The 57,671-nt window shown below is 61.0% G+C and carries 42 protein-coding genes, 2 tRNA genes and 3 pseudogenes; 30 read left to right on the top strand and 17 right to left on the bottom strand.

The window, feature by feature from the left end; all coding sequences use genetic code 11:
* Positions 1 to 2: 2 nt before the first annotated feature.
* The 7 genes from zapD to VIZ63_RS09160 form a co-directional block, all read right to left on the bottom strand.
* Positions 3 to 773 (bottom strand): cell division protein ZapD, encoded by a 771-nt coding sequence (zapD, locus tag VIZ63_RS09190; RefSeq protein ID WP_331609268.1) that lies wholly within the window; start codon positions 771 to 773, stop codon positions 3 to 5.
* A 110-nt stretch (positions 774 to 883) separates the two neighbouring features.
* A complete protein-coding gene (coaE, locus tag VIZ63_RS09185) occupies positions 884 to 1,495 on the bottom strand; it encodes a dephospho-CoA kinase (RefSeq protein WP_331609267.1) in 612 nt (203 codons plus the stop codon).
* 73 nt (positions 1,496 to 1,568) lie between these two features.
* Positions 1,569 to 2,546, bottom strand: a complete 978-nt coding sequence (locus tag VIZ63_RS09180; protein ID WP_331609266.1) for an A24 family peptidase — start codon at positions 2,544 to 2,546, stop codon at positions 1,569 to 1,571.
* A 122-nt stretch (positions 2,547 to 2,668) separates the two neighbouring features.
* Positions 2,669 to 3,886: a type II secretion system F family protein gene (locus VIZ63_RS09175; protein WP_331609265.1), complete on the bottom strand. Its 1,218-nt coding sequence runs from the start codon at positions 3,884 to 3,886 to the stop codon at positions 2,669 to 2,671.
* Positions 3,887 to 3,929: 43 nt separating this feature from the next.
* Positions 3,930 to 5,675, bottom strand: a complete 1,746-nt coding sequence (pilB, locus tag VIZ63_RS09170; protein WP_331609264.1) for a type IV-A pilus assembly ATPase PilB — start codon at positions 5,673 to 5,675, stop codon at positions 3,930 to 3,932.
* Positions 5,676 to 5,907: 232 nt separating this feature from the next.
* Positions 5,908 to 6,417, bottom strand: coding sequence for a pilin (locus VIZ63_RS09165; protein ID WP_331609263.1), 510 nt, complete (start codon positions 6,415 to 6,417; stop codon positions 5,908 to 5,910).
* A gap of 205 nt (positions 6,418 to 6,622) precedes the next feature.
* A complete protein-coding gene (locus VIZ63_RS09160; RefSeq protein WP_331609262.1) occupies positions 6,623 to 8,755 on the bottom strand; it encodes a sulfatase-like hydrolase/transferase in 2,133 nt (710 codons plus the stop codon).
* A 188-nt stretch (positions 8,756 to 8,943) separates the two neighbouring features.
* Here VIZ63_RS09160 and VIZ63_RS09155 point away from each other — a divergent pair, with 188 nt between their 5' ends.
* The 6 genes from VIZ63_RS09155 (at position 8,944) to VIZ63_RS09130 (ending at position 16,894) form a co-directional block, all read left to right on the top strand.
* Entirely contained in the window at positions 8,944 to 11,031 is a 2,088-nt protein-coding gene (locus tag VIZ63_RS09155) for a sulfatase-like hydrolase/transferase (RefSeq protein WP_331609261.1), read from the top strand.
* A gap of 203 nt (positions 11,032 to 11,234) precedes the next feature.
* Positions 11,235 to 12,227 carry an adenylyltransferase/cytidyltransferase family protein gene (locus tag VIZ63_RS09150; RefSeq protein ID WP_331609260.1) on the top strand — a complete coding sequence of 331 codons (993 nt, stop codon included), beginning with the start codon at positions 11,235 to 11,237 and terminating at the stop codon, positions 12,225 to 12,227.
* A complete protein-coding gene (locus VIZ63_RS09145; protein ID WP_331609259.1) occupies positions 12,224 to 12,820 on the top strand; it encodes a class I SAM-dependent methyltransferase in 597 nt (198 codons plus the stop codon). Before VIZ63_RS09150 ends, VIZ63_RS09145 begins: the two co-directional genes overlap by 4 nt.
* 4 nt (positions 12,821 to 12,824) lie before the next feature.
* Positions 12,825 to 14,138, top strand: coding sequence for a hypothetical protein (locus tag VIZ63_RS09140; protein WP_331609258.1), 1,314 nt, complete (start codon positions 12,825 to 12,827; stop codon positions 14,136 to 14,138).
* A gap of 38 nt (positions 14,139 to 14,176) precedes the next feature.
* Positions 14,177 to 14,842 (top strand): YidC/Oxa1 family membrane protein insertase, encoded by a 666-nt coding sequence (locus VIZ63_RS09135; protein WP_331609257.1) that lies wholly within the window; start codon positions 14,177 to 14,179, stop codon positions 14,840 to 14,842.
* Positions 14,843 to 14,848: 6 nt separating this feature from the next.
* The gene (locus VIZ63_RS09130) at positions 14,849 to 16,894 is read left to right on the top strand and encodes a hypothetical protein (RefSeq protein WP_331609256.1); all 2,046 of its coding nucleotides are present in this window, start codon (positions 14,849 to 14,851) and stop codon (positions 16,892 to 16,894) included.
* 5 nt (positions 16,895 to 16,899) lie between these two features.
* Here the strand turns inward: VIZ63_RS09130 and VIZ63_RS09125 are convergent, their stop codons facing one another.
* The 3 genes and pseudogenes from VIZ63_RS09125 to VIZ63_RS09120 form a co-directional block, all read right to left on the bottom strand.
* Complete coding sequence (locus VIZ63_RS09125; protein WP_331609255.1) at positions 16,900 to 18,252, bottom strand: sigma-54 dependent transcriptional regulator; 1,353 nt, start codon at positions 18,250 to 18,252, stop codon at positions 16,900 to 16,902.
* An 81-nt stretch (positions 18,253 to 18,333) separates the two neighbouring features.
* Positions 18,334 to 18,659: pseudogene (locus VIZ63_RS25605) on the bottom strand (four helix bundle protein).
* A gap of 116 nt (positions 18,660 to 18,775) precedes the next feature.
* Complete coding sequence (locus tag VIZ63_RS09120) at positions 18,776 to 20,398, bottom strand: sensor histidine kinase (protein ID WP_331609254.1); 1,623 nt, start codon at positions 20,396 to 20,398, stop codon at positions 18,776 to 18,778.
* Positions 20,399 to 20,663: 265 nt separating this feature from the next.
* Here VIZ63_RS09120 and sucC point away from each other — a divergent pair, with 265 nt between their 5' ends.
* The 3 genes and pseudogenes from sucC to VIZ63_RS09105 all read left to right on the top strand — a co-directional run bounded on the left by sucC (position 20,664) and on the right by VIZ63_RS09105 (position 24,900).
* The gene (gene sucC, locus VIZ63_RS09115) at positions 20,664 to 21,830 is read left to right on the top strand and encodes an ADP-forming succinate--CoA ligase subunit beta (RefSeq protein WP_331609253.1); all 1,167 of its coding nucleotides are present in this window, start codon (positions 20,664 to 20,666) and stop codon (positions 21,828 to 21,830) included.
* A gap of 78 nt (positions 21,831 to 21,908) precedes the next feature.
* A pseudogene (gene sucD / locus VIZ63_RS09110) lies at positions 21,909 to 22,772 on the top strand (succinate--CoA ligase subunit alpha); the annotation flags it as partial.
* A 484-nt stretch (positions 22,773 to 23,256) separates the two neighbouring features.
* Positions 23,257 to 24,900, top strand: coding sequence for an NAD+ synthase (locus tag VIZ63_RS09105; RefSeq protein ID WP_331609252.1), 1,644 nt, complete (start codon positions 23,257 to 23,259; stop codon positions 24,898 to 24,900).
* Positions 24,901 to 24,962: 62 nt separating this feature from the next.
* Here VIZ63_RS09105 and VIZ63_RS09100 read toward each other — a convergent pair whose 3' ends face one another.
* On the bottom strand, positions 24,963 to 25,319 hold the full coding sequence (locus VIZ63_RS09100; RefSeq protein ID WP_331609251.1) for a four helix bundle protein: 357 nt from the start codon (positions 25,317 to 25,319) through the stop codon (positions 24,963 to 24,965).
* 100 nt (positions 25,320 to 25,419) lie between these two features.
* Entirely contained in the window at positions 25,420 to 26,211 is a 792-nt protein-coding gene (locus VIZ63_RS09095) for an outer membrane protein assembly factor BamD (RefSeq protein ID WP_331609249.1), read from the bottom strand.
* 210 nt (positions 26,212 to 26,421) lie between these two features.
* On the opposite strand from VIZ63_RS09095, the gene rluD reads away from it, so the two are divergent.
* The 7 genes from rluD to VIZ63_RS09060 all read left to right on the top strand — a co-directional run bounded on the left by rluD (position 26,422) and on the right by VIZ63_RS09060 (position 35,748).
* On the top strand, positions 26,422 to 27,405 hold the full coding sequence (gene rluD / locus VIZ63_RS09090; RefSeq protein ID WP_414703780.1) for a 23S rRNA pseudouridine(1911/1915/1917) synthase RluD: 984 nt from the start codon (positions 26,422 to 26,424) through the stop codon (positions 27,403 to 27,405).
* Positions 27,405 to 28,166 carry a peptidoglycan editing factor PgeF gene (gene pgeF, locus VIZ63_RS09085; RefSeq protein WP_331609247.1) on the top strand — a complete coding sequence of 254 codons (762 nt, stop codon included), beginning with the start codon at positions 27,405 to 27,407 and terminating at the stop codon, positions 28,164 to 28,166. The genes rluD and pgeF overlap by 1 nt, the downstream gene beginning before the upstream one ends.
* Before the next feature lie 108 nt (positions 28,167 to 28,274).
* The gene (locus VIZ63_RS09080) at positions 28,275 to 29,078 is read left to right on the top strand and encodes a ZIP family metal transporter (protein WP_331609246.1); all 804 of its coding nucleotides are present in this window, start codon (positions 28,275 to 28,277) and stop codon (positions 29,076 to 29,078) included.
* Positions 29,079 to 29,398: 320 nt separating this feature from the next.
* Positions 29,399 to 31,975 carry an ATP-dependent chaperone ClpB gene (clpB, locus tag VIZ63_RS09075; protein WP_331609245.1) on the top strand — a complete coding sequence of 859 codons (2,577 nt, stop codon included), beginning with the start codon at positions 29,399 to 29,401 and terminating at the stop codon, positions 31,973 to 31,975.
* Between the two features lie 238 nt (positions 31,976 to 32,213).
* Entirely contained in the window at positions 32,214 to 32,636 is a 423-nt protein-coding gene (locus tag VIZ63_RS09070; protein ID WP_331609244.1) for a zinc ribbon domain-containing protein, read from the top strand.
* 487 nt (positions 32,637 to 33,123) lie between these two features.
* A complete protein-coding gene (gene aspS / locus VIZ63_RS09065) occupies positions 33,124 to 34,905 on the top strand; it encodes an aspartate--tRNA ligase (protein ID WP_331609243.1) in 1,782 nt (593 codons plus the stop codon).
* 198 nt (positions 34,906 to 35,103) lie between these two features.
* Positions 35,104 to 35,748 carry an alpha/beta fold hydrolase gene (locus tag VIZ63_RS09060; RefSeq protein ID WP_331609429.1) on the top strand — a complete coding sequence of 215 codons (645 nt, stop codon included), beginning with the start codon at positions 35,104 to 35,106 and terminating at the stop codon, positions 35,746 to 35,748.
* Between the two features lie 181 nt (positions 35,749 to 35,929).
* On the opposite strand, the gene mutS is transcribed toward VIZ63_RS09060, so the two are convergent.
* The gene (mutS, locus tag VIZ63_RS09055) at positions 35,930 to 38,455 is read right to left on the bottom strand and encodes a DNA mismatch repair protein MutS (protein WP_331609242.1); all 2,526 of its coding nucleotides are present in this window, start codon (positions 38,453 to 38,455) and stop codon (positions 35,930 to 35,932) included.
* A gap of 392 nt (positions 38,456 to 38,847) precedes the next feature.
* Between mutS and VIZ63_RS09050 the strand changes: the two are divergent.
* The 13 genes and pseudogenes from VIZ63_RS09050 to VIZ63_RS08990 form a co-directional block, all read left to right on the top strand.
* Positions 38,848 to 39,003 (top strand): annotated as a pseudogene (locus VIZ63_RS09050) (transporter); the annotation flags it as partial.
* A gap of 53 nt (positions 39,004 to 39,056) precedes the next feature.
* Positions 39,057 to 40,034, top strand: a complete 978-nt coding sequence (locus VIZ63_RS09045) for an MBL fold metallo-hydrolase (protein ID WP_331609239.1) — start codon at positions 39,057 to 39,059, stop codon at positions 40,032 to 40,034.
* A 227-nt stretch (positions 40,035 to 40,261) separates the two neighbouring features.
* Positions 40,262 to 42,175, top strand: coding sequence for a DUF3604 domain-containing protein (locus tag VIZ63_RS09040; protein WP_331609238.1), 1,914 nt, complete (start codon positions 40,262 to 40,264; stop codon positions 42,173 to 42,175).
* 278 nt (positions 42,176 to 42,453) lie between these two features.
* Complete coding sequence (locus VIZ63_RS09035; RefSeq protein ID WP_331609237.1) at positions 42,454 to 43,290, top strand: peptidyl-prolyl cis-trans isomerase; 837 nt, start codon at positions 42,454 to 42,456, stop codon at positions 43,288 to 43,290.
* A 2-nt stretch (positions 43,291 to 43,292) separates the two neighbouring features.
* Positions 43,293 to 44,303 (top strand): HupE/UreJ family protein, encoded by a 1,011-nt coding sequence (locus VIZ63_RS09030; protein WP_331609236.1) that lies wholly within the window; start codon positions 43,293 to 43,295, stop codon positions 44,301 to 44,303.
* A 263-nt stretch (positions 44,304 to 44,566) separates the two neighbouring features.
* Entirely contained in the window at positions 44,567 to 45,064 is a 498-nt protein-coding gene (locus VIZ63_RS09025; protein WP_331609235.1) for a nicotinamide-nucleotide amidohydrolase family protein, read from the top strand.
* A complete protein-coding gene (gene thpR, locus VIZ63_RS09020) occupies positions 45,057 to 45,584 on the top strand; it encodes an RNA 2',3'-cyclic phosphodiesterase (RefSeq protein ID WP_331609234.1) in 528 nt (175 codons plus the stop codon). Before VIZ63_RS09025 ends, thpR begins: the two co-directional genes overlap by 8 nt.
* Before the next feature lie 118 nt (positions 45,585 to 45,702).
* Positions 45,703 to 46,731, top strand: a complete 1,029-nt coding sequence (gene recA / locus VIZ63_RS09015; protein ID WP_331609233.1) for a recombinase RecA — start codon at positions 45,703 to 45,705, stop codon at positions 46,729 to 46,731.
* A gap of 112 nt (positions 46,732 to 46,843) precedes the next feature.
* Positions 46,844 to 47,401, top strand: coding sequence for a regulatory protein RecX (locus VIZ63_RS09010; RefSeq protein WP_331609232.1), 558 nt, complete (start codon positions 46,844 to 46,846; stop codon positions 47,399 to 47,401).
* A gap of 20 nt (positions 47,402 to 47,421) precedes the next feature.
* Positions 47,422 to 50,091 carry an alanine--tRNA ligase gene (alaS, locus tag VIZ63_RS09005; RefSeq protein WP_331609231.1) on the top strand — a complete coding sequence of 890 codons (2,670 nt, stop codon included), beginning with the start codon at positions 47,422 to 47,424 and terminating at the stop codon, positions 50,089 to 50,091.
* 338 nt (positions 50,092 to 50,429) lie between these two features.
* A complete protein-coding gene (gene csrA, locus VIZ63_RS09000) occupies positions 50,430 to 50,642 on the top strand; it encodes a carbon storage regulator CsrA (protein WP_331609230.1) in 213 nt (70 codons plus the stop codon).
* Between the two features lie 171 nt (positions 50,643 to 50,813).
* Positions 50,814 to 50,903, top strand: a tRNA-Ser gene (locus tag VIZ63_RS08995).
* 184 nt (positions 50,904 to 51,087) lie between these two features.
* Positions 51,088 to 51,164 (top strand) — tRNA-Arg (locus tag VIZ63_RS08990).
* Positions 51,165 to 51,388: 224 nt separating this feature from the next.
* On the opposite strand, the gene VIZ63_RS08985 is transcribed toward VIZ63_RS08990, so the two are convergent.
* The 4 genes from VIZ63_RS08985 to VIZ63_RS08970 all read right to left on the bottom strand — a co-directional run bounded on the left by VIZ63_RS08985 (position 51,389) and on the right by VIZ63_RS08970 (position 56,436).
* Positions 51,389 to 52,279, bottom strand: a complete 891-nt coding sequence (locus VIZ63_RS08985) for a tyrosine-type recombinase/integrase (protein WP_331609229.1) — start codon at positions 52,277 to 52,279, stop codon at positions 51,389 to 51,391.
* Between the two features lie 119 nt (positions 52,280 to 52,398).
* Entirely contained in the window at positions 52,399 to 52,755 is a 357-nt protein-coding gene (locus tag VIZ63_RS08980) for a hypothetical protein (RefSeq protein WP_331609228.1), read from the bottom strand.
* Positions 52,756 to 53,710: 955 nt separating this feature from the next.
* The gene (locus VIZ63_RS08975; protein ID WP_331609227.1) at positions 53,711 to 55,963 is read right to left on the bottom strand and encodes a xanthine dehydrogenase family protein molybdopterin-binding subunit; all 2,253 of its coding nucleotides are present in this window, start codon (positions 55,961 to 55,963) and stop codon (positions 53,711 to 53,713) included.
* Positions 55,964 to 55,971: 8 nt separating this feature from the next.
* Positions 55,972 to 56,436, bottom strand: a complete 465-nt coding sequence (locus VIZ63_RS08970) for a (2Fe-2S)-binding protein (protein ID WP_349261158.1) — start codon at positions 56,434 to 56,436, stop codon at positions 55,972 to 55,974.
* Between the two features lie 529 nt (positions 56,437 to 56,965).
* Between VIZ63_RS08970 and VIZ63_RS08965 the strand changes: the two genes are divergently transcribed.
* Positions 56,966 to 57,671, top strand: a 706-nt coding sequence (locus VIZ63_RS08965; RefSeq protein WP_331609225.1) for a TonB-dependent receptor plug domain-containing protein, incomplete at its 3' end; no start/stop codon positions are given.

The following is a 57,671-nucleotide window of genomic DNA, read 5'->3' as shown; positions in this document are numbered from 1 at the left end:
CCTCACGTGCAGGTTGTCAGCAGGAACTTCACGTCGTCCCCGGTTTGCACCGGGCGGATATTGACGTCGTTCGCGGTCATGAAGCGGATGCTGCAGCGGTGGTGGCTGCCGCTGATCTCGGGAAACAGGTGGGTGTCGGGCGGCAGGGTGATGCGGATGAGCTGGCAGGGATTCTCCCGCTCGAAGGTCAGCTGGAAGGTGCCGCCTGCGGCAGTTTCCGGACGCGGCCTGGCGGCTCCGCGAGTCAGCCAGAGCAATTCGGTGACCGCGTCACACAGCGGCCGGATGGTCGACATCCAGCCGTTGAAGGCCTCGGTTCGCTGCTCGAACGGCTGATCCAGCCAGTGACGGTAGTCGGGTAGATCGAACTCGCAGGTGCCGCCGGGAATGGCGCTGCGATGTTTGATCGCGTTCAGGAATTCCGAGTCGCGCAGGCGCTGCATGAACATCGCGCCGGCGCTGTTCAGTTCAGTGCGCAGGTTTGTCAGGTTCGACAGCACGGCTTTCAGGCGACCGCCGTCGACCCCGGGCCGGGCGGCGTATTCGTGCATGACGGCCATCTGCCGTTCGAGTTCCTTCAGGACTTCGCTGCGGATGTCGCCGCGTGCGGTGATGGCGAGAATCTCCAGCAGTGAGCTCATTGCCGCGCGCGTCGACCACGGATCGGCGCGCTCTTCGTGATACAGCGTCTGCTGATACAGGAAATCCAGCCGCAGGAACGTACGCATCCGCTCGTTGAGCGGCTGTTCGTACACGGTGGGAGCGGTCTTCACCGCTCCAGTTGCGGTTGCGTCAGCGGAAGTCATCGCTGGATTGTGCTGCACTCAACGACGTGAGGGAAGCCAGTCATCGCATGGATCGCGATGATCGTGTCGCGTCGGATTTATGCGACGGTCGCGAGTCGCTCGTAGTTCTGATGCAGCGTGAGCACGAACTGCTCGAGGTCGGCCAGAGTTCCCGTGTTGACGATGACATCGTCCGCGACATTCAGGCGCTGCTCGCGGCTCGCCTGGGCCGCAAGAATGCTGCGAGCCTGCTCCGCATTCGACTGGTCCCGCGCCATCAGCCTTTCCATCTGCTGCTCTTCGGGACAGTCGACGACCAGGATCCGGTCGTACAGATCGCCGCGCCCGCCCTCCACCAGCAGGGGGATGACGTGGACCTGATAGGCACCATCAGCCGCCGCGGCACGCCGCGCAAGCTCTTCGCGAATGGCGGGATGTGTGATGGATTCCAGCAGCTGTCGCTGGGCGGGATCAGAGAAAACCCGCTCCCGCAGCCAGCGGCGATCGAGCCGGCCCGACGCATCCAGCGCCTCGCGCCCGAAGGATTCGACGATCTGCGCGAAGGCAGGCATCCCGGGCTCGACCACGTCCCGGGCGATCTGATCGGTATCCAGCACCGGCACGCCGAGGTTCTCGAACAGACGTGCAACAGCCGACTTGCCGCTGGCGATGCCGCCCGTCAGGGCGATGAGGAGAGGGCGGGGAGTCATAGGGCTTTAGACCGTAGCAGGAAATGAAGATCTGGGTGTTTCCGTCTCTGGCTACAGCCCAGAGCCCAGAGCCTCATCCTCCCATTCCGCTCACCCGCAGATAGCCGCCGACGATCTGATCTCCCCACATCAGCGCGATCCATCCCGCGGCTGCCAGGTAGGGACCGAACGGGATCGGAATATTGCGATCACGCCCCCGCACCACGATCAGTGCGATGCCCACGACGGCTCCGGTAAATGCCGACAGCAGAATGATCAGCGGCAGCATCTGCCAGCCCATCCACGCCCCCAGCGCCGCGAACAACTTGAAGTCGCCGTAGCCCATGCCTTCCTTGCCCGTGACCAGCTTGAACAGCTGATAGATGCTCCACAGGCTGAGGTAGCCGGCAACCGCGCCCAGGATGCTCGAGCGCATATCCACGGGCAGCCCGAAGTCAGACACGGTTCCCGCGAGACTCAACAGCAAGCCGATCCACATGAGGGGCAGGGTCATGTTGTCGGGCAGCAGCTGCGTATCGAAGTCGATGACCGTCAACGCGACCAGGAACCAGGTCAGCACGAGCGCCGCGCCGGTGTACCAGTGAAACCCGAACTTCCAGGCGACCGCCGCAGAGAGGATCGCCGTGACGAGTTCAACGATCGGATAGCGCGCAGAGATTTGGGTCCCGCACTTCGCACACTTGCCCTTGAGGAACAGATAGCTGATGACCGGGATGTTCTGCGCAGCCGTGATCATGGCGCCGCATTTGGGGCAAGCGGAGCGGGGGACGAAGAGGTTGTAGGGACCGTCGGCTGGCGTCTCTGATCCCTGTGGGTCCGGCTTCAGCCGGACGTCTTTACCGTCCGCCGTCCGCCGTCCGCCATTCGTTTCCTCCAGAATCTGCTGTGCCTGAGACTTCCAATCGCGCTCCAGCATGATCGGGACGCGGTGAATGACGACGTTGAGGAAGCTGCCGATCAGGAGTCCGAAAATGAATACCAGGCCGATCCAGGTCAGGGACGAGGTCGTGAGGCCGTAAATCAGCAGTTGAAAGACGGTTTCGATGTTCATAGCAGGCGGCAGTAGTGCTCTTTATGTTTGCCTAAAGGAAAACGCCGCGCAGTGCGCGGCGTCTCTTTCTCGTTCTTGCTCTGGTCAGCGGTCCGAAACCCGGGACCCAGCGCCCTTCTTCGTCACACCACCGCGCCGAGCTTGAAGATCGGCAGGTACATGGCGATGACCATGCCGCCAACCAGCACGCCCAGAATCGCCATGATGAGTGGCTCCAGCAAGCTGCTCATTGCGTCGACAGCGGCATCGACGTCCGCCTCATAGAAATCGGCGACCTTGGAAGCCATTTGATCCAGTGAGCCTGACTCTTCACCCACCGCGATCATCTGGATGACCATGTTGGGGAACAGGCCGGTGCTCTCCATGCAGCGCTGCAGACGCATGCCGGTGGAGACCTCATCGCGAACCCTTAGGGTGGCCTCTTCATACACGATGTTGCCCGTGGCGCCAGCAACTGAGGTCAGAGCTTCAACCAACGGAACACCGGCAGCGAACATGGTTGCAAGCGTTCTGGAGTATCGCGCGATACACGCTTTAACCATGATGGGGCCGACCACGGGTGCCTTAAGCAACATGCGATCCAGTACCCTGCGCATCGGTCGCGAACGCTTCTTGAAATAAAAGAATGTATAGCCAGCGCCACCGGCAACGAGCGCCATCCACCAGCCCTGGTCCTGCACAAAACGCGACAGATTGATCACCATTTGTGTGAAGGCTGGCAGGTCTGCGCCGAATCCTTTGAACAAGGACTCAAATTGCGGGATGACGAAGATCAGCAGGATGATCGTCACGATAACCGCAACAACAAGTACGGCCGTTGGATAGAAAAGTGCCTTCTTGATCTTTTTCTTCAAGGCTTCGGTCTTCTCCTTGTACGTTGCAACCTTGTCGAGCAATGTTTCCAGTGCGCCGGCATGTTCGCCAGCTTCGACGAGATTGACGAACAGGTCATCGAAGTACAGTGGATGCTTGGCGAGCGCTTCGTGCAAAGTCGTTCCCGCTTCAACATCGGACTTAATCGCCAGTACAAGCTTCTGCATCGATGGTTTGTCATGACCATTGCCGATGATGTCGAAGCACTGGACCATCGGAATACCAGCTTGCAGCATGGTGGCAAGCTGGCGAGCAAAAAGCGCGATGTCCTCTGCATTGACCTTCTTGCCGCTCTTGAAAAGCTGGACTTCCTTGCGGACCTTCTTGGCGACCACGCCCTGGCGCCGCAGGTCCGCTTTCACGGCAGCTTCCGATGTGGCGAGCATCTTGCCCTTGAGCTTCTTCCCCTTCTTGTCCGTACCTTCCCATACGTAAGGGGATTGCTGTGCTGAGATCACTTGCGCCATGGCGTTCTTCCTGCGTTCTTGCAGTTCGATGAGCGGGTCAGAATTACTCGGTCGTGCACTGGTTCACTTCATCCAGGCTGGTTATTCCGGCCTTGACCTTTGACAGTCCCGAGCGACGCAGGTCCCAGATCCCCTCAGAGGCAGACTGAGCAGCGATGTCCACTGCGTTGCCATCCTGCAGGATGATGCGTTGGATCTCTTCTGAAACTGGCATGACCTGGTAAAGGCCCGTGCGCCCTTTGTACCCGTCAGTGCACGAGCTGCACCCCACGGGCCGGTAGATCTTGACGCCCGACGCAATATCTTCCTCGGTGAATCCTTCCTTGAGGAGAGCATCGTGCGACATCTCGATCGGTTCTTTGCAGTTGTTGCATAGCTTGCGCGCGAGCCGTTGCGCGATGATCAATGAAACCGATGTGGCGATCGCGTAAGGCTTCACGCCCATATCCACGAGACGCGTCAGCGTTTTCGGAGCGTCGTTAGTGTGCAATGTCGAAAGAACAAGGTGACCGGTTTGCGCGGCCTTGATTGCAATCTCTGCTGTTTCCAGATCACGGATTTCGCCGACCATGATCACGTCCGGGTCCTGACGCAGGAACGCGCGCAAGGCACCGGCAAAAGTGAGTCCGACCTTTGGATTGACGTTGACCTGATTGACGCCGGGCAAGTTGATTTCCGCCGGATCTTCCGCAGTCGAGATGTTGGTATCTTCCTTGTTGAGGATGTTGAGTCCGGTATAGAGCGACACAGTCTTGCCGCTACCCGTGGGACCCGTGACGAGGATCATCCCGTGCGGCTGCGACAGCGCCTTCATATACAGATCTTTCTGAGCCGGCTCGTAGCCGAGCGCATCGATGCCCAACATCGCGCTGGATGGATCGAGAATACGCGCTACGATCTTTTCGCCAAACAGAGTCGGGCAGGTGCTGACACGGAAGTCGATAGCGCGATTCTTGGAGATTCGCATCTTGATGCGACCGTCCTGCGGGACGCGGCGTTCGGCGATATCCAGTCGTGACATGACCTTGATGCGGGCGGCGAGTTTATACGCCAGCTGCACGGGTGGGGTGGCAAGTTCTTTCAGATAGCCGTCAAGACGCAGTCGAATTCGGTAGGTCTTCTCGTACGGTTCGAAGTGAATGTCGGACGCGCCCTTCTTGATGGCGTCCAGCAGGACCTTGTTGACGAAACGGACGATGGGTGCATCTTCAACGTCGTCTCGTGCGACTGCGTCGCCCGCCAGGTCATCGTCGCCGCTGGTGATATCCAGATTTTCGAGATCGAGGCCGCTATCATCATCAGCCAGGGCAGACATTTGTGTGTCGGCCTGTTCTATCGCCTTGCTGGCGATCCTCTGCAGCTTGTCTTCCTCCACGACCACGGCTTCCACCGAAAGGCCGGTCTGGAACTTGATCTCGTCCAGTGCGTGAAGATTGGTGGGGTCGGAGACAGCAACGAACAGACGTTTGCCGCGCTTGAGCAGCGGCAGCACCCGGTGTTTAGCGAGGAGCTTGTCGGAGACAAGCTTGATGGTGTCGATGTCCGGCTGAATTGCTTCCAGGTCTAGCAGCGGTACGCCGAATTCTTGCGACGCCGCAATGGCGATTTCGCGCGCGTCGGCCAGTTGGTTCGCAACCAGGTGCGAGACCAGGTTGGTGTTTGCCTCTTTGGCAGCCTGCAGCACCTGGAGCATGGCATTCTCTTCCAGTAGACCATCCTGGATGAGACGCAGCGGCAGACCTTGCAAGCTCAGTCTGGCCGTAGTCGCTGCTGATAGGTTTTCAGCCATTGTGGTCCGGAATCTGGTTAAGAATTTAACTCGGCTAGTCTTGCTCACCCATCGCATGCGAGCAAATGTCAAATCGTTAGGCATTGTCCCCGATCTGCCAACTCAGCAACGCGAAATCTGTCACAGCTGGGACTTCATCGGCATCCGATAAGGTGTGAAGGATTTCAACTCACGAAAAGAAAAGGCCCCTCTTGCGAGGGGCCTCCGTTCGCGTCCTGCGAAACCAGCGGGATTAGGAGCCGAAGCCCGTACGGCACGACGCCGGCAGGTACTTGTCCAAGATCGAGGTCGAGCCAGGGGCGCTCGCGGCCGGGCCCGTAAAGCCAGACACGCCGCCCGGGGGATTTGCCATACCGCAAACCCAGATCACGTCGCCATTGGTGTTCGTGCCGGGGTTGAGCGACAGAGTTTCGTCCTTGATGCGGGCGTTCGCCTGGTTGCCGTACGTGATGGTGATCACGCCGTCCACGACGTTGATGCCCGAGACATACTTGCCGCCCTTCGAAGCAGCGCTGCCACTTGAGCCGATGATCTGAGCAAGATTTGGCCAAGTGCCAGTCTGCGCCTGGTACTCGGCGACGCCCGCCTTGAGGTCAGAGGCCAGGTTCAGGCCTTCCGTGATCTGCGAGCGGATCGTGTAGTCCTGATACGCCGGAATAGCGATGGCGGCCAGGATACCGATGATCGCGACGACGATCATCAGTTCAATCAGGGTGAAACCCTTCTGTACGGTCTTCAGCATGCGATTCTCCTCACGGTAGAACGATTGAAACTTTACGAACGGCTCTGAGGCCGGTTGCGCACAGAGATGCAACGTGTATGCCATGCCATCCAACGGCTTTATAAGTTGCTAAATCTAATCACTTTTCCCCACCTTTGGCGGTGCGACACGGCGGTGGCTGCTTCTGGGGCTTCTGCCGCTGCCTGTCCATATCGGTCGGAATTTGTCAGTTCGCGTCAGTTGGGGGCGACAGTTGCCTGTGCAGGGGTGTAACTAGATTGGTCCGGAGCTTGAAGCGTTGGTCCAGTGCATCCCACAACCGCATGGCTTCCTCGCCGGCGTCGATGGATGCAAGCCGATCCCCCAGCAGGCGTGCCTGTGCGCGGTCGCGGTTGACCAACACGTACCGATAGCCGGTTGCGTGGTTGTCGAGAACTTCCGGGATGGCAGCAAGCACCTGCTTGCTCCCGATCGCTGCGTACTGGCGATTTGCCATCGCCTCAGCCAGGAGTTCTTCTCGCAATGACAGAAGGCCGGAATCGGGATCGACGCGATAGAACTTGGCCGCTTGGCGAGCGATTTCCTTCTCTGCCTGGAATCCTGCGAGGAGCGCAGGAGGATTGAATTCGGTTTCGGTGAAGCGGATGCGCTGCATGGAACTTAGCGACGGTGCGGCACCCATCAGTTCCGGCACCAGCGATCGGCCGCTGGGTGCGTAGCCGGGTACATTGACTTCCGCAATGTCAAGGAGCGTTGGCATTACATCCTCAAGGGAGGCGGGCACGTCGAGCACAGCGGGAGGCAGCTTTGCCAATCGAGCCGGACCGTAGCCTCGTATTGCAAGAACAACCTGATACTGAGGCGGACTCAGCACACTGGTCCCGTGGCCATTGCCCTTCACGGGAATTTGATAACCCTCGATTTCTTTCGTTTCCGGTGTGATCAGTATGTCCCCTGGTCGGCTTAGAGCTTCGCCGTGGTCCGAGAGGACGACCACGATCGCGTTCTCGAGGACGCCGCGGGATTCGAGCAGTTCGAGCAGAGCTCCGACTTGCTGGTCGGCCCGTCGAACGGTCTCCGGGTACAGCGTTTGACTGTGATGATTCGAACCGTCTTCCTTATGCAGTGGAGCGGTGGCCCAGTAATAGGGGTAGTGAGGTAGCGTGAGATGTACTGCGAGGAAAGTCGGCTGCTGAAACTCGAGTTCGCGCTCGAGCCTGCGAGCGAAATCGTCTGGATAGTAGACGTGCGCAGCCGCACGATTGGCTGAAGCATGCGGGAAAAGAAAGCTGCCAAAGGGTGTTCTCGCGACCAGGTTGGAAAGCAACGTGTCGTTCAGGGTTCCGAGCAGGAAATCCGCGGCCCCCATCGGGGGTGTGATGAGTTGGTCGAAACCATAGGATTGGTCGATGTTCGCGAAGCGCGCCTCGTCGATGGCGAAAATGCTTCTATAGCCTTGTCCGCGTAAAACTTCTGCAAGCGTAGGCGATGCTTCGATGCTGCCGCGGCGGGTCAGATTCATCAGCGCGCCCGTATCGTGCGGATGCCGGCCGGTTAGGATCGACATCCAGGAAGGGAACGTGCGCGCGAGCGGCGTGGTGACATCGCGGAACGCGCGGGCGTTGCGAATGAACTCGTTGATGTTCGGTGCATGGTCGAGATCGCCGCCCAATGCGGTGAAGTCCGGCCGCAGGGAATCGATACCAATGAGGATGACGTGAGGTTTGGTGGGGTTCGGAACCGCACGCGCGTCCCTCGACGCCGACAGGAGCATCACAGCCGTTACGGCGACACACAGCCCGCTGACTACAGCGATGCTGGTGCGCATGGACGGCAACTTCGCAGACCGGATCCACTTCAGAGCCGCAGGCGCCACCGCGGCGAAGATCAGCATGCCAATGGCGAAGAAAACGTATGTGGCCAGCGGCAAACCCAGCACGCAGGTAGCGACGTATTCGCCGAAGAACTCGCCCAGCGTCGACCATGGATAGTAGTAGGCATTGGCGACGAACGCGCCGATGGAAAGAACCAGGAACCAGCCCAAGGTCAGCGTCGATCGACTCCCCAGGCGGCTTCCGCCGGAGAGCTCCGTGAAACGGGTGAGTACGCAGATGAGCGCGGCAAAGACGAGATGAACCAGAAGCGTTGCGGTGATGAACCAGGCGATATCCCAGCCCAGCCGTGTGCCCACCAACGGGACATCGACGACGGAGCTCAAGACCTTGTCGCCTCCCGTGAAGACATAACCGTAGCCGGTGGCGATGCGCGCGAACGAAACGAACATCAGCAACAGGCTCAACCCGAGGGCGACCCAGAAGGCCTTTTGCCAGGATGTGGTCGGGCGATCCGCAGTGGACATGCTCACTTCCGTTAATTTGACAGAAGCCGCTTATACCAGAGCGTTTTTCCATCCTCTAAATCGAAGAGGCAGGAACGCGCAACGCGTCACACGGCCTGAAGCCAGGTGCGCGGAGGCATGTGAGCGAACGCAAGGTTCTGAAGTTGCAAGCGAGGGTCGCGTTCGCGCTGATATAGCATCGCTCCCTTATGTTCACAGACGCACGCAAACGTATTCGTAGGAGAGCCTCCTTCGAGGGCCTGCCGCTTGCAGTGCTGCTCGGCGTGGGATTCGGCCTGGCTGCCGCGGCGATCGCGTTCTTCGGCGCTCAACGACTCATCCCGCCCCGCGTCGCGGACTGGCTGTCCGGACAGCAGTTGGGCGAAACCCTCTATTGGCGTCTCGCCGGTTTTGCAGCGGCGCAGCTACTGCTGCACGTCTGCTTTGGCTGTGTCATCTGGTTGCTGGCGATCGCGTCTGAACGTGCACTGCCGCAACTGGCGTGGAAACGCACACGCTGGGTGCTCATGTGGGGCCTGGCTACTGTGGCCTGGTTGTTGCTGCTCAACATCGATCGCTTTCCGGAGTCGGTGACGTCGCGCGTCGTATGCTGTGAGCTGGTGCCGCACGCCTTCTATTCCACTCTTGCTGCATTCGGGACCAGCATCCTGCTGGCAGCGGTGGCGATGCTCGCGTGGCTGAATCTTGCGCGTCACCCGGGAGTCAGGCGGTTTGGATCGCGAATCGTCGTTTGGGGCGCGCTGATCGCAGCCTGCCTGGCCACGGCGAGCTGGATGCGTTCGGAGGCCATAGCCAATGGCGAGAGTGCGCTCAGTCAGCCGAACGTCATCATCATCGGGATCGACTCACTACGCGCCGACTACATCGGGGTCGGCGGTCAGCAGCCGGGCATGACTCCCAACGTCGATGCCTTCCTCCAGGACGGCATACTGATTGCCGACTGTGTGACGCCTGTCGGTCGCACCTTCCCGGCGTGGGTCTCGATTCTGAGCGGCCAATCGCCGCGGACGAATGAAGTCCGGGAGAATTTGTTTGCCGTGAAGCAGGCGACGCTCGACGCTTCGGTCGCGCACGCATTCCGGCGCGCCGGGTACCGGACTGTCTACGGAACCGATGAAGTGCGTTTCAGCAACATCGACGAGCGCTTTGGCTTCGAAGAGATCCTGAGCCCCCCCATGGGCGTATCCGATTTCCTGCTCGGTGCGGCGAACGACATACCATTGGCCAACCTGGTTGCCAACAGCGATGTCGGGGAGGTCCTGTTTCCCGAGACCCACGCAAACCGCGCGGCTGCTGTGACGTACGAGCCCGGCTCCTTCGTGGATAGAGTGGCCTCGGTGCTCGACGATGGTCCGGGTGGCAAGCCCTTGTTCCTCGCCGTCCATCTCGCGTTGCCACACTGGCCATACACCTGGGCACAGGACGACGAGGGAGGATTCTCGCGCCTTTCGGATACTCGTTACCAGTATGGTGCTTCGGTGATCGAGGCAGACCGGCAGTTCGGCGAACTCGTGCATGCACTCGAGCGCGCAGGAGTCCTGAGCAACGCGATCGTCGTGGTGCTCTCCGATCACGGCGAGGGGTTGGGCCTCGCGCGCGACAATCTGCTCTTTAGCAAGCAGGCGAAGGAAGTTGTGGGGGTGCTGAGCGTTGCAATGTGGGGGCACGGGAACAGCGTGCTCAGTCCCTATCAGAATCAGGTCGTCCTGGGAGTGCGAGGCTTCGGCCGGTCGGCGCTTCGGCGCGGTTCGGGACTCGTTCTACAGGACGTGCCCGCTACACTCGAAGATGTCGCGCCGACGCTGATCGGTCTGACCGGCATCGCGGATGGAGTGACGCGCGACGGGAGCGACTGGAGCAGGGTCCTGCATTCGGCCGACGCCCCCCTCGATGCTGCTTCACGCGTGCGCTTCATCGAAAGCGGCTATGTCATCGGATTCAGCAATCGCGGCACGATCGACACGGACGCAGTGGCGGGCGAAGGCGTGCAGAAGTATCTGATCGACCCGAAGAGCAGCCGGATTACGGTGAAGAGCGACGCCTTGCCTGCGTTGCTGCGTGAGAAGGAGCGTGCGGCGATCATGGATCGATGGTTGCTGGCGGCCGTGCCGGACCAGCATGGGCAGCGCTACATTCTGGTCGATCGGGAAACGGATGCCGTTCGCGAATTGCAGGGAGCACCGGCAAGCGACCGAGGGGACGTCCACACGCTATGGGTCGCCCTCCAGGCAAGATACGGTTCGGAACTGGCCGATGCGGCCGTCGCCGGTCACTGAGATTTTCGCTGAGTCCTCGATCACATTGGGCAGCATCAACGGCGCTCACACGGTAAGTGAGCTGTCGCCGAGAGGCCGTCCTGTGAAGGCCTTCACGTCCGCTACCTCGGTCTTATGTCTTAATGTCGCGCAACTGGGAGACTGCAGTTCGGCAGAAACATGCCGCCCTGCAACGTTCGCTTCGAAAGCGGTAACCAACGCAAATGCGCGTATACACCACTGGCGTTTTTGACATTCTCCACCGGGGTCACTTGAACATCCTCACGCAGGCGGCGGCGCTTGGCGAGTTGACGGTGGGCATCATGACCGACCAGGGGGTCGAGGATAGCAAGGGTTCGCGCCCGATCCTCACCCTCGAAGAGCGGGACGCGCAGGTCCGTTCGTTGCCCTTCGTCGAAGAAGTCATTCACTACACCGACACAGATCAGCGCGCGAACTACGCTACGTTGCGCCCCGATATCGTCGTGCAGGGTGACGACTGGCTGTTCTCGGCGGACCGCAGCGCCGCGTTGAATTTCCTTCGCGACAATTCGATCCGGCTCGTACTCCTGCCAAGAACTCAGGGTATATCCACTACCGAAATCCGCAGACGCGTCGCGCGATCGGGGCGGCGCGACGAGCAATTCCTCCGTGAGCGGTTGCGCATGGTTGCGGTCGAGCAGCTGCGTCGCTACGAGGCGCACGACGACGTCAAGGTCGCGCGTCTGGTGGACAAGATCACGGCTGAGCGCGTTTTCTTCAACCCCATCTCGATCGTGCGCGAAAACATCGTGATCGACGGCGCCAACCGATTCGAGGCGCTGCGTCGGATGGGGGCGAAAGCCGTTCCCTGCGTTGTGTATGACTACTCGGATATCGATCTGCTGGGCAACGTGCATTTCATCAACAACGGCGTGAAGACCCGGATGTCCGAGTTTGCGAGAGAGCGGGGCGAGCGCATCGAGTTCCCGCCGCGCACCCCAGCCGACATCCGTGCGGCCGCCGAGAGCGGCAAGTTCATACCGAACGGCGAAACGTTCCACCGCGTACCGCAGAGCATCATCCGGATGCCAATACCGCTCAATGCGTTGTTGCAGGACGAACCATTCGATCTCGCCGCCTACGTTGAACAACGCATCGTCGAAGGGCAGATCCGGTTCTATCAGTCCAGCGTGTACGTTTGCGATGAGTGGCAGGAGCAGGTTGAGAAACAATGACGACCGAGACAGCAACGCAGTACTGGAAGTCGCAGTCGCAGTACCCGTTTCCGTTTACGCGGCGGCGACGCATTCATGAGCTCAACTACCTCGTGCCGCGCCTCGAGAAGATCAACGGCAAGCGACTGCTGGACCTGGGGTGCGGTGACGGCTCCTTGCTGGAATGCTTGCTCCGCCTGACGGATTTCGAAGAGTTTCACGGCTACGACGTCGCCGCCGATCTGCTGAAAGACATGGATCCGCGCATCCGAACGTGCGTGTTCGATATCGCCAATCCCGGCCCGCTTCCTGAAGTCGATGCGGCCATCGTGGCTGGAGTGATCCAGTACGTATTCGACGATCAAGTTGTCGATGCCCTGTTCGCCAGATTGTCAGCACCCATCGTGTGGGTGCGATCGACTTGCTCCCTGGCCGCAGAGGCGGAGCGCGTCGTGCGGGACGGCTACGCGTCGAACTATCGAACCGTGCCACAGACGTACGAACTGCTCTCGCGGCACTTTGAGATCACGGCCGTGGATCGCGTCTATCCGGATGAGCTCGAGTCCCCGTTCGGTACGAAGCAGTTCTATTTCGAGGCGCGGCGTCGCAAGTAGCGCCATGAAGCGGTCGCTTTCTTCCACCGCCGTGATAGCGGCAGCTTTGATGCTGCTGGCGCAGCCGGCGCGTGCCTATATCGATCCCGGTACTGGCAGTGCGCTGTTCTACGTCATTTCGGGAATCGTCGTCTCGCTGTACTTCAGTATCCGCAGTCTCTACTACCGGGTGGTCGAGTCGGCTTTTCGTCTGAGATACAAGGATCAGAGCTGCGGCATTGCGATTCACTGCGAAGATCCGCGCTACGAGATCACGTTCCTGCCCATCATTGCTGCCCTTTCCAGACGCGGCATCAGTTCCACGTTCTTCACGATGTATGAACGGGGCGAGTCATTTGAGCCGTTGCCCGAGGATGTCGTCCACAAAGCGATTGCGCCGGGCATGGTCGGTTACGCCTACCTGAATAATCTCGAAGCGGTCCTACTGGTGACGACCACTCCACAGCTCGATGTCATGACATTCCGTCGGTCCAGACGTGTACGCCACTACGCGATCGTGCAGCACGCGGTGGGCGAATCTCGTTATGTGAGACCGTACGCGTACGACTACTTCGATTCGGTACTGTGCTGCGGCGAGATTCTCAAGAACAACATTCGCCGCATGGAAAGCATTCGGGGATCGGCGCCGAAGAATCTGTACGAGACCGGTTTGCCGCACTACGAGGCTCTCCTTGCCAACGCACGTGCAACGCCATTGCCGCCGGGAGACCCGGTCGTGCTGGTCGCGCCGAGCTGGGGGCCGTTGAGCATGTTTGAAGCTTTCGGCACCGACTTCATTGCAGGCATCGCGCGCCGCTTCAAGGTGATCGTCCGGCCACATCCGCAGATGAAGGTCTCCCAGCCCGATTTGTACGCGCGCATTCTCGCGTTGGAGGGTGTTGTCGTCGATACGAGCCGGACGCCGGCAGCAGCGATGTCACAGGCCCATGTGCTGCTGAGCGACATCTCCGGAATAACGCACGAGTTTGCGTTCATCTACGAACGTCCTGTGGTGATCATCGATCGCCAACAAACCAACGGCGGCCTCGAAGGCGAGCTGCTGGGTGGGGATAGTGAACTCAAGCAGTGTTGCCGGGACTTCATCGTCCCCGTGCCGCCCTCGGAGATAAACGAGATCGCGACTCATCTCGAACGGGTGCTGTCGAACCCCTCGGCCAAGCGCATTGCCGCTGTACGGTCGCGTCTGATCTACAACTTCGGCACCGGCAGCAAGGTGGCCGCCGAGCAGCTGGCAGGCATATTCATGCGTGAGCAGCAGTCAGTCGGATCGAAAAAGGCGCGTGGCCTGCCCGTTTCCGTCGTTGGGGAGGCCGCATAGTGCTTGCGCTCCTGGACGCTCTCTTCCTGCAGCCTCTGATGCTCATTTATGCATCGGTGTTCTCCTTGCTGCCGAACTCACTCGGGATGGGCGGGAAGCTCATTGCATTCAGCGTTGTGCTCAACGTGCTCCTGCTGCCGGTATATCGGCAGATGGAAAGAGCCTTCCAGTGCAGCCGTGGAGTGAAGGAGCGTGTGGCGCAGGAGGTCGCGCGCATGAGGCGTCATTTTCGCGGACGCGAGCGCTACTTCTACATCCGGGCCGTTTATCGTCAGTATCGCTATCACCCGATTTCGGAGTTGCTGCGATCGGTCGACCTGGTCGTGCAGATCCTGGTCTTCGCCACCGTGTATCGCTACTTGTCGGGCCTCCAAACATTGAGCGGGGCCTCCTTCGGTCCGATAAGGGACCTCAGCGCGCCCGATGGATTGCTAGGCGGTATCAATGTGTTGCCGCTGTTGATGACTGCAATCAACGTGGTGGCGGTAATGACATACGTGTCCGACCGCGGCAAGCGGATACTGGGAATTTCATTGGCGGCGATATTCCTCGCGCTCCTGTACAACAGCGCGTCCGGTCTGGTGCTCTACTGGACGATGAACAATCTGTTCTCCGTCCTGCGCAATGTTGTGGAACAGCGCCTGGTGCCTCGACTGCCACCGCCCGTCCTCCAGCGGTTCGCGCAGATTTCTGCGCAGCGGTGAAACGACATGTCGCTGCTCCTGTTTGTTCTCTCCTGTCTGCTCTTCACCGGCGTATTCCGCAAGCTGAGTGCGGCCAGCCTGCGCACCTCGGTACGCATACCGGCAGCGACCCTGCTTGTATTTGCAATGATGCTCGCAGCGTTGTGGGTCGAATGCACTGCCTGGTCGGCGAGCGGTGTGCTGGTCGCTGCGGCAATCAGCTCCTGCGCACTGCCGGGGCAAGGACTGGAACGACTCACCGTTAGCCTCGGCCGCTGGCGCTTTTCGCTCTACCTGCTGTCCATTGCAACGCTAGCGGCGCTCGTATTCGTCTACGTGCCCATTACGACGTTCCTGACCTCACCCGGTGAGCTCAGTCTCCATCTCGACTATCTGATTACCGTCAATTCGCGCAATGCGATGCTCGTCGTCTACCTCGCCGCCCTCGTTTATGCCGTCGCGGTTATACCGAGGATCCGCACGGCGCTGACCGTGCTGGCACTCATCGCGCTGGCACTGGGCATGGTCTATTCCTATTTCATACCGTTCGGCTATCCGATGATGACGGGCCTCACCTTCGAGCAGGTCGTGATACCGGCCGTTTCGCGCATTCTAAGAATCGCTGCCGATATCGTCGTCGTCATTGCGATCGTTGCAGCCATCACGGCGGCGCTGGTCCGCTGGGGTGGCAAGCCTTTCGTCGTTGCGACGATCCTAATCAATGTGTCCCTGATTGGCGTCGCTGCGGTGGGCGTATTGGCAGATTCCGCCGGGGAGGCGGGCGGGCCTGACTCTTCCGCACAGGTGTCCGCTCAACCCCTGCGATTCTCGAAGACGAATCGAAATGTCCTGATTGTCTTCCTCGACCGGTTCATGGGCTCGTACGTGGAAGACATCCTGCGAACCGATCCGGACTTGAACTCGAGCTTGAGCGGCTTCGTCTGGTATCCGCGCACCGTTTCAGCGGGTGAAAACTCGATCGCCGGCGTTCACCCGATGTATGGCGGGTATGACTACACGCCCACCGAAATGAATGCTCGCGACAGACCGCTGCGGGACCTTTCGGTCGAAGCATTCTCGATCCTGCCTTACAACTTCTCCCGCAAGAACTACGACGTGAACTTCGTGGGTCCACGCGGGCTCGGATTCACGATGGCTGGGGATTGCAAGTATCTCTCGATGGATAGGGTTAACTGCACCCACATTCCGCTGAGCATCGTCAAGGAGCGCGCAGAGCGGGCGGGCTTCCCGCTCAACGAGCTATCGAGGTCGAGCTATGCGGATCTGCTGGTCCTGCTGGCCTCGATGCGCGGTGCGTCGTACCTGATGAAGGACATCCTGCAGATGAAAGGCCCGTGGCGGCCCTACATGGATCATTCGGCAGGTACCACGTTCCGGGAGTGGGCGGAACTCGAAGCCTTTCCTGACCTGACCTATACGGGCGCCGGTCAGCCGAACCTAAACATCGTGTCCAATATTCTCGCTCACGAGCCGTACTACCTGAATGAACAGTGCGTACCGCAACAGGAGAGGCTGCGCGTAACGATCGAAGAAATACGTCGTCGCGGCCATGACAGTCTCTTCTCGTTGCAACACTCTATCGGTGCGAGATGTACGTTGCTGTCGGTCGCCAGGTATCTGGATTTCTTGAAGCGTGCCGAAGTCTACGACAACACGAAGATCGTCATCGTTTCGGATCACGGTATTGTCGGACCGGTCAGCGATCATTCCAGCCGCGCCGTTGCAGGCGGAACTCAGCACAACGAGTACGTGCGAACCCGATCGGTTTTGCTGGTGAAAGAAGTCGGAGCGACCGGAGACGTGCGGATTTCCGAGGCGTTCATGCCCAACGCCGAAGTACCGCGCATCGTTTGTGAGGAGATCGGCGGTTGCGTGAATCCCTACCTGGGCAACAAGACCATTGAGGCGCATGGCCGCGATGACCCGTTCTATGCGGCGTTCGTGCCATGGCAATTCAACGCACAGAACCCGAAGTCCTTCGTAATTCGCTCGACGAAGATTCTCAAGGGCCAGGACCCCTATGACGCACAAGGGTGGGCGTATTCGGAATAGAGGGTCTACTCGATCCCCAGCTTCTTGATCCGGTATCGCAGCGACCTGAACGTCATCCCCAGCAGCGCCGCTGCCTTGGTCTTGTTGTATCTCGTCTGTTCCAGCGCTCTGACGATGGCATCGCGTTCGATGTCTTCCAGCGCGTCTCCGAGGTTCTCACCTGGAGAGACACTGCTGCCGGATATGGCGGCGACTTCCTGCATGGCGACCTTGGGTCGCAATTGCAGGTCTCCCGTATCGATGGTTCCACCGGTGCAAAGCGTCGCCGCGCGTTCCAGCACATTCTCGAGTTCGCGAACATTGCCCGGAAAATGGTAGCTGCTCAGTGTCTTGACCGCTGTATCCGTGATGCTCAGTGATTTGCTTTCTGTCTGTTTGCCGAGCTTCGCGACGATCGAGTCGATGAGGTCCGGGATGTCTTCGAGTCGTTCACGAAGGGGAGGTACGCGGACTTCTATCACGTTGATGCGGTAGAAGAGGTCTTCGCGGAACTTTCCTTCGGCCACCAGCGCAGCGAGATTCTTGTGCGTGGCAGAGAGGATACGAACGTCTATGGGCGCTTCTTTCGATTCCCCGATGGGGCGCACGCTCTTTTCCTGTATTACTCGCAGCAATTTGACCTGCATATGCAGCGGCAGATCCGCGATTTCATCCAGGAACAACGTTCCGCCTTCAGCCGACTGAATCAGACCCAGCTTGTCAGCGATCGCGCCGGTGAAGCTGCCCTTCTTGTGGCCGAACAGCTCGCTTTCCATCAGCTCTGTCGGAATCGCACCGCAGTTCACGGGAATGAACGCCCCGTCGCGGCGCGCGCTCGCATCATGAATGAGATGAGCGACCAATTCCTTGCCAGTGCCCGACTCGCCATAGATGTGGACCGGAGCCTGGCTACGCGCGACCCGTTCGATAAGTTCACGCAGTTGCTCCATCTTCTGCGATTGTCCGAGCAACTTGATCTGCGGCAGCTGAATGGTGCTTTCTGCGCTCTCGCCGAGCTTGAGCGTGGCGCCAATCAGCTTCCGCAGTGCTGCGAGATCCAGAGGCTTGGAGATGAAATCGAACGCGCCAAGTTTCAGCGCACGTACCGCCGTTTCGACGTTGCCGTGTGCAGTGATGACGGCCACCGGAGTGTGTGGTCGGTGATTCTGGATCCATTCGACGACGCTCAGGCCATCGCCGTCCGGCAGGCGCATGTCGGTGAAGCACAGATCAAACGAGTTGTTACGCAGCTCGCGGGTGGCGGTAGCGACATCGTTGGCTGTGACGACGTCGATGCTCATGCGTTCGAGCGTGATGCCGAGCAGTTCCCGGATGTCGGGTTCGTCGTCGATGACAAGGGCGCGATGGCGGCGGGACATGAGGATTAGGCTGTGGGCTGTGGGCTGTGGGCTGTAGGTCGGAACGTAACGGCACTCGGCGCGGGTGCCAAGCACAGTCTGTCAGTTAGCAGCACGTGCTCGTAGCAAGCCGTTGAGTGCCTTCGCGAGTGCGGTACATCGGTCGTGCAGCCCGTTGCTGTCTTTGGCATCAAGGTAGCCCAGCCGCTGGGCCAGCCCGACTTCATACTGAAGTTCTCGCGCCGAGCCATAGGCGATTCGAGGAATCTCGAGTACTCATTCTGAGAAGACCGTGAGCATCCTTCGACAATGTTTGCGGCAATCGATACTGCAGCACGGCGAATTTGATTGCAGGCCGAACCGCTCGGTCGATTGGAATCCGGCGGTTTGCTGATACTGATAAATGAGAGCTGCGAGTTGGTCCGCAAGATCGAATACTTTCAATTTAGTGATCACCTACGGCATCTCCTTATGCCTGGTTTCCAATCCCTGATCCGACCTACAGCCTACAGCCTCCAGCCGACAGCCTCCAACTCTCCGCACGTCATGCTTCCCACCTGGTGGGGTCTGCGAAGACCAGCCTGAAGACGCTACCGCCGCCGGCGCGCGGCTCGTACGCGAGAATGGCGCGATTGCATTGAGCCAGCTCGCGTGCGATGAACAAACCCAGTCCCGTGCCGCCCTTGTTGGCGGTGAAGAACGGTTCGAAGATGCGTTCCGCATCGGGCGAGGCGATGCCCGGTCCGCGGTCCAGCACTTCGAGGTAGGGCCGTTCGGATACGGCGATTCTGCCGGTGTGGATCTCGACCGCCCCGGGGTTGGTCGTGGTGCGGCCGTATTTCAGCGCGTTCTCGCACAGATTCCACATCAGTTGATGCAGATGGGTCGGGTCGACGCGTATTTCCAGGTCCGACAGCGTCGGATTGAAACGCAGAATGTCCGTCCCGATCTGCGAGGTCTGTCGGAATTCCATGAGAAATTCCCGCATCCAGCCATTCAGTTCGATGCGTTCCTGGCGGGTAGTGTCGCGACGGGAAAGCTGCAAGACGTTGTCGATGATCGTGCTGACCCGTTCGCCGTTGTTGGTGATGATGGCGGTGAGGCGCTTTTCCTGGGGCGTCAGGGACGGGGCTTCCGCAAGGAGCTGGGCGGCGTGGCTCATCGCGCCGACGGGATTGCGGATCTCGTGCGCGATGCTGGCGCTCAGGCGGCCGAGCGCCGCAAGTTTCGATTGCTGCACGCGTTCGGCGATCAGCGTCATGTCTTCTAGAAAGACCAGCGTAGGACCCTTGCTTTCACGGTCCAGCGAGACGAAGTGCGGCTGTACGATGCTGCCGCCGTCGGCAGCGACCATCGACAGGGAACTCATCTGCCAGTCGTACGAATAAGCGCGCCATGTGCCGAGCAGGTAGAGCAGTCGCGGCGAGATTTCCCCGAGCGGCGTGCCCGGCTGCACGGTTCGGTGCTTCAGCAGCTGCGATGCGGATTCGTTGATGAGACGGATGCTGTCGTTCTCGTCGACGACGAGAATGCTCTCGCGCAGGTGCTGGACGATGAACTGGTTCAATTCGGCGAGGTTGGCCGCGTCGACTTCCCGCAGGCGCACGCGTTCTTCGCTTTCGCGCAGGCTGCGGCTCATGGAGCCGATGCTCAGTGTCATGAGGAAAATGACGGCGCCCGCGATGCCGGCAGCCGTGAAATCGCCGGCATCGCCGCGTCCGATAAGCGTTGTCATTCCCTGCTGCAGCAGCAGTGCCAGCGTTGCGAGCGCTGCGACCAGCAACGCAATGCGCTGGCTGATGATGAAGCTCGCAGCGGCAATCGGCAGCACCAGAGCAGCGCCCAGGCCGCTGCCCATGCCGCCGCTGGAATAGGTCAGCAGTGCGATGGCGAGCACATCGACGCAGGCACCGACGAACGTCTGGATCTCGATGGTCGGACGGTGATGGCGGATTGCCGGAATGGAGCCGAGGGCGAACAGGAAATAAGCGGTGGACACGGCAATGAACAGTGCCGGACGAAATTGCCCCACCGGGCTGGGTGTCAGCGTCAGGAACGGGATCGTCAGCAGCAGCGGGACCAGCAGCCGGAAAACATTAACGAGCGTCAGGACGCGCCATGCCAGATCCTCGGAGGAGCTCAGGGCGAGCTGGTCGGAAAGCTTCATTGCCGCAAATTAGCATGGAGAAAGGCGCGGCTGGAGGCCGGAGGTGAAGCAAAGATCAGGCACAGGCGCCTCTGTTTAAAAATCAATCGCGGCGGTCTGAAATCAATCGCTGCTGGAATTCACGTGCGATAAGCGCCTCATCTGCTGTCTTCTGCTGAATCTCCGGCCCGCGGTTTCCAGCCCCGGCGGGATTCCGCCTTTGCATCACCCGCGAATTCCTCCAGAATACGCGGCCTTCCCGCAGGCCCAACGAGACTCCTCACCGATGAATTTGCACGAGTACCAGTCGAAGCAGCTGTTCGCGCGCTATGGCATTCCGGTTCCGAACGGGGTGGTGGCCTCCACGGGGGCAGAAGCTGCTGCAGCTGCCCGGAAAATCGGTGGCTCCAAGTGGGTGGTGAAGGCGCAGGTTCACGCAGGCGGCCGTGGTAAAGCTGGCGGTGTGAAGCTGGTGGATTCGCCGGAGGCGGCGTCGCAGGCCGCAGAAGCGATGTTCGGCAAGCGCCTGGTGACGCACCAGACGGGTCCGGAAGGTCTGCCCATCCACCAGGTCTTCGTCGAGGAAGGGTCAAAGATTGCAAGGGAGCTGTACCTGAGCCTGGTGCTGAATCGCGATGCGGGTCATATCGCGTTCATCGCTTCGGCCGCGGGCGGCATGGATATCGAGGAAGTGGCTGCGCATACGCCGGAGAAGATCATCCGCGTGAACGTGCATCCTGCCGCGGGCTTGCAGCCTTCGCAGTGCCGCGTGCTGGCGTTCGGTCTCGGACTCGAAGGCAAGCAGATCGATGAATTCGCGCACATCGCACAGGCGCTCTACAAGCTGTACCTGGAACAGGATTGCGCCCTGCTCGAAGTGAATCCGCTGATCGTGACGGGCGAGGGCAAGCTCCTGGCGCTCGATGCGAAGATCAACATCGAAGACAACGCGCTGTTCCGTCACAAGGACCTGATTTCCTGGCGCGATGACAGCCAGGAAGACGCCATGGAGCGGGCCGCCGCCCAGCACGAACTTAACTACGTTTCGCTGGACGGTGACATCGCCTGCATGGTGAATGGTGCCGGCCTTGCCATGGCAACCATGGACCTGATCCAGTTGCACGGCGGCTCGCCGGCGAACTTCCTCGACGTCGGCGGTGGCGCGACGCGCGAACGCGTGACGGTCGCATTCAACCTGATCCTGTCGAACAAGAACGTCCGCGCCATCCTGGTGAACATCTTCGGCGGTATCGTCCGCTGCGACATGATTGCCGAAGGCATCATTCACGCGGTGCAGGATGTTGGCGTCAGCGTGCCGGTCGTGGTCCGCATCGAAGGTACGAATGCCGAGCAGGGGCGCAAGCTTCTGGCCGACAGCGGCCTCGCGATCATCGCGGCATCGGATCTGACCGACGCGGCGAAGAAAGTCGTGGCGGCGGCGAAGCAGCAGTAATCGCCACAGGGTCGCCAATCCACCTTTCTGTTCGTTCTGGCCAGCAGCCCAGAGCCCAGCACCCCAGAGCCCAATTACATGTCCATCCTGATCGACAAGAACACCCGCGTCATCTGCCAGGGTTTCACCGGTAAACAAGGCACGTTCCACTCGGAGCAGTGTCTCGCGTACGGAACGAAGCTCGTCGGCGGCGTGACGCCAGGTCGCGGCGGCGAGAAGCACCTCGGCTTGCCTGTTTTCAACACCGCACGCGAGGCGGTGCAGGCCACCGGCGCGACGGTGAGCATGATCTACGTGCCCGCCCCGTATGCGGCCGACGCCATCCTCGAAGCGGCAGATGCCGGCATCGAACTGATCGTCTGCATCACCGAAGGCATCCCGGTGAATGACATGGTGCGCGTGAAAGCGGCACTGGCCAGCTACGGCAGCCTGCTGGTCGGTCCGAACTGCCCCGGCGTCATCACGCCGGGAGAGTGCAAGATCGGCATCATGCCCGGCTTCATTCACAAGCCCGGCAAGATCGGCATCGTTTCCCGTTCGGGCACGCTCACGTACGAAGCCGTGTTTCAGACCACCAATGCAGGCCTCGGCCAGAGCACGTGTGTCGGCATCGGCGGCGACCCGGTGCGCGGCATGAACTTCATCGATGTGCTCGCGCTCTTCGAAGCGGATCCGAAGACCGAAGGCATCATCATGGTCGGCGAAATCGGCGGTGCCGATGAAGAAGCGGCTGCTGACTTCATTCGCGACCATGTCACCAAGCCGGTCGTTGCCTACATCGCCGGTGTTACAGCGCCTGCCGGCAAGCGCATGGGCCACGCTGGCGCGATCGTGTCGGGCGGCAAGGGAACGGCAGCCGACAAGTTCGCGGCACTCGAGCGTGCGGGCGTGCGCACGGTGAAGAGCCCGGCCGACCTCGGCAAGGCCATCCTCGAGCAGATGAAGAAGGCGGCGGCGAAGCAGGCCAAGGCTCAGGCTAAGGCGCAGGCCAAGGCCGCTGCGACGCCGAAGGCTCAGGCAAAGGCGGCTCCGGCGCCAAAGACGGCGGCTGCCAGGAAGCCGACGGCGAAAAAGCCTGCTGCCAGGAAGCCGGTTGCCAGGAAGTCCGCACCGAAGAAGCCAGTCGCCAAGAAGCCAGTTGCCAGCAAGCTGGTGAAGAAGGCTCCGGTGAAGGCTGCCAGGAAGAAGGCCAAGCCGGCGAAAAAGAAGTAACCGCATGTCGGGGCGGTGGCAATCCGCTGGCGAGCGCCGGCGGAGAGAGCGCCTCCCGCCCTGACTGCTCGCGTTTCCAGAAGGCCGGCGACAGCCGGCCTTCTGCATATTGGGGTTAGCCCCGTCCGGGTCACGACTGATCCGCCAAACAGGTCCAGACAGCGCCAGGTTATTCCGCAATAATCGGTGCTCCCATTCAGTGCCTGACGGTCAGATGCCCACTCCCACCCTCCGTATCGCCCTGGCGCAGCTCAACCTGTTCGTCGGCGATGTGAGCGGCAACACGCAGCGCGTCATCGATGCATCCGCACGTGCGCGCGATGAGTTGCAGGCCGATCTGGTCCTGATGCCCGAGCTGAGTCTGTCGGGGTATCCACCCGAGGATCTGCTGTTTCACAACGGACTGCGGCGCCAGGTCGAAGCGGCATTGGCGCGCGTTCGCGAAGAAACGCACGGCATCGCGGCCATGGTGGGTTATCCGGAATATGCAGACGGCGGTATCTACAACGCCGCAGCGGTCGTGCGGGACGGCGAAGTGCTCGCCAACTACCGCAAGCAGGAGCTTCCCAACTACCTGGTCTTCGACGAAAAGCGCTACTTCAGGCACGGCAAGGACACCAGGGTCATCGAGATCAACGGTATCCGCGTCGCCCTATTGATCTGTGAGGACGTGTGGGAGGCTGCGCCAGCCGTCGCGGCCAAAGAAGCGGGCGCTCAGCTGATCGTCGTCATCAACGGTTCGCCGTTCTCCCTGAACTATCAGAATCGACGCGAAGGCGTCGTGCGCGCGCGCGTTCGCGACACCGGGTTGCCGGTGGTCTATGTGAACCTGCTGGGCGGACAGGACGAACTGGTATTCGATGGCGGCTCATTCGTCATGAATGCCGCTGGCGAAGTCGTGCAGCGCATTGCACCGTTTGTCGAAAGCCTCACCCCTGTCGACGTCGATCTGATCAATGGCAAAGTCGTTCCGCGCCCCGCGCATATCGAGCCGTTGCTGAGCGAAGAGGCGAGCGTTTATGGCGCATTGGTGCTCGGCGTCCGCGACTACGTCGAGAAGCATCGTTTTCCCGGCGTCGTGCTCGGTCTGTCCGGTGGCGTCGATTCGGCGCTGACTCTGGCGATTGCGGTGGATGCGCTCGGCGCCGACCGTGTCCATGTCGTGATGATGCCCTCGCGCTATACCTCGCAGATGAGTCTCGAAGAAGCCGCATCGCAGGCGCGCACATTGGGAGTGAAGTACGACCTCATTTCCATCGAGGGCATGTTCGACGCGACACTGGCCGCACTCGAGGACGTGTTTGCCGGCCGCGAACCGGACACGACCGAAGAAAACATCCAGGCGCGCATTCGCGGCGTGCTGCTGATGGCAATCTCCAACAAGACCGGCCGCATGCTCGTGACGACCGGCAACAAGAGCGAAATGGCGGTGGGCTACGCAACGCTCTACGGCGACATGAACGGCGGCTTCGCGCCGATCAAGGACTGCAGCAAGATGCTGGTCTACCGGCTCTCGAACTACCGCAACTCCGTCGCACCCGCTGGCGTACAAGTGATCCCGCAGCGCGTGATCGATCGCCCGCCTTCAGCAGAACTGCGCCCCGATCAGAAGGATTCCGACTCGCTGCCGCCCTATGAGATTCTCGATGCGATCCTCGCGCTCTTCATCGAGGACGATCTCTCCGTCGATGAAATCGCCGCCCGCGGCTTCGACCGTGCGACAGTCGGGCGCGTGCTGGAGATGGTGAAGCGGAACGAGTACAAGCGCCGCCAGGCCCCGCCCGGAGTGAGGATCAGCGATAGGGCGTTTGGCAGGGATTGGAGGTATCCGATTACGTCGGGGTATAGGACGAGGTAGATAAGGCCAACTGGCTCACTGGCTTACCGGCCGACCGGCCCGAGGAGAATGACACCCGTGGCCTAGGTCTTGCGGACGGCGAGAATGAGGCTGCGCAGTGCCTTGCAGGTTCTCGATGCGAGATCGGCCAGAGGTGCATCGTCCTTGGCATCCATCAGGCCCAATCGGCTTGCCAATGAGATCTCGTACTGGAGTTCGCACGCGGAGGCATATGCGATCGTGAGAAATCGAGCGAATTCCACACGCGATGGGCGAGCTGCTCTCTCAACGATGTTTGCACCCACCGAGACTGCGGCACGTCGAATTTGACTCGCGAGTCCGTAGCGTTCGTCTTCGGGGAAGCGCTTGGTCGCCGCGTAGAGTCTGAGTGTCAATGCATCGGCCAGGGCAAAGACTTCCAGTTTGTGGTGGTCCCTCATCCGCTCTCTCCATGAGCTACATTCGTGCGTATCTGGCTAGTTCGTTTGACCAGTGAGCCAGTTAGCCGGTTGGCCAGTCAGTCGTGACGGCCTCCGGGCGTCACCAGAATTTCCACCAACTCTCTTTTTTCTGTCCCTCGTCAGGCTGCACCAATCCCGCGTAATTCTCGCGAATCACCTTGTCCGTCTGGGTGGCGAGATCGGTCATGCCGAGCTTCTCGTAGCTCTGGGACATGATCTGCAGGGCGCGGCGCATCTGGGGAGCGCCGTCGTAGTTCTCGATGGTGAATTTGCAGCGGTTGATCGCGCCGACGTAGGCCCCGCGCTTCAGGTAGTAGTCGGCCACGTAGACTTCGTAGGCGGCGAGGCGGTTGCGCAGGAAAATCATGCGCTGGCGCGAATCGGCGGCGTACTGGCTGTTGGGGAAGCGCTGCAGCAGAGTCTGGAAGGCCTGGAACGACTTGCGGGCATCGATCGGCGGACGCTGGGTGAGATCGGCGTTGAACCAGCGTTCGAGGAAGTTCGGGTTGCGTTCGAACTGCGCCAGGCCCTTGATGTAGTACGCGTAATCGACGCGCGGATGGGCCGGGTTCTCGCGGATGAACTGGTCGGCCTGGTCGATGGCTGATTCGGGCTCGGCGTTGCGGTAGTAGGCGTACATCAGGTCGAGCTGACCCTGTTTGGCCTGGTTGCTGAACGGGAAGCGCGCTTCGAGCGCTTCGTAGTAACTGATGGAGTCACGATAGTTGCCATTGTCCGACGCCTTCTTGGCGGAGTCGTACAACTTGTCGGCGCTGCCGATGATTTCCTTGGATTTGTTGCTGCAACCACCGAAGGCGAGCAGCAGGGCCGTGGCCAGAACCATGAGGGGCGTGCGAAAATTGCTCAGCATTTTGAATCGATCCGACGGTGATCCAGCCCGGAAGAGGCGCGAGAGTATAGCGGCCTGAGAGGGGCTGCTGGGTTCTGTCCCGGGGGATTCCCTTTCGGTCAGGCTGTCAGGCTGTTGGCCGGAATCGATCAAAACATCTCTGTCATTCTTCTGGCCAGCTGCCCAGAGCCCGTTACCCAGCAGCCACACTTTCCGCCCTCCTTTCGTGTTCTGCCGACCCAACAAGTTCCTTCTATGAGCCAAGCTATCCGCCATTCCCTGACGATTCCCGACGACCACGTAGGGCAACGGCTGGACCAGGTCCTCGCCGAGCTGCTGTCGGAATACTCCCGCACCCGCATCAAGGACTGGATCGAGTCCGGCCAGATCCTGATCAATGGCGGCAAGTTGCGGCCAAAAGACAAGGTCCTGGGCGGGGAGCGGGTCGAGGTCGATGCCACGCTGCAGGAGGCGGTCGCGGTCGCGCCGGAATTGATCGACCTGGCGATCGTCCACCAGGACAAGCACATCCTGATCATCAACAAGCCGGCCGGGCTGGTCGTGCATCCCGGTGCCGGAAACGCGGCCGGAACGCTGCAGAATGCCCTGCTGCATTTCGACCCGGATCTCGTGCATCTGCCGCGTGGTGGCATCGTGCACCGCCTGGACAAGGACACCAGCGGACTGCTCGTGATCGCGCGGACGCTGGAGGCGCATACCGCGCTCGTGCGCGCGCTGGAAGTTCACGATGTACAGCGCGAATACGAGTCGATCGTGACCGGGGTCATGACCGCGGGCGGAACGGTCGACGCACCGATCGGCCGTCATCCGGTGGATCGGCTGAAACAGACCATCCGTGCAGACGGTCGCGAGTCGGTCACCCATTACCGCGTGCTGCATCGCTATCGCGGCCACACGCATGTCCGGCTCACTCTGGAGACCGGCCGGACCCACCAGATCCGGGTGCACATGGCCCACATCCGCTACCCGCTGGTCGGGGATCGGACCTACGGCGGCCGGCTCCTGCTGCCGAAGGGTGCAACCCCGGAGCTGGTCGAGGCGCTGCGCGGCTTCGGTCGGCAGGCGTTGCATGCCGCGAGACTGGCGTTCGAGCATCCGGTGACGGGCAAGCCCGTGGAGGCAGTCGCACCCATCCCGGCGGACATGCAGGAACTCCTGGCAGTGCTGAAGCGGGATCAGAAGCAGGCGACCTGATGACGGCTCTCACCTGGCTGACCCCGGACTGGCCCGCACCATCGAATGTGCGCGCCGCCGTCACCCTGCGCCCGGGCGGGGTGAGCACAGGTGACTTCGCCGGCCTCAACCTCGCTACCCATGTCGGCGACGCTCCATCCGCGGTCGTGGAGAACCGCCGCCGTCTGCGCGAGGCGCTACAGCTGCCTGCAGAGCCCGCGTGGCTGAACCAGGTCCATGGCGTCGCCGTCGTCGAAGCGACTCCGCAATCGACACCGGCGACGGCCGATGCATCGATTGCGCGCGCTGCGAATCAAGTCTGCGTGATCATGACCGCGGATTGCCTGCCCGTGCTGTTTTGCGATCGCGCCGGCACCCGGGTCGGTGCGGCGCATGCCGGATGGCGTGGTCTCGTCGGTGGTGTTCTCGGCGAAACCATCAAGGCGCTGAGCGTCGACCCGCAGAACCTGCTCGCCTGGCTGGGCCCGGCGATCGAGCCGGCGGCGTTCGAGGTCGGCGAGGAAGTCCGCGAACAGTTCGTGAACCGCGATTCCGTCAACACAGCGGCCTTTGAACGCAATGCACGCGGACGCTGGCAGGCGGATCTGTATGAACTGGCGCGCAACGAATTGCGGAGCCTCGGCGTGACGCGGATCTACGGGGGCGACTTCAGCGTCTTCGCCGACGCAGAACGATTTTTTTCCTATCGGCGCGCTGCGAAGACCGGACGGATGGCGACGATGGTGTGGCTGGAGGAATGCGAGCTAGGCCCTGGGCTCTAGTAGGAGCGGAGCTGTCGGAGGTGGGCTTGACGTGCGTGCTAACCTCGCGACGATCGAATCAAGAACTCTTTGGACTAGCGCCTAGTCCCTAGCGCCTAGAACCTCTTAATGCCTCTTCTCGCCTGGATCATCCTGTTCACCGCCATCGGCGGCGCGCTCAGCGCCATTGCAGCGTCCGTGTTCCTGCTGTCGCCGAATACGCTGCGCGTGCGCGTGTTACCGCACCTGGTGAGTTTCGCCACCGGCGCTTTGCTTGGAGCAGCGTTGCTCGGCCTGTTGCCGCACGCCATCGAAGGCGCGGGAACCGCATCGGTGCACAGCATCGGCCTGGCGTTGCTGATCGGCTTGCTGGTGTTCTTCGTTCTCGAAAAGCTGGTGCTGTGGCGGCATTGCCATGCCGAGGTCTGTGAAGGCCACGTGCCGCATGCGCATGACGGCCATCATGACCACGGCAAGGCGCGCGATGCGGCGTCGGCGTCACTGATCCTGATCGGCGATGGTTTCCACAATGTGCTCGACGGTGTGCTCATCGCCGCCGCCTTCATGACCGACATCCACCTCGGTATCGTGACGGCGGTTGCCGTGATGGCTCACGAAATCCCGCAGGAAGTCGGCGATCTCGCGATCCTGCTGCATGGCGGGATGTCGCGCGCCAAGGCGTTCACGCTCAACACGTTGACCAGCGTGACGTCGGTCATCGGCGGCGTCGCTGCATACTTCTTCCTCGGCGAGTCCCAGCAGGTGCTGCCGTATGCGCTGGCCATTGCGGCGTCCAGCTTCCTTTATATCGCCGTGGCCGACCTCATTCCGGGACTGCACCGTCGCGTCGACCCGGGCTCGGGCGTGAAGCAGTTTGTCTTCATCGTGCTGGGAGTGGCGGTGATCTACGTCAGCCACAGGCTGGCGCATTAGGGCGCGTCCGCGCCCGGCCAACCGGCTCGCTGGCCAACTGGTGGGCTGGCCGGATCAAGGCAGCAGTGACGGTTTCCCCGTAGGATTCCCCTCCGGTCACAGTCGGACTTCCGGCATTCGGATGTCCGGCCGAAGCCGACCCACAGTCGGTGTCGGCGACGGTGGGCCACCACCGCGGCTCTCTTCTGGTCATCTGACAGCGGCGCAGTTTGACCCGCCCCCGTTGAATTCCTGACGCAAATTCCCCACATCGCTGGTACGTTTTTCTTCTCTGGCCAGAAGACCAGTCGGCCAGTTAACCAGTTAGCCGGGTTTCATCTATGCGCATGGACAAACTGACCAGTAAATTCCAGCTCGCTCTGGCGGACGCGCAGTCGCTCGCGGTCGGGCGCGATCATCAGTACATCGAACCCGTCCACGTCATGATGGCCTTGCTGGATCAGCAGGGGGGGGCGGTGCGCCATTTGCTCGACAAGGCCGGGACCAACGTCAACCTGCTGCGCTCGCATCTCGGGCAGATGCTGGAGCGCATGCCCAAGGTCGAAGGTACGGGCGGCGAAGTTCATGTCTCGAGCGATCTGAACAAGATCCTCAATATCACCGACAAGCTCGCGCAGAAGCGCGGCGATCAGTACATCTCGAGCGAACTGTTCGTGCTCGCAGCGCTGGAAGACAAGGGTTCGCTCGGCACGCTCCTGCGTGACTGCGGCGCGGTGAAGGGCGCGATCGAGAAGGCCATCGACGAAGTTCGCGGCGGCGAAAAGGTCGACGACCCCAACGCCGAAGAGAATCGTCAGGCGCTGGAGAAGTTCACGGTCGATCTGACCGAGCGCGCCGAGCAGGGCAAGCTCGATCCGGTGATCGGCCGCGACGATGAAATCCGTCGCACGATCCAGGTGCTGCAGCGTCGCACCAAGAACAATCCCGTGCTGATCGGCGAACCCGGCGTCGGCAAGACCGCCATCGTCGAAGGTCTCGCGCAGCGCATCGTCAATGGCGAGGTTCCGGAAGGCTTGCGTAACAAGCGCATCCTGGCGCTCGACATGGGTTCGCTCATCGCAGGCGCAAAGTACCGCGGCGAATTCGAGGAGCGCCTCAAGGGCGTGCTCAATGACCTGGCCAAGCAGGAAGGGCAGGTGATCCTGTTCGTCGACGAGCTGCACACGATGGTCGGTGCCGGCAAGGCCGAGGGCGCGATGGACGCCGGCAACATGCTCAAACCCGCGCTCGCGCGCGGCGAACTGCATTGCGTCGGCGCGACCACGCTCGACGAATATCGCAAGTACATCGAGAAGGACGCTGCGCTCGAGCGCCGCTTCCAGAAAGTCTTCGTGGGCGAGCCGTCGGTCGAAGACACGATCGCGATCCTGCGCGGCCTGAAGGAACGTTACGAAGTTCACCACGGCGTCGACATCACCGATCCGGCCATCGTTGCCGCCGCGACGCTGTCCAATCGTTACATCACCGATCGCCAGCTGCCTGACAAGGCCATCGATCTCATCGACGAGGCCGCGTCACGTATTCGCATGGAGATCGATTCGAAGCCCGAGTCGATGGACCGCCTCGAGCGGCGCATCATCCAGCTCAAGATCGAGCGCGAAGCGCTGAAGAAGGAGAAGGACGAAGCCTCACGCAAGCGGCTCAGCCTCATCGACGAACAGTTGCAGGCGCTGGAAAAGGAATACTCGGATCTCGAAGAAGTCTGGAAGGCCGAGAAGGCATCGGTCCAGGCCTCGGCACAGATCAAGGAAGAGCTGGAACGCGGGCGCATGGAACTCGAGACCGCGCGTCGTGCGCAGGATCTCGGCCGCATGTCCGAGCTTCAGTACGGCAAGATTCCCGAGCTGGAGCGCCGGCTGGCGCAGGCGACTGCCGCCGAGCAGCAGGAAACCAAGCTCCTGCGCAACAAGGTGACGGACGAAGAAGTCGCGGAGGTCGTGTCCAAGTGGACCGGTATTCCGATCTCCAAGATGCTCGAGGGCGAGAAAGAAAAGCTGCTGCGCATGGAAGAGGCGATCGGCAAGCGCGTCGTCGGCCAGGCCGAAGCGGTCAAGGCTGTGTCGGATGCGATCCGTCGTTCGCGTGCGGGCCTGTCGGATCCGAGTCGCCCGAATGGTTCATTCCTGTTCCTCGGTCCCACCGGCGTCGGCAAGACCGAGCTGTGCAAGGCGCTCGCGGAATTCCTGTTCGATACGGAAGACGCCATGGTCCGTATCGACATGTCCGAGTTCATGGAAAAGCATTCGGTTGCGCGACTCATCGGCGCGCCGCCCGGCTATGTCGGTTACGAAGAAGGTGGTTACCTGACGGAGGCCGTGCGCCGCCGTCCGTACTCGGTATTGCTGCTCGACGAAGTCGAGAAAGCGCATCCGGATGTGTTCAATGTTCTGTTGCAGGTTCTCGATGACGGCCGGCTGACCGACGGCCAGGGCCGCACGGTCGACTTCCGCAACACCGTGATCATCATGACGTCGAACCTCGGTTCGCACGTGATCCAGGAACTGGCAGGCGAAGCCAACTACGCCCGGATGAAGTCCGCCGTGATGGAAATCGTCGGCCAGCATTTCCGGCCGGAGTTCATCAACCGCGTCGACGACATCGTCGTGTTCCATCCGCTGGCCCGGGAACAGCTGCGCTCGATCGTCGATATCCAGCTCGGTTACCTGCGCAAGCGCCTCGCCGATCGCGATATCGAGCTGAATTTCGACACGGCGGCCATGGATCTGCTCGGCGAAGCAGGCTTCGATCCGGTCTATGGCGCCCGTCCATTGAAGCGCGCGATCCAGCAGCAGGTGGAAAATCCGCTGGCCCAGCGAATCCTGAAAGGGGAGTTCGGACCGGGCTCGAAGATCGGGGTCACGGAAAAGGATGGGACGCTGTCGTTCAGCGGGAGCTGACTAACTGGCTAACTGGCTAACTGGCTAACGGGCCAACGGGCCAACGGGCCAACGGGCCAACTGGCAAACTGGCCAGCTGTTGGCTGGCCGACGGGCCGGAATGGAGAACGAAGAGCGACGCGTGAGGCTCCTGCTCGGGCCAGCAGACCAGTTGGCCAGTGAGCCGGTTGGCCGCTTAGACTCGCGTCTTACCTGACTGAAACCTTTGTTGCCCCCACGGCACCGAGACCGCAAAGAAATGCCTTTCTACGAATACGAATGCTCCAACTGCAAGTTCTATGTCGAAGTTCTGCAGAAGCTCTCCGATGAGCCGCTGAAGAAGTGCCCGAGCTGCAAGAAGCAGGCGATGAAAAAACTGGTGTCCGCACCGGCCTTCCGGCTCGCAGGCGGCGGCTGGTATGAGACCGATTTCAAGTCGGACCAGGAAGGCAAGCGCAACCTCGCGGGCGAGGACAAAGAGCCGGAGGCCAAGGCCGACGACTCCAAGAAAGACAAGACGGAAGCCAAGCCTGAGGTGAAGGCGGAATCCAAGGCGGAGTCCACGTCGTTCAAGTCAGCGGCCAAAAAGCCGGTCGCGAAAGCGAAGCCAGTGGTCAAGGCCAAGCCCAAGCCAGTAGCCAAGGCCAAGCCCAAGCCAGCCAGGAAGAAGTCGAAGCGCTGAGAAAGTCGGCGCAGCCGCCGCTGAAGCCGCTCCCTGTTGTGGGGCCGGCTTTAGCCCGATGGGACTGGCTTTAACCGATTCCAAGCTCTTCGTGTGGGTTCGACTTCAGTCGAACATCTGCATTTTCCGGACGTCCGGCTGTGACCGGAGGGAATCCCACGGGGAAGCCGGACCCACAGCGCGAGCAGGATTCAACTGCTCCAGGCCACCAGGCCTCCCCACGGTTGCATAGAAGCATGCAGGCCGGGATCCCAGATCCGGGGCCGCGAACCGTGCCCTTTAGCCGGCCATCGCCCGATTCCTTGCGCCTCCCCCGGCCCCTCCGTAACATCGCGGCCCTTCGAGGTACCAGGCGCCAGGCCCTGGGCCCTCAGGGAAGCGTTCCGGGTCTACGTTGGATTCCATCCTCCGCCCGGTCGCCTGTGTCAGCAGAATCTTTTTCGTTTTGGTTCTAGTGCCTAGCGCCTAGGGCCTAGAGCCTTCTCTCATGCGTTCCCACTACTGCGGTCAGGTCAACGAATCCCTCATCGGCCAGGAAGTCAGCGTCGCTGGCTGGGTCCATCGCCGGCGCGACCACGGCGGCGTGATCTTCGTCGATCTGCGCGATCGCGAAGGTCTGCTGCAGATCGTGTTCGATCCGGATCGTGCAGAGGTCTTCCAGAATGCAGAGCGGTTGCGCAGCGAGTTCTGTATCCGCATCACCGGCAAGGTGCGCGCCCGTCCGTCCGGCACGGCCAACGCCAATCTCGCATCGGGCCAGGTCGAGCTGCTCGCCCTGGATCTCGAAATCCTGAACCGCTCCGAGACGCCGCCGTTCCATCACGATGAGCCGGCGAACGAAGAGCTGCGTCTCAAGTACCGCTATCTGGATCTGCGTCGCGAACCAATGCAGCAGCGCCTGCGTCTGCGTCACAAGGTCACGCGCGCGATGCGCACGTTCCTCGACGACAACGGATTCATCGACGTCGAAACGCCGATGCTGACGAAGGCGACGCCAGAAGGCGCGCGCGACTACCTCGTGCCGAGCCGCACGCATGCCGGTAGCTTCTTCGCGCTGCCGCAGTCGCCGCAGCTCTTCAAGCAGCTGCTGATGATGTCGGGGCTCGATCGCTACTACCAGATCGTCAAGTGCTTCCGCGACGAAGACCTGCGCGCCGACCGCCAGCCCGAATTCACCCAGCTCGATATCGAGACGTCGTTCATGAACGAAGTCGAGATCACGGCATTGATGGAGAAGCTCGCGCGCTACCTCTTCAAGGTCGCCATCAATGTCGATCTGCCGGACCCGTTCCCGCGCATGACCTACGAAGAGGCGATGCGGCGCTATGCGTCCGACAAGCCCGACCTGCGCATTGCGCTCGAACTCGTCGACATCGCGGACCTCGTCAAGGATTGCGACTTCAAGGTGTTTGCAGGCCCGGCATCCAGCCTTGACGGCCGCGTCGCGGCGCTGCGCGTGCCTGGCGGCAGCACGAAGCTGTCGCGCAAGGAGATCGACGACTACACCGCCTTCGTCGCCCGCTATGGCGCGAAAGGTCTCGCGTACGTGAAGGTGAACGAGAAGGCGAAGGGCCGCGACGGCCTGCAATCGCCGATCCTCAAGTTCCTGAGCGATGCCGCGGTCGCGGGCATCATGGAGCGCACCGGTGCTCAGGACGGCGATCTGATTTTCTTCGGCGCGGACAAGGCCAAGGTCGTGAACGATGCGATCGGCGCACTGCGACTGAAGGTCGGTCAGGATCTCGGCCTCGTCGAAACGGGCTGGCGTCCGCTGTGGGTGGTGAATTTCCCGATGTTCGAATGGGATGCTGACAGCAAGCGCTGGGGCGCGATGCATCACCCCTTCACCGCGCCGCGCGAGCCGGATGCTTCCGTGCTCAAGGCCGATCCCGCGAATGCAGTGAGCCAGGGCTACGACATGGTGCTGAACGGTTCCGAAGTCGGCGGCGGCTCGGTGCGTATCCATCGCGCCGACATGCAATCCGCCGTGTTCGACCTGCTCGGCATCGGCCCCGAAGAACAGGAACGCAAATTCGGCTTCCTGCTCGAAGCGCTCAAATTCGGCACGCCGCCGCACGGCGGCATCGCCTTCGGCCTCGATCGCCTCGTGATGCTGATGGCCGGCGCCGACAGCATCCGCGACGTCATCGCCTTCCCGAAGACCCAGACCGCCGCGGACCTCATGACCGACGCGCCGACGGAAGTCAGCGAACAGCAGCTCAAGGAGCTGCACATTCGCGTGAAGTTGCCGGTGAAGGCGGCCGACTGATGTCGGCCGCTGGCCAACGGGCCAACGGGCCAACGGGTCTGCTGTCCGCTGGCCAGCTGGCTAACTGGCCAACTGGACTGCTGGCCGGAAAAGAATTTAAGTCGCGCTTTGCGTCTCTGGTCAGTTGGCTAGCGGGAAAGAGCACTTTCCTTCCGGCTCTGGCCAGTAAGCCAGTTAGCCAGTCGGCGAGTTGGCCTCATTAAAGCGACGTCCTCATCGCTCGTCATTCTCGTCCACGGCCTCTGGATGTCCGGATTCGAACTCGGTGTCCTGAAGCATCGGCTCGAAGCCCACGGGCATTTTCGCGCGGTGGCCTTTTCTTATCCCTCGTTGCGCGGCTCGATGGCGGATCACGTCAAGAGCCTCATCGAATTCGCGCGGACGCAGAAAACGGACGAGCTGCATTTCGTCGGTCACAGTCTGGGTGGCCTGGTCGTATTGAATGCGCTGAACGTGACGGACGATCTGCCGCCGGGACGCGCTGTGTTGCTCGGTACGCCGGTGCAGGGATCGAAGGCAGCACAGGGGGTTGCCCGCTGGATGCCGTTCGGCAAAGTCATCCTCGGTTCGGCAGTGAATGAAGAGATCGTGGAGTGGCAGCCACGTGAATGGTCGGGCCGCCGCGATGTCGGTGTGATTGCGGGTTCGATGGGGTTGGGACTGGGACGAATGTTCGCCGAGCTGAACACCGATCACGACGGCAGCGTGATGGTGGAGGAGACGAAACTTCCCGGCGCGAAAGATCATCTGATCCTGTCGACGTCGCACACCGGGATGCTGTTCTCGACGGAAGTTGCGGAGCAGACGGAGCACTTTCTGCTGCGGGCGACGTTCCGGCGATAGAGAGACTCTGGATTTATCTATTTACGCCTTCCCCCGGTGGGTTCGGCTTCCCCGCGGGCTTCCCTACCACAAGAGAACGGGGTGACAGGGGGCGAGAAGGCTGCAGAAATGCAATTCTTCACCCCGTGTTGCCCCGTGTGCCCCGTGGAAAATCTTATTTCTTGCTCCTGATCGGCCGCGCCTACTGCGCCATCTGCTTCAGCTTGTACAGCGCATCCAGCGCTTCTCTCGGGGTCATCGAATCCGGATCGAGCCTCTGCAGTTCGACGAGCGCCGCGGGCACTTCCACTTCGCGCGGCAGCTCCAGCACGAGTTCCTGCTGTGGAGTTGCTGCGTGTGTCGCCACTGATCGCCGTTCGAGTTCCTGCAGGTAGCGTCGTGCCGCAGTGATCACCTTCGATGGCACACCGGCCAGCGCGGCGACCTGCAGTCCGTAGCTCTGATTCGCGGGGCCTTCCTTCACGGTGTGCAGGAAGATCAGCCGATCGCCGTGCTCGGTCGCATCCAGGTGCACGTTGGCGCAGCCTTCGAGTTCCTTGCCGAGGGCGGTGAGTTCGAAGTAGTGCGTCGCGAACAGCGTGAAGGCGCGGACGCTCTTCGCCGTGTGCGTCGCGCAGGCCCAGGCGAGCGACAGGCCGTCGTACGTGCTGGTGCCGCGTCCGATTTCATCCATGAGCACCAGACTGTGCTCGGTCGCGTTGTTCAGAATGTTGGCGGCCTCGGTCATTTCCAGCATGAACGTCGAACGTCCACCGGCGAGATCGTCCGAGGCGCCGATGCGCGTGAAGACGCGGTCGACCGGGCCGACGCGCGCCGCCGTGGCGGGCACATAGCTGCCGATGCGGGCCAGGATGACGATCAGCGCAGTCTGGCGCATGAACGTCGATTTACCGCCCATGTTTGGTCCCGTGATCACGAGCATGCGGCGCGTGTCGCTGAACCTGAGATCGTTCGGCACGAACGGCTGATCGATGAAACGCTCGACGACCGGATGCCGGCCTTCGATGATCTCGATGACAGGATCGTCCGTCAGCGTCGGGGCTGAGTAGCGCAATGCGATGGCGCGCTCGGCGAAGTTCGACAGGACGTCGAGCGCGGCGAGTGCGGCAGCCGTGTTCTGCAGCTCTGCAAGGCGCGAGATGAGCTGATCCAGCAGTTCATCGTAGAGCTGTTTTTCGCGCGCCAGAGCGCGATCACGCGCGCCGAGCACCTTGTCCTCGAACTCCTTCAGTTCCGGCGTGATGTAACGCTCGGCGTTCTTGACCGTCTGACGACGGTGATAGTCGGGCGGCACTTTGTCGGCGAGATTGCGACTCAGCTCGATGTAATAGCCCTGCACGCGGTTGTAGCCGAGGCGCAGGCTCGCAATGCCAGTGCGCTCGCGTTCGCGGGTTTCCAGATCGAGCAGGTATTGATCCGAATGCTCGCTGATGAGTTTGAGCTCATCGAGTTGCGCGTCGTATCCGGCCGCGATCACGCCGCCATCGCGCAGGATGGGCGGCGGCGATTCGATGATCGCGCGAGTCAGTAACGCGTGAATGTCGGGATAAGTGCCCGTTTGCTGTGCGAGCTGCCGCAGCAGCGGCGCATCTTCCTTCTCCAGCAGCTGCTGCAACTCCGGCAGCTTCGCCAGGGCTTCGCGCAGCTGCGCGAGATCGCGCGGTCGTGCGCTCTTCAGGGCGACGCGCGCGAGTCCGCGTTCGATGTCGCCGACGTGATTCAGCAGATCATGCAGCGATGAATACAGTCCTTGTTCGATCAGGGCGGAGACCGCATTCAGCCGCAACTCGACGGCGACGCGATCGCGCAATGGCCGATGCAGCCAGCGACGCAGCTCGCGTCCGCCCATCGCAGTCGCAGTCTGGTCCAGCACTGCAGCGACCGTGCATTCGGGCCGATCAGCGAGACTGATTTCCAGTTCGAGGTTGCGCCGCGTAGCCGCGTCCAGCAACACAGCCTCGCTGCGTTCTTCCGTGCGCAGTCCGCGCAGATGCGGCAGCGCTGCCTTCTGAGTGTCGCGCACATATTGCAGCAGGCAGCCGGCCGCACGAACTGCGTGGCTGTAGCCGTCGCAGCCGAAGCCTGAGAGATCGCGCGTGCCGAACTGTTCGCACAAGATGCGCGTGCAGGTGTCCAGATCGAAATGCCAGATTGGCCGCTCGCGGGCCTGACCCTGCAGATTGGTTACGCGCGTCTGCTCAGGCATCAGCAGTTCAGCAGGCCGCAGTCGTTCGATTTCACTTGCCAGCGCCTCGTCGCCTGCGCCCTCCAGGACGCAGAAACGGCCGCTCGACAATTCCAGCCACGCGAGCCCGAAGTTCTCGCGCTCGCGATACAGCGCCGCCAGCAGGTTGTCACGACGCGCATCGAGAAATGCTTCGTCGGTGACGGTGCCCGGCGTCACGACACGTACGACCTGGCGTTCGACCGGGCCCTTCGATTTGGCGGGATCACCGATCTGTTCGCAGATCGCGACGGATTCGCCACGACGCACCAGTCGTGCGAGATAACCCTCGGCGCTGTGGTAGGGAACGCCAGCCATCGGAATGGGCTGACCGGCCGACTGTCCACGCGACGTCAACGTGATATCGAGCAATCGCGCGGCGCGCTTCGCGTCGTCGAAGAACAGTTCGTAGAAGTCGCCCATCCGGTAGAACAGCATCGTGTCCGGGTGCTGCGCCTTGAGGCGCAGGTACTGCTGCATCATGGGAGTGTGCGCAGGGAACGTGTCAGCAGCGGGTTGGACTGTCTGTGGATTCTGCATTTCTCTTTGAAAACCGTGTCTTATGTCTTTGGCTGAGCTGCGCGGGCAGCACCTCGTCGAGGATTGGAGGCACATGCCGGGGCAGCCGCGAAGGGGCGACATCCTATCAATGTCCCGCGGGTCCGGCGTCGCAGGTATCGATAGCGTACGGGCGGAATCCTTCAAGGAGGACGCCTTACGTACTCGACGCCATCAGCCTTGGGCCTGCGTCACTGCACGAGCGCTTTTGCGGCGTGGAGACGACGGGTTACATGCCCCATATGCGTACTAACGCACAGGATCCGCTTGGCTAGGATGGCGACGGAGCCGTGAATGCAGGGACGGGTACGAACCACCTGTCAGGAACGGCGGCGCCGGGAGTTCCCGCTTTCTCTGGCGCATTCGCCGCTGAATCCGCGCCTGACGCGGACGCACTTGCCAAGGTGCTGTCGAACCCTGTCGCCGCACTCATCAGCGTGCCCTTGCAACTCAACTATGACGAAGGTTACGGCACTGGGACTGTCGCATGAGCAATGGCGCATCCAGTGCGACGAGGAGAATGCTCATGATCTCGAGCAGCAACGCTTCACGAAGTTTTCTGCAACTGCCTGTCGTGTTCGTCGTCATGGCGCCGCTGTTCGCGGCCACGAGCGCAGGCGCGCAGGACGCTCCACCTACGCAATCGAAGACACAAGTCGTGCTGCTCGGGACGGGCAGTCCACCGGCGGACCCGGATCGGTCGGGACCTGCAACGGCGGTCGTCGTGAACGGTACGGCGTATCTCGTCGATTTCGGCGCGGGGGTGGTGCGGCGCGCGAAATCGGCGGTGGTCGATCGGGGCATCGCCGCGCTCGATCCCGCAAAACTGCGCGTGGTGTTCGTGACGCACCTGCATTCCGATCACACGGTGGGATATCCGGATCTGATCCTCACGCCGTGGGTGATTGGCCGTCGCTTTCCGTTGGAGGTGTATGGACCGCGCGGCCTCAAGGCCATGACCGAGCATGTGCTCGAGGCCTATCGCGCTGATTTCGAGGCGCGCACTCGTGACCGTGCTCTGTACACCGTCGGTGCGTTCCCGGAAGGTCATGCCGTGAATGTGCATGAGATCCGCGAAGGAGTTGTTTACAAGGATGAGAACGTGACCGTCACTGCGTTTGCAACGAAGCATGCGTTGGAAAGTTACGCCTATCGATTCGAGTCCAGGGATCGCAGCATCGTCATCTCGGGAGACACCAACCCGACGCAAGCGGTGATCGACGCCTGCAATGGCTGCGATGTGCTGGTCCATGAGGTTCTCAGTCTCGAATGGCTGGCCAGGCGTCCTGACTTCAAGGGTTACGCCGCTCAGCATCACACGACCACGGCTCAGCTCATCGAACTGGCCAGCAAGGCCAGGCCCCGTCTGCTCGTTCTTTCTCACGCATCCCTCTCGCTGCGACCCGCAGTCGACACTGAACGATCGTCCCCGGCGACTTTTCTCAGCGAGATGTCCCGATATCCGGGGCATGTGGTGGTGGGCCGTGACCTGGATGTTTTCTGACCGTCTCTGAACGGGATATCCGGAGACTCGGATACCGGACCACCAAGACCTGACCGCTGCGCCAGTTCGGCGCCGCTGCTTGCGATTTCCCGATAGTCCGCGGATTCCGTCGGGAGCACGCTTGCCGCTCAGGCTGCTGGACAGGTGGGCCTGCGCTTTCCCGAACTACGTATGCCACTCGATCACCCGCATCACGGCTTGGTCGCACGGCCGCACAGAGAGAACACATGAATACCGCGCGCATCTATGCGTTCTGTGCCATGACGCTAGTGATGGCAGCCTGCTCGCGTCAGTCAGGTGAGGAGCGCAAGGCTGAAACGACGTCTGCGCCGGAAGCAACTCCAAGTGCAAGTGCTGCCACGGTCGGCTATCCGACCCGCGCTTACTGGGGCGACACACACCTGCACACGGCGATGTCCATGGATGCGGGTGCCTTCGGCAACCGACTCGGTGTCGAGGATGCGTATCGCTTCGCCCGCGGTGATGAGGTGCAGGCGTCGAGTGGGCAGCCGGCGAAGCTCTCGCGTCCTCTGGACTTCCTGGTGGTCGCCGATCACTCGGACAACATGGGATTCTTTCCCGACCTGTTCGCGAACAAGCCGGAGCTGCTGGCTGACCCGACCGGCAAGAAATGGTCTGACATGATCAAGGCGGGCAAGGGCAACGCAGCGGCCCTCGACATCATCGACAAGTTCTCGCGCGGTAGCTTTCCGAAAGACCTGATGTATTTCCCCGGCACGCCCGCGTATGCAGCTGCCTGGAAACAGACGCTGGACGCCGCCGAGAAATACAACGCGCCAGGCACCTTCACGGCCTTCATCGGCTACGAATGGACGTCGCAGGTGCCGCCGGGCAACAACCTGCACCGCGTCGTGGTCTATCGCGATGGTGCCGACAAAGCCGGCCAGACCGAGCCGTTCACGACTTACCCGCCCGCGGGCAGTACGACGCCGGAAGATCTGTGGAAGGTGCTGAAGGCCTACGAAGACAAGACCGGCGGACAGGTGCTCGCGATCGCGCACAACGGCAACCTCTCGAACGGCTGGATGTTCCCCGAAGAAACGAATCCCGAGACCAGGCAACCGCTGGACAGGCAATACGCCGAAACGCGCATCCGCTGGGAGCCGCTGTACGAAGTCACGCAGATGAAGGGCGATGGCGAAGCGCATCCCGTGCTGTCGCCAAGCGATGAGTTCGCGAACTTCGAGCTCTGGGACAAGGGCAATCTCAACCTGAGCGAGAAGAAGACGAACGCCATGCTGCCGGGTGAGTACGCGCGCACGGCACTGCAGACGGGCCTGCAGATCGAGCAGAGGCTTGGGGTGAATCCTTACAAGTTCGGCATGATCGGCTCGACCGATTCGCACACGTCACTCTCGACCGCGGACGACAACAACTTCTTCGGCAAGACCACGCCGAGCGAGCCGGGGCCGCATCGCACCGAACACGACTTCATGAAGACGAAAGTCGCCACGATCAAAGGGTGGGAGCAAACCGCTTCGGGCTATGCCGGAGTCTGGGCCACGGAGAACACACGCGCTGCTCTCTGGGACGCCATGAAGCGGAAGGAAACCTACGCCAGCACCGGTCCCCGCATGGTCGTGCGCTTCTTCGGTGGCTGGGACTACAGCGATGCGGACGTGAAGGACGATCTGGTCAAAGCCGGCTACGGCAAGGGCGTGCCCATGGGCGGTGATTTGAAAACCGCAGCGGCAGGCAAGTCACCGACGTTCCTGGCGTCGGCCATGAAGGATCCGGAGGGAGGCAATCTGGATCGCATCCAGATCATCAAGGGCTGGGTGGATGCCAAAGGTGCGCGCCAGGAGAAGGTCTATGACGTGGCCTGGTCGGGAGATCGCAAGCCCGGTGCCGATGGCAAGTTGCCGGCCGTCGGCAACACGGTCGATATGACGACGGCGACGTACACCAACAGCATCGGCGCAGCGGAGTTGTCGACGCTCTGGAAGGATCCGGATTTCGATCCGGCGTTGCGCGCGGTGTACTACGTGCGCGTGCTCGAAATCCCGACGCCGCGTTGGACGGCGTACGACGCGGTTCGCTTCAAACTCAAGCTGCCGAAGGATGTGAAGGTGATTACGCAGGAACGCGCGTACACATCGCCGATCTGGTACACGCCGTAAGAGCCCGGTTCTTGTGGGTCCGGCTTCCCCGTAGGATTCCCGTTGGTCACAGCCCAATGGCACTGGCTTAAGGAAGATCTGATTAATTCCGTTCGTGCTGAGATGGTCGAAGCACCTCCCGAGAATAGTGCGCCTGTTCCAACACTGTAGCGTTCACCCTTCGATGGGTGAACCATTCCCTGCGGTCACGGTGTTCAGGGCGAACGGGGAATAAATCAGAGGTTCCTTAAGTCAGGGCCACTGGGCTTTACCGGACTCTGAAATACAGAGGTTCGACCATGAAACAGCTTCTTCGCGAACCCCTGCTGCACTTCCTGATCCTCGGCGCCGCTCTCTTTGCCGCTTACGGGTGGCTGAATGGCGGACTCCCCGACACCGGGAGCGAGATCGTCGTATCCCGCGGACAGATGCACAGCCTGCAGGCGCAGTTCGAGCGTGTGTGGCAGCGGACACCCACGCCGGGGGAGTTGCAAGGGCTGGTCGACAATTGGGTGCGCGAGGAGATTTTCTATCGCGAGGGCGTCGTGATGGGGCTCGATCGCGACGATCCGGTCGTACGTCGCAGGATTGCGCAGAAGGTCGAGTTCATCGTGGACGGTGCGACGCCGGCAGCGCCGACTCCAGCGCAGCTGCAGAGCTGGCTCGATGCACACCCGGAAAAGTACGCGATCGGTGCCAGCTATTCGCTGCGTCAGATTTATTTCGATCCCACACGTCACGGTGAGTCGACCGAGACAACGATCTCGACTGTACGCACGACGCTCGAGAAGGGCGGATCGACTGTGGGCGACTCGACGATGTTGCCTGCAACGCTGCAGGGATCGGCCAGCGAACTAGCACGCATCTTCGGCAGCGATTTCGAACGGGCACTACGAGCATTACCCATCGGAGGCTGGCAAGGACCGGTGCGTTCCGGATTCGGATTGCACCTGGTGCAGCTGAGTTTCCGCGAGGACGGACGGCAGGCCAGGCTCGATGAGGTCCGCGAGTCTGTCGAGCGTGACCTGGTGCACGCGAGAGCCGAAGAAGAGGCTGCGGTCTTTTACGCGCGTCTGCGCAGCAACTACAGCGTACGTGTCGAGGGTGCGGCCGCAGACGCGGAGCCGTCAGGTTGATCATGCGCACATCGCTGCTTCGGAATCACGCGGTGCGCTGGCTGTGGGCCTGCCTGCTGTGCTGGGCCGCATTCGCGGCACACGCCGACGTCTTTCGTCCTGCGTATCTCGAATTGCGTGAAGCGGGAGGTGATCGCTACGACGTGACGTGGAAGGTGCCTGCGCAGGGCGACCTGCGACTTGCGGTGCAGGTCCGCTTTCCCGAGGACACGCAGCAGCTGACTCGGCCGCAGGGCCTGTTCGCCGGCAACGCATTCGTCGAGCGTTGGCAGATCTCTCGCCACGGTGGACTCGCCGGAGCCACTGTGGGTGTCGATGGCATCGCTGGCGGCGTGACCGACGTCATCGTTCGTGTCGAGCGTCTCGATGGCACGAGTCAGACGGAGCGGCTGTTGCCGCAGAGCCCCCAGTTCGTCGTCAAGCAGAAAACAGGCACTGCGGAAGTCGCCTGGTCCTATCTCGTACTCGGCGTCGAACATATTCTCGGCGGCATCGACCACCTGCTCTTCGTGCTGGCGCTGCTGCTGATCGTGCGGGGGGCGAAGCGAATCTTCGCGACCGTTACGGCGTTCACTGTCGCGCACAGCATCACGCTGGTGGCCGCAACGCTGGGGTGGGTGCATGTGCCGGGACCGCCGGTCGAAGCAATGATCGCCCTGAGCATCGTGTTCGTCGCGTCAGAGATCGTTCACGGGCTGCATGGCAAGTCCGGGCTGACTGCGCGTGCGCCATGGGTGGTGGCATTCACGTTCGGCCTGCTGCACGGGTTTGGCTTTGCCGGTGCATTGGCCGAAGTCGGGCTGCCGCAGCAGGCGATACCTATGGCGCTGGTTACCTTCAACGTCGGCGTCGAACTGGGTCAGCTCATCTTCGTGGTCTTGGCGGTAGCCGTACGGGCGGGGCTCGCGCGATTACCTGTGTCGCGTCGCGGGTGGATGCCGTATGTGACTCCGTATGCCATCGGCACGATTGCCATGTTCTGGGTGATTGAGCGGGTGGGGGAGTTCCTCTGAGCGTCCCGGAACATCACGGCAGAACGTTCTTGCCAGTGAGCATGGCGATACCCAGCCGGCGCGCAGCGAACATGTTCCATGGTTTTCCGCAGAAACTTGCGTCCCTGCGCTGCATGGCGCGCGTGGACATTTCAGTACAGTCGAGGAGGCCGGGGTTCATTGGCGGGGCGTGGCGATCAAGGTCTGTCGATGTCCAGCGCAGTAGCGTCCGCACATGCACAGCTTGACGACTGCCGGGCAACGGATTTAAAGCTCGCACCGTGATGAATGACACTGACCTCCAGCACCTCGCCATCAAAGTGGGCGCTCATCTGCTCGACGCCGAGCGTCGGCTCGTGACTGCCGAGTCGTGCAGTGGCGGCTGGATCGGCAAGGCGCTCACGGACGTCCCGGGTAGTTCGGCGTTCTATCTCGGCGGTGTGATTTCCTACAGCAACACGCTCAAGCAAAGCCTGCTGGGAGTGCTGCCGTCGACGTTGACGAAACACGGCGCTGTCAGCGAGGCGGCCGTTCGCGAAATGGCCATCGGCGCGCTGGAAACGCTGGGTGGCCATATCGCCGTCGCGGTGACTGGTATCGCAGGCCCTGACGGTGCGCAACCGGGCAAGCCGGTGGGAACTGTGTGGTTTGCATGGGCCTGGCGGCAGGGTGATGAAATAGAAACCCGCATCGCGATGGAAGCTTTCAATGGCGATCGCGAGGCGGTTCGGCGGCAAACCGTTGGCCGGGCACTCGGAGAAATTCTCAGTCTTGATGCCTGAGTCGCAGCACCGGTTGTTTTTCGCGCTGTGGCCTGCGGACGATCTGCGGGCACGGATCGAGCGCGATACCCGCGCATTCGTGGCGCAGGCCGGCGGCAGGCCGATTCCGGCCGCGAACTTTCACATCACGCTGGTGTTCATCGGCGACGTGCCGGCGGCCCAGATCGAGGCCGCACGCATTGCAGCGGGAGCAGTCACGGCACGCTCATTCAGCCTGTCGCTGGACATGCTGGAATCCTGGACCGGCGCCGATGTGCTCGTGTACAGCGGCGAATACCCGCCGCCAGCACTCGGTACGCTGATTGATCGTTTGCGGATCAGTCTGTTGCAGCAGCATTTCAAACTGCAGCGTCAGACCTTCAAGCCCCACGTGACGCTCGTGAGAAAACTGCCGCGCCGGTTACCGAAACAACCACTGCCGCGACTGGAATGGCCGGTGAATGACTTTGTGCTGGTCGAGTCGCAGGCAGAGGAGTCGGGCTCGGTCTACAAGGTGATCGGGCGCTGGCCGCTTGCCTGAATCTGCCGGATCCATTACTGTACAAATACACAGTTTTGCGCAATTCGCCGCGAGCCGGTCCGACGTAGAATCGTCTCGCATCGTTGGCGGAACGTCCCACAGCACCGGAACTCATCAAATGGAAGAAAACCGTAAAAAGGCGCTTGTCGCCGCCCTGGGCCAGATCGAAAAGCAGTTCGGCAAGGGGTCGGTCATGCGCCTGGGTGATGCCAGCGCGTCCTACGACGTGGAAGTCGTGTCGACGGGATCGCTGGGGCTGGATATCGCGCTCGGCGTGGGTGGCTTGCCGCGCGGCCGCATCATCGAAATCTACGGACCGGAGTCGTCCGGTAAGACGACGCTGACTCTGCAGGTGATCGCCGAGGCGCAGCGCGTCGGCGGCACGGCAGCCTTCGTCGACGCCGAACATGCGCTGGATCCTTCCTATGCCGGCAAGCTCGGCGTCAATATCCAGGAATTGCTGGTGTCGCAGCCCGACACGGGCGAGCAGGCGCTCGAGATCACGGACATGCTGGTCCGCTCGGGAGCTGTCGATATCATCGTGGTCGACTCGGTGGCCGCCCTGACGCCCAAGGCCGAAATCGAAGGCGAGATGGGCGATTCGCACATGGGCCTGCAGGCCCGACTGATGTCGCAGGCGCTGCGCAAGCTGACCGGCAACATCAAGCGCTCCAACACCATCGTCATCTTCATCAACCAGATCCGTATGAAGATCGGCGTGATGTTCGGCAACCCCGAAACCACCACGGGCGGTAACGCACTCAAGTTCTATGCCTCGGTGCGACTCGATATTCGCCGCATCGGCGCGATCAAGAACGGCGAGGAAGTGGTGGGTAACCAGACCCGCGTCAAGGTGGTGAAGAACAAGGTCGCCCCGCCATTCCGCGAGGCGGAGTTCGAAATCATGTACGGCGCCGGCATCTCCCGTAACGGCGAGTTGATCGATATCGGCGTCGCCAACGGTCTGGTGGAGAAATCCGGCTCCTGGTACAGCTACAACGGCGAGCGGATCGGCCAGGGTAAGGAAAACGCCCGCAACTTCCTGGAGCAGCACCCGGACATCGCCAAGCATATCGATGCCAAGTTGCGCGAGAAGCTGCTGCCCGCCAAGGGTGGCGAGGCCGTGAAGGACGAGGCGGCTGTCTAAGGCGTAGTTGCGAGTATTCCGTTCGCCCTGAGCATGGTCGAAGGGCGAGTTGCGCTTGGTAAGGAAGCACGGCTACGTGAAGCAGGCTTCCTGAACAGAGAAACCAGAGCCGATGTTTCCTCGCTCCGGCGGCAACAGATTTCGCGGTGGTGCGGATCCGGACAACGAGCCGGACGAGAAGTCGCTCCAGAAACTGGCTGAAGCCACGGCGGTCCGGCTGCTGGCCCGTCGTGAGCACTCGATCGAAGAGCTGCGACGCAAGCTGACGGCCAGGAGTTATCCCGACGCGGTGATCGACTTCGTCGTCACCAGGCTCGCGGCCAAACGACTCGTCAGTGATGACCGGTTCACCAGCAGTTTCGTGCATCACCATGCCCAGCGAGGGCAGGGCCCGGTACGGATTCGCGCCGAACTGAGGCAGCAGGGCATCGCGGACGAAGCGATTGAATCTGCACTGGAAAGCGCCGAGATCGACTGGATCGCGCAGGCCCAGACCGTCCGCCGCCGGAAGTTCGGCGGCTCCCTGCCGGGGAGTCTCCCCGAGCGTGCAAAGCAGGCGCGCTTCCTTCAATATCGCGGCTTTAGCGCAGACCAGATCCGGGCCGCCCTGAAAGCAGATGTCTCCGTCATGGACGAGGACGACGGGCTGGATCCGGACGCGGACCTTTAGCCCACATTCAAGCTTTCCGTATGACGACCCCGAAGCGCCTTTCAAGCGCCGCCCTGCGTGCGCTGTTCCTGCAATTCTTTCGCGAAAACGGCCATCAGGTCGTCGCCTCCAGCTCGCTGGTGCCGGGCAATGATCCGACATTGCTGTTCACCAATGCGGGCATGGTCCAGTTCAAGGATGTGTTTCTCGGCAAGGACAAGCGCAGCTACAGCCGGGCCACCAGCTCGCAGCGCTGCGTTCGTGCCGGCGGCAAGCACAACGATCTCGAGAACGTCGGCTATACCGCCCGTCATCACACGTTCTTCGAAATGCTGGGCAACTTCAGCTTTGGCGACTACTTCAAGAAGGATGCAATCCTCTTCGCCTGGGAATTCGTGACGGGTAAGGACTGGTTGGGTATCGATCCGCAGCGTCTGATGGTGACGGTCTATCACACGGACGATGAGGCGTTCGACATCTGGCACAAGCAGGCCGGCGTGCCGATCGATCGCATCGTCCGGATCGGCGACAAGCCGGGCGGCGATTCCGACGACGCCGCGAAGTCCCCGTCGGGGGATAACTTCTGGCAGATGGGCGAAACCGGTCCGTGCGGTCCCTGCACCGAGATTTTCTACGATCACGGTGAGCATATTCCGGGCGGCCCTCCTGGCTCGCCCGATGCCGACGGCGATCGCTGGATCGAAATCTGGAATCTCGTCTTCATGCAGTTCGATCGTTCTGCCGACGGCGTGCTCGAGCCACTGCCGAAGCCGTCAGTCGATACCGGCATGGGGCTCGAACGTACGGCTGCGGTCATGCAGGGCGTTCACTCGAACTACGAGATCGATCTCTTCGTCAATCTCATCAAGGCGGCAGCGAAGGCGACGAACACGGCCGATCTGGCGGCGAGTTCGTTGCGCGTGATCGCCGATCACATTCGCGCCTGCTCGTTCCTGATCGCTGACGGCGTGCTGCCGTCGAACGAAGGGCGCGGCTACGTCCTGCGTCGGATCATCCGCCGCGCCATCCGGCACGGCTACAAGCTCGGTCAGACACAGCCGTTCTTCTACACGCTGGTTGCCGCGCTGGAAGAGGAGATGGGCGAGGCGTTCCCCGAATTGCACACACAGCGCGCGCACGTCGAGCGTGTGCTGAAGCAGGAAGAGGAAAGGTTCGCGCAGACCATCGCGCAAGGCATGGCGTTGCTGGAAAACGCCATCGCCGGACTCAAGGGCAAGGAGATCCCGGGCGAGACCGTGTTCAAGCTCTACGACACCTTTGGTTTCCCCAGCGATCTGACGGCGGATGTCGCGCGCGAGCGCGGTCTGACGATCGACGAGGCCGGGTTCGATGCGGCCATGGATGCGCAGCGCAAGCTGGCGCAGGCATCGAGCAAGTTCGGCGTCGATCTGCGCAGCAACGTCTCGCTAGAGGGCAAGACGAATTTCAGTGGTTATGACTCGCTCGCTGACACCGGCAAGATCGTCGCACTGCTGCGGGGCGCGGAACGGGTGCAGGTCCTGCGTGCCGGTGAAGAAGGCCAGGTCATTCTCGATCGCACGCCCTTTTATGCGGAAAGCGGCGGCCAGGTCGGTGATCGCGGCGTCCTCGTGACTGCTGGCGGCCAATTCTCCGTGACGGACACGCTGAAGCTCGGAGCGTCATTTGCACACATCGGTACGCTGACGTCGGGCGAGTTGAAGGTGGGCGACAGCGTCGAGGCACAGGTCGATGAGGTCCATCGTCGTGCCACGATGCTCAATCACACCGCGACGCATCTGATGCACGCCGCTCTGCGCAAGGTGCTTGGCACGCACGTTACACAGAAGGGATCGCTGGTGACGGCCGACCGCTTGCGCTTCGATTTCTCGCACTATGCCGCCGTCACGCCGGCTGAGTTGCGCGAGGTCGAGCGACTGGTCAATGCGGAAATCCGCGCCAACACCGCCGCCGAAACCAAGCTGATGCAGTACGACGCGGCCGTCGCCTCCGGCGCGATGGCGCTGTTCGGCGAAAAATACGATGACGAGGTGCGTGTGCTGCGCATCGGCGATTTCTCGACCGAGCTGTGCGGCGGCACTCACGTCAGCCGCGCCGGCGATATCGGGCTCTTCAAGATCACGAGCGAGAGTGGCGTAGCTGCCGGCATTCGCCGTATCGAGGCCGTGACAGGGCAGGGCGCGCTGGATTGGGTGGCGCAGACGGATCAGGTCCTGCGAGATCTGGCGGCGCTCGTCAAAGGCAGCCGCGAGGATGTCGAAGACAAGGTGCGCCAGCTCATTGAGCGCAGTCGCAAGCTCGAAAAAGAAGTTGCGGGTCTCAAGCACAAGCTGACGAGCGGCCAGAGCAAGGACTTGTCAGCGACAGCGGTGGACGTTGCTGGCATCAAGATCGTGGCCACACGTGTCGATGGAGCCGACGCGGCGACGCTGCGCACTGCGCTGGATCAGTTGAAAGACAAACTGAAATCCGCCGCCATCGTTCTCGCCTCAGTTCAGGAGGACGACAAGGTCGTCGTCATCGCCGGTGTCACGAGCGATCAGACATCGCGGATCAAGGCTGGCGATCTTGTGAATGTGGTCGCGCAGAAAATCGGCGGGCGCGGCGGCGGTCGGGCTGACATGGCGCAGGCGGGTGGCAATGACCCATCGCGGCTCGATGAAGCGCTTGCTGCGGTTGTGCCATGGGTCGAGTCCGTCGTGCGTGGTTGATCTGCTGCAATCGCATAACTTCTCTGATTGCATGGCAATCGAGAGCTCACTGGATTATGTCGGCGCACATACTCCAGCGTGCATGAATCATGCGTTCGCGTGAGGGTCGTATTCAGCCTGCGAACTGCGTTTATGCGCGAAATAAAAAACTTTGTAAGAATGTGTTCCGGCTGTGAGGGAATTTTCGATATTCAGGGAAATCCCGATCCCCATTCGAAAAGTCGTGGCCTACTCTGACTTCACGGTGAAAGGTAGCCAGCGAGCTTTTCGACGGCAGTGACTCTCGCTGCCGGGCAAGCAGACTTCGATCACTCGGCTTTGAAAGCAAGGAGCTAACCATGTTGATCCTGACACGGCGCGTCGGTGAGACCGTGATGATCGGTAACGATGTCACAGTGACCGTTCTTGGCGTCAAGGGCAATCAAGTCCGCGTAGGCGTGAACGCGCCGAAGGAAGTTGCCGTACATCGCGAAGAGATCTACGAGCGTATCAAGCGCGAAGAGGAAGCTGCGGGCGGTGCCCAGCATCCATCTGCCGGCGTGGGTTCCTGACCGATTTTCGAACCACCCGCGGAGCGGCGCGAACCGCTCCGTGGGTGACGGGTTTCTGAAGCTTCTTCTTCGCTTTCCTTCCCTTCAGTATTTACGTCCCCCCTTTCGGCCAGTATTCTTGCCGGCCTTCGCGGATAGGCTTGGTGAGTCGATTTGCGAATGAGCGAGTACGGAGAGATGGCCGAGTGGTCGAAGGCGCGCCCCTGCTAAGGGCGTATAGGGTAAAACCTATCGAGGGTTCGAATCCCTCTCTCTCCGCCAGACCCGGGTGACGTGACTTCCAGCTGGCCGAAAGCCGTTCATGTTGGTAGGATGCGCGCCCCCGCAGTGCCGATATGAATGTGAGTGGCTAATAACCCTCGCTCTTTCAATCGGTTGCCGCGAAATGAACCGGCTGGCAGCGCCGGTTTCAGGACAATGAATTCGTCGCTGCATCGTTTTCTGTGCGCCCGTAGCTCAGTTGGATAGAGCGTCTGGCTACGAACCAGAAGGTCGGGAGTTCGAATCTCTCCGGGCGCACCACAAACAAAAAGGGCCAGCTGTCGTCAGCTGGCCCTTTTTTGTTTGTGTTCCTTCTCCGGAGAGATTGGGAGCTCCCGATCGCCGTATGCGGCGACCGAGGGAGTTCGACAAATCGCGGCCGCGATTTGCACGCCTGAGTGTCGCGTTTCAGGAGCGATGCTCAGGCGGCCCCGACGGGGCGAGCAAGAAACGTCGCTAGTAATCTCTCCGGGCGCACCACTTAATCAAGCACTTACGACTCCTCCAGGTAGACGTAGCCAGAAGGTTGCGGGACTTTTGCGGGACTTCGAGCAGGCCTTCTCCGCCGCTTCGATCAACTTTCCGATCTCTGCACGTGAGTAGTGAGTGGTGATGCGACCACTGCGATGGCCGAGCAGATCCTGACGGTCCTCGAAGGACACTCCGGCTGCTCGCAACCGCCTGCCGAAGGTGTGTTTCAGGTCGTGCACACGAACCTTTCTGAACCCTTCGGGTGCCGCTGCATCCTGCCGCTTAGCCCACGCCGTTGCCGCGCGCTCCCGCGCCGACTTCCATGCCGTGTTGTACATCTTGGTCACCGGCTCAGCTTTCGCCTTCTTACCGCGCACTCTCACGAACACGTGGGTCGAGTGAAGACCGCGCATGCTCTCGATGACGCCCTTTGCGACGCTGTTGAGCACGACCAATCGGTCGTCACCATTCTTCACTCCCTCTCCTGGAATGATGAAGACTGACGTGTTCAGTCCCGGAACCTTCACTTCGTAGTCCCAGCGGAGATTGCAGACCTCCTGTTCTCTGCATCCGGTATTTACTTTGAAGAGTGCCATCCTAGCGAGATGCTCCGGCAGTTCCTTGAGCAGCACTGCCTGCTCTTCCTGCGAAAGCGGATAGGGCGTACGAGCATCCTTGATCGGAAACAGCTTGATCCTCGTTGCTGCTTCCAACCAGGTAAGGCCTCGTTCGTCCATCCACTCGTAGGCGGCCAAGTTCACGATTCTCCGAACCACGGCCAACGCAGCGTTGACCGTCTTGGTCTTCACGCCACTTGATCGTCGATGCTCGATGAACGGCTGCAGCGAACCCATGTGCACTTGCTGAAGCTCGAGTTCGCCAATGAACGGATCGAGTTGCTTCAAGTGCATGGCATCGTCGGCGATGCTCTTCTTGTGTGTGTTCTCTGCGAGGAACTTGGTTGCGGCCGTACGGAACGAGCGACGAGGGCGCACGCCATGCAGCTGCGCTTCGCGAATCTGAACTATTCGCTTGGCGAGATGCTCTTGCGCTTGCGCGACGTTGCTTGTTCCAGTGCTTTCGCAAATGCGGACGCCTCGGTACAGCTTGTCGATATGCCAGACCCCACCACGACTGGTGAGACCTGACGGTCTTTGGTTTCCCATGGCTTTCCCCTTTCAGATTGAGCCGCGGGACGCCCGTTGCGCCGTTTATATTCGTCCGCCCAGGTGTCGAGGTCAATCCGATCGAATGCGATGCCGTGTTCCCCGATAGGAATCGCAAGGAAGTGCGGCCTCACGACTTCATTGAAGCGGTTCTTGTCCATGCCCAAATATGCGGCAGCATCCTTGAGCCGGATAAAACGCGGAATGATTTCCATGTGACCGCGCCGCCTCCGGTCCGTGCTTCTCGGGACGAAATATCAGTGGTGGAGACTCTGAGCTATTCCGTCAATCTGGGGTGCTCGCGTTTCGGTGGTATTTCTAGATGAAACTCTGATGTGTTCTCCTCAGCTGGTCCCGTCCCTTATTACTTACCTCGCGACGCCACGCCAACCGGCGTGAGTGCTAGGTCACGCGCGTTCTTGATGCCTATGTGCTGCCGCAACAGCGCGTTCGCGAAACCGCGATTCCGAGCACGCTCAGGGTCAAAAGATCGGCAGGCGGACGCAGGTCGTGATCGTAGTCGGTGCCGTGCTCCTTGATCTTTTTCGTGTGCTGAAGGATCTGCGACAATTGCGGGCCACGGCCTACGGAGCGCGCGCTCAGCGTCCCCGTAGAGGCTGCAGGTAGGTTGCACATAGCAGAGCCTTGGCTTCGGAGTCTAGCGATGGGCCCGTCCGCGTTGAGTCCCGATTTCGTTTCAACCGTTACGAAGCGTCTGTGGTCCGCGAGGCCACCGACTGTCTTCAAGTTACTGTAGATAACGGGAATGATGGCGCCGTCTTCCTCGACGTAAGTCAGATGGTTGGGGAACGCCCGTATGTCCGAAGGGCTCAGCGTCGCAAACTTGCAGAATTCTGATCGGATGTCGGATCTCCAGCGGGGGGTGGCCGGCATCAGGCGGAACACGCATGTAAGAGCCGGAGGGATCCGATGGTAGGGTGACAAGATTTGAACCTGCGGCCCTACGCGTCCCGAGGGAGTTACAGAAGGCAACGAGTTAGATGACCGTGAGAAGACATAGAGGGACACGAAGTTCCCCGGGATTTCGCCGGTCAATAGTCGGCTCATTTCTTGGCCACACGTCATCTGATTTCCCGGAGCGCTCGGGCCGCGCGCCATTTTCGCCAAGATGCCCAACTGCTTCTGCTGTCACAAGTCACCGGTCACTTCCTAAATAGAAAAGCCTTCCTTCACGAGGGGTAGCGTCCGTACCCGATGCCTCGTAGCGGCGTAGATCGCGTTGCAGATTGCAGGGGCGACAGGTGGAAGCGCCGGTTCACCCACGCCGGTTGGTGAAAAGTCACTCTGGATGAAGTGCACATCGACCTGCGGCGCATTCGCAATGCGTAGGAGCGGATAGTCGTGAAAGTTTGTTTCCTTGATTCGGCCGTTCTCGATCGAGACCGCCTGGCCCATGGCAGCGCTGAAGCCGTCGATTACCGAACCTTCCACCTGGCTTTCCGCACCGCTCATGTTGACTACCAGGCCAATATCACCCGCAACTGTCACGCGATGCACGGTCAGCCTGCGATTCGCATCAATGCTGACCTCTGCGACTTCCGCGAAGTGACCCGCGTGGCTGAAGTGGAACGCAAGACCGAGACCGTGGCCTTTCGGCATCTTCCTGCCCCAACCCGCCTTCTCCGCTGCTAGTTTGATCACGGCTGCGGCGCGGCCTGTGTTCAACGCGAACTCATTCTTCGGCGCGAGCCAGCGCGGTTCGCCCATAAGTTCGAGCAAGAACTCTAGATGGTCCCGATTGCCCAGAATCGAGCATTCATGCAGGAATGACTGAATTGCAAACGCCAGTGCACAGGATCGTGGCGCCCGCCACGCACCCGTGGGCGTCGAAATCAGCAGTTTGGATTGCGTTACGCGCACGTTCGGTACTAACGGTACTGGAAATTCATCAGTGCCGAAGCTGGCGCCGATGGCCGGTTGCTGACCGTCGTGAGTGAACGTGATGAAGTGGTCCTGCCAGGCGACGAGTTTGCCGTCCGCATCGACACCTGCTTTGAAAGCGTGAAAGCCGCCAACGCGATAGAAATCGTGCTGCATGTCGTCTTCGCGCGTCCAGGTGAGTTTAATCGGGACGCCTGCCTGTCTCGAGATCCATGCCGCTTCACACATGTAGTCGTTCATCAGCCGACGGCCAAAACCCCCGCCGACCCGCGTCTGGTGAACCGTGACTTTCTCGACCGGTACACCAAGGACATCGGAGATCAACTGAAGCGCTCCATCCGGTCTTTGCGTCGGCGCCCATAACTCGACCGCACCGTCCTTGAATGACGCCGTACAATTCTGCGGCTCCAGCGTTGCATGTGAAAGAAAGGGATAGGCATAGAATGCTTCGGCGATCTTCGCATCGGCGATCGCGTTGTCGAAGTCACCGACGGATTCTAGGGTCTCGGTACCTTGCTGCTGCGCAAGCTTCTTCGCGTCCTCGACCGACTTTGTCCAGCTATCTTTCGACGCTTGGGATTCGTCCCACGTTACCTTGAGCCTGCGCTTAGCGCTCATTGCATTCCAAGTCGAATTCGCAAGAATCGCGACGCCTGAGGCGACTTCAGTCGGCTTGCCTGTACCTTTAACGACGAACGCATTCGTCACGCCAGGCAGCTTTTTTATTACATCGAGATTGGCTTCAATAACTTTGCCACCTACTGCCGGGCATCTCTCGAACACGGCGTACTGCATTCCCGGCAGCACCTGATCAATGCCGAACAGCGGCTGACCGGTGACGATCTTGTCGTTGTCGACACCGGTGACGCGCGTGCCGAGTAGTTTGAAGTCCTTGCGGTTCTTGAGCGTCAGCGTTTTTGCGTCCGGAATCGGCAGGCCAGCGGCCTTGGTTGAAAGCTCGCCATAGCTCAGGCGACGATTCGACGCCTTGTGTAAAACCGTGCTGTTTTCAGTCGTGCATTCGTTCTCGGTCACGCCCCATTCCTTCGCGGCGGCGGTGACAAGCAGTGCGCGGCCTGTGGCGCCGGCGCGCCGCAACTGATCCCATCCCATTGGAATCGACCGCGAGCCGCCCGCGCTCTGTCGACCGAACACGGACGGATTGATCGCCGCCTGCTCGACGCGAACCTTGGACCAGTCCGCGTCGAGCTCTTCAGCGATGATCATTGGAAACGACGTCTTAATGCCCTGACCGATTTCTGGGGCTTTTGAGTAGATGACGATCGTTCCATCCGGAGCGATGCGCAGAAATGCATTCGGCGCGAAGCCTGTCGAATTGCCGTTCGCCAGTGCAGTCGCGTGATTGCCCAGGTAGAGCGCAAGGACCAGGCCGCCGCCAGCAAGCCCCGAAAGTTTGAGAAACGAGCGACGGTCGATGCCCGCGGCGGATGGTGCTGATGCAACTTCCGCGAATCCCAGCATGTTCGCTTCGGCGGATGTGGCGAGTCGAATTTCGTTCATGGGGTGCCTCACTCGTGTGCTTGCTTTGCCGCTGCATGGATGGCCTTGCGAATGCGTGGATAGGTTCCGCAACGACAGAGATTGCCGCTCATTGCGCTATCGATGTCCGCGTCGGTGGGGTTTGGTGTCTGCTTCAACAGCGCGGCGGCTGACATGAGCTGGCCCGCCTGACAGTAACCGCATTGGGCAACGTCATGCTCGATCCAAGCTGATTGCAATGCGTGGAGTTGTCCGTCGGAGCCGGCGAGGCCTTCGATCGTCGTCACCATCTGGCCGACAGCTGCGACCGCGGGCACGGAGCAGGAGCGCACCGGTATTCCATTTAAATGCACGGTACAGGCGCCGCACTGCGCGATGCCGCATCCGTACTTCGTGCCAACTAGCCCGAGACTATCGCGCAAAACCCATAACAGTGGGGTGGATTCATCAACATCGTTAACCACGCGTTCTTTGCCGTTGATGTTTAGGCGCATGAGGACTGTGATGCCTTGAGTGGGGTAGGGGTCAACGGATTCTTCCACACCGACAACCGACTAACAATGTGGCGCCTGCATTACGACATTCGCTAAGACGTCTTTAAATGTAACTGCGAAACGATGGCTCGAATCCTTCGGCCAGTGAATTTTCTCTGCAGCACTCTGCGCCATCGCAGAGTTGGCCGGTCTTCGCCGCTGGATTTTTTTTTGGCGGGTTCGCTGTGCTCATACGTTTCAACGTACAGAAGCCAGCGTATTGATGTGCTCGTTCCAATCGGGCGCGCGGACGTGAGTTATCGCGGTCGCATAAAACTATAAACCTCTGCAGTTACACAGGAAGGCCCGCTTCATGCGAATTCGATCCTTACCGTTGCACGCGCCCGTTCTGATATTGCACACCGCCGGTGCGCTGTTGATGGCAGCTCCTGCAGGGGCGGCAGAGTCTGCTTCGGCGGCATCCAGTGCTGACGAAGATTCGCGGTTGATAGCAGAAATTACAGTCACTGCACGCAAGCGAGAGGAGCGATTGCAAGATATCCCGTTGGCGATCTCGGCGTTCTCGCAGGAGCAGATCCAGGAAGCGGGATTTCGCGACTTGGGGGACCTGGCCCTGCAGACACCTGGCATGGCGTTCAATCCGCGCAGCGGTGGCGTGCGCGCCGGGCGCGTCGATTCACGCATCCGTCTGCGCGGAGTCACCTCCGACTCGCACCTGGATCACCTGCAACCGACGTCGCTGTTCATCGATGGCATCTTCGTGCTCGGCACCGCCAACTCCATCGGCCTGCAGGACCTGGAGCGTGTGGAAGTCATCAAAGGCCCGCAGTCTGCCTTCTTCGGCCGCAATACCTTCGCAGGCGCAATCAATTTCATCACCCGCAACCCCGATCTGTACGAGTTCCGTACGGAGCTGGATATGTCGGCGGCCAGCTATGAGAAGTACGACGTGAGCGCCTTGCACTCCGGGCCGCTCATTCCAGGAAAGCTCGCCTACCAGGTCAACACCCGCGCGTATCGACGCGGCAGCGAGTGGACCGCCACCGATGGCGGGGAGCTGGGTGTGGAGTCTTCCAACTTCTTCTCCGGGGTACTGTATGCCGAGCCGATCGAGAATCTCTCGATGAAGTTCCGTGCGTACTTTCAACGCGACGACGATGGTCCACCGGCTGCCGGCATGATCCGCAGTCGCGACATCGACACCTGTTCGGGCAAGACCTTCACGCGTCTGGATG

Source organism: Povalibacter sp. (genome assembly GCF_036520495.1).
Lineage (GTDB): Bacteria > Pseudomonadota > Gammaproteobacteria > Steroidobacterales > Steroidobacteraceae > Steroidobacter.
This window is presented reverse-complemented; position numbering and strand designations above follow the sequence as displayed.

What these genes read in the sequence shown, in the direction of transcription:
- VIZ63_RS09160 (WP_331609262.1), bottom strand. Translation starts at nt 8,755, where the DNA reads ATGTCCACTGCGGATCGCCCGACCACATCCTGGCAAAAGGCCTTCTGG.
- VIZ63_RS09045 (WP_331609239.1), top strand. Translation starts at nt 39,057, where the DNA reads ATGATCTCGAGCAGCAACGCTTCACGAAGTTTTCTGCAACTGCCTGTC.
- csrA (WP_331609230.1), top strand. Translation starts at nt 50,430, where the DNA reads ATGTTGATCCTGACACGGCGCGTCGGTGAGACCGTGATGATCGGTAAC.
- pgeF (WP_331609247.1), top strand. Translation starts at nt 27,405, where the DNA reads ATGACGGCTCTCACCTGGCTGACCCCGGACTGGCCCGCACCATCGAAT.
- VIZ63_RS09040 (WP_331609238.1), top strand. Translation starts at nt 40,262, where the DNA reads ATGAATACCGCGCGCATCTATGCGTTCTGTGCCATGACGCTAGTGATG.
- VIZ63_RS09175 (WP_331609265.1), bottom strand. Translation starts at nt 3,886, where the DNA reads ATGGCGCAAGTGATCTCAGCACAGCAATCCCCTTACGTATGGGAAGGT.
- alaS (WP_331609231.1), top strand. Translation starts at nt 47,422, where the DNA reads ATGACGACCCCGAAGCGCCTTTCAAGCGCCGCCCTGCGTGCGCTGTTC.
- coaE (WP_331609267.1), bottom strand. Translation starts at nt 1,495, where the DNA reads ATGACTCCCCGCCCTCTCCTCATCGCCCTGACGGGCGGCATCGCCAGC.
- VIZ63_RS08975 (WP_331609227.1), bottom strand. Translation starts at nt 55,963, where the DNA reads ATGAACGAAATTCGACTCGCCACATCCGCCGAAGCGAACATGCTGGGA.
- VIZ63_RS09125 (WP_331609255.1), bottom strand. Translation starts at nt 18,252, where the DNA reads ATGTCCCGCCGCCATCGCGCCCTTGTCATCGACGACGAACCCGACATC.
- VIZ63_RS09070 (WP_331609244.1), top strand. Translation starts at nt 32,214, where the DNA reads ATGCCTTTCTACGAATACGAATGCTCCAACTGCAAGTTCTATGTCGAA.
- VIZ63_RS09165 (WP_331609263.1), bottom strand. Translation starts at nt 6,417, where the DNA reads ATGCTGAAGACCGTACAGAAGGGTTTCACCCTGATTGAACTGATGATC.
- VIZ63_RS09080 (WP_331609246.1), top strand. Translation starts at nt 28,275, where the DNA reads ATGCCTCTTCTCGCCTGGATCATCCTGTTCACCGCCATCGGCGGCGCG.
- VIZ63_RS09095 (WP_331609249.1), bottom strand. Translation starts at nt 26,211, where the DNA reads ATGCTGAGCAATTTTCGCACGCCCCTCATGGTTCTGGCCACGGCCCTG.
- VIZ63_RS09150 (WP_331609260.1), top strand. Translation starts at nt 11,235, where the DNA reads ATGCGCGTATACACCACTGGCGTTTTTGACATTCTCCACCGGGGTCAC.
- VIZ63_RS09130 (WP_331609256.1), top strand. Translation starts at nt 14,849, where the DNA reads ATGTCGCTGCTCCTGTTTGTTCTCTCCTGTCTGCTCTTCACCGGCGTA.
- VIZ63_RS09180 (WP_331609266.1), bottom strand. Translation starts at nt 2,546, where the DNA reads ATGAACATCGAAACCGTCTTTCAACTGCTGATTTACGGCCTCACGACC.
- VIZ63_RS09155 (WP_331609261.1), top strand. Translation starts at nt 8,944, where the DNA reads ATGTTCACAGACGCACGCAAACGTATTCGTAGGAGAGCCTCCTTCGAG.
- thpR (WP_331609234.1), top strand. Translation starts at nt 45,057, where the DNA reads ATGCCTGAGTCGCAGCACCGGTTGTTTTTCGCGCTGTGGCCTGCGGAC.
- VIZ63_RS09035 (WP_331609237.1), top strand. Translation starts at nt 42,454, where the DNA reads ATGAAACAGCTTCTTCGCGAACCCCTGCTGCACTTCCTGATCCTCGGC.
- VIZ63_RS09140 (WP_331609258.1), top strand. Translation starts at nt 12,825, where the DNA reads ATGAAGCGGTCGCTTTCTTCCACCGCCGTGATAGCGGCAGCTTTGATG.
- VIZ63_RS09030 (WP_331609236.1), top strand. Translation starts at nt 43,293, where the DNA reads ATGCGCACATCGCTGCTTCGGAATCACGCGGTGCGCTGGCTGTGGGCC.
- VIZ63_RS09010 (WP_331609232.1), top strand. Translation starts at nt 46,844, where the DNA reads ATGTTTCCTCGCTCCGGCGGCAACAGATTTCGCGGTGGTGCGGATCCG.
- VIZ63_RS09100 (WP_331609251.1), bottom strand. Translation starts at nt 25,319, where the DNA reads ATGAGGGACCACCACAAACTGGAAGTCTTTGCCCTGGCCGATGCATTG.
- VIZ63_RS09135 (WP_331609257.1), top strand. Translation starts at nt 14,177, where the DNA reads ATGCTCATTTATGCATCGGTGTTCTCCTTGCTGCCGAACTCACTCGGG.
- recA (WP_331609233.1), top strand. Translation starts at nt 45,703, where the DNA reads ATGGAAGAAAACCGTAAAAAGGCGCTTGTCGCCGCCCTGGGCCAGATC.
- pilB (WP_331609264.1), bottom strand. Translation starts at nt 5,675, where the DNA reads ATGGCTGAAAACCTATCAGCAGCGACTACGGCCAGACTGAGCTTGCAA.
- VIZ63_RS09105 (WP_331609252.1), top strand. Translation starts at nt 23,257, where the DNA reads ATGCCCACTCCCACCCTCCGTATCGCCCTGGCGCAGCTCAACCTGTTC.
- aspS (WP_331609243.1), top strand. Translation starts at nt 33,124, where the DNA reads ATGCGTTCCCACTACTGCGGTCAGGTCAACGAATCCCTCATCGGCCAG.
- VIZ63_RS08980 (WP_331609228.1), bottom strand. Translation starts at nt 52,755, where the DNA reads ATGGAAATCATTCCGCGTTTTATCCGGCTCAAGGATGCTGCCGCATAT.
- VIZ63_RS09025 (WP_331609235.1), top strand. Translation starts at nt 44,567, where the DNA reads ATGAATGACACTGACCTCCAGCACCTCGCCATCAAAGTGGGCGCTCAT.
- sucC (WP_331609253.1), top strand. Translation starts at nt 20,664, where the DNA reads ATGAATTTGCACGAGTACCAGTCGAAGCAGCTGTTCGCGCGCTATGGC.
- mutS (WP_331609242.1), bottom strand. Translation starts at nt 38,455, where the DNA reads ATGATGCAGCAGTACCTGCGCCTCAAGGCGCAGCACCCGGACACGATG.
- VIZ63_RS09120 (WP_331609254.1), bottom strand. Translation starts at nt 20,398, where the DNA reads ATGAAGCTTTCCGACCAGCTCGCCCTGAGCTCCTCCGAGGATCTGGCA.
- VIZ63_RS09145 (WP_331609259.1), top strand. Translation starts at nt 12,224, where the DNA reads ATGACGACCGAGACAGCAACGCAGTACTGGAAGTCGCAGTCGCAGTAC.
- clpB (WP_331609245.1), top strand. Translation starts at nt 29,399, where the DNA reads ATGCGCATGGACAAACTGACCAGTAAATTCCAGCTCGCTCTGGCGGAC.
- VIZ63_RS08970 (WP_349261158.1), bottom strand. Translation starts at nt 56,436, where the DNA reads ATGCGCCTAAACATCAACGGCAAAGAACGCGTGGTTAACGATGTTGAT.